Annotated in this window: 47 protein-coding genes and 2 pseudogenes (2 of these 49 running past the window's edge); 19 read left to right on the forward strand and 30 right to left on the reverse strand. The window is 70.4% G+C overall.

Annotated features, from left to right (window positions below):
- Window positions 1-1,438 carry the 3' portion of a phosphoglucomutase (alpha-D-glucose-1,6-bisphosphate-dependent) gene (pgm, locus tag ACZ7M3_RS41320; RefSeq protein ID WP_472070605.1) on the forward strand. 203 nt of this gene lie to the left of the window's left edge, so only the last 1,438 of its 1,641 coding nucleotides appear in the window; its start codon lies off the left edge, out of view; its stop codon occupies window positions 1,436-1,438.
- Between the two features lie 101 nt (window positions 1,439-1,539).
- On the opposite strand, the gene ACZ7M3_RS41325 is transcribed toward pgm, so the two are convergent.
- Window positions 1,540-2,751, reverse strand: coding sequence for an FAD-dependent oxidoreductase (locus ACZ7M3_RS41325; RefSeq protein WP_472070607.1), 1,212 nt, complete (start codon window positions 2,749-2,751; stop codon window positions 1,540-1,542).
- A gap of 205 nt (window positions 2,752-2,956) precedes the next feature.
- A complete protein-coding gene (locus ACZ7M3_RS41330) occupies window positions 2,957-3,556 on the reverse strand; it encodes a TetR/AcrR family transcriptional regulator (protein ID WP_472070609.1) in 600 nt (199 codons plus the stop codon).
- A gap of 95 nt (window positions 3,557-3,651) precedes the next feature.
- On the opposite strand from ACZ7M3_RS41330, the gene ACZ7M3_RS41335 reads away from it, so the two are divergent.
- Window positions 3,652-4,698, forward strand: coding sequence for an NAD(P)-dependent alcohol dehydrogenase (locus tag ACZ7M3_RS41335; RefSeq protein ID WP_472070611.1), 1,047 nt, complete (start codon window positions 3,652-3,654; stop codon window positions 4,696-4,698).
- Between the two features lie 177 nt (window positions 4,699-4,875).
- Window positions 4,876-6,966, forward strand: a complete 2,091-nt coding sequence (locus ACZ7M3_RS41340) for a SpoIIE family protein phosphatase (RefSeq protein ID WP_472070613.1) — start codon at window positions 4,876-4,878, stop codon at window positions 6,964-6,966.
- Between the two features lie 13 nt (window positions 6,967-6,979).
- On the opposite strand, the gene ACZ7M3_RS41345 is transcribed toward ACZ7M3_RS41340, so the two are convergent.
- The 4 genes from ACZ7M3_RS41345 to ACZ7M3_RS41360 form a co-directional block, all read right to left on the reverse strand.
- Window positions 6,980-8,143 (reverse strand): substrate-binding domain-containing protein, encoded by a 1,164-nt coding sequence (locus ACZ7M3_RS41345; RefSeq protein ID WP_472070615.1) that lies wholly within the window; start codon window positions 8,141-8,143, stop codon window positions 6,980-6,982.
- Window positions 8,144-8,213: 70 nt separating this feature from the next.
- A complete protein-coding gene (locus tag ACZ7M3_RS41350; protein ID WP_472070617.1) occupies window positions 8,214-9,350 on the reverse strand; it encodes an ABC transporter permease in 1,137 nt (378 codons plus the stop codon).
- Window positions 9,347-10,894: a sugar ABC transporter ATP-binding protein gene (locus tag ACZ7M3_RS41355; protein WP_472070750.1), complete on the reverse strand. Its 1,548-nt coding sequence runs from the start codon at window positions 10,892-10,894 to the stop codon at window positions 9,347-9,349. Before ACZ7M3_RS41355 ends, ACZ7M3_RS41350 begins: the two co-directional genes overlap by 4 nt.
- A 218-nt stretch (window positions 10,895-11,112) precedes the next feature.
- Window positions 11,113-13,950: a SpoIIE family protein phosphatase gene (locus ACZ7M3_RS41360; protein WP_472070619.1), complete on the reverse strand. Its 2,838-nt coding sequence runs from the start codon at window positions 13,948-13,950 to the stop codon at window positions 11,113-11,115.
- A gap of 374 nt (window positions 13,951-14,324) precedes the next feature.
- Here ACZ7M3_RS41360 and ACZ7M3_RS41365 point away from each other — a divergent pair, with 374 nt between their 5' ends.
- Together ACZ7M3_RS41365 and ACZ7M3_RS41370 are read left to right on the forward strand one after the other, a co-directional pair.
- Complete coding sequence (locus tag ACZ7M3_RS41365; protein ID WP_472070621.1) at window positions 14,325-15,041, forward strand: SDR family NAD(P)-dependent oxidoreductase; 717 nt, start codon at window positions 14,325-14,327, stop codon at window positions 15,039-15,041.
- Between the two features lie 262 nt (window positions 15,042-15,303).
- Window positions 15,304-17,490 carry a ricin-type beta-trefoil lectin domain protein gene (locus tag ACZ7M3_RS41370; RefSeq protein ID WP_472070623.1) on the forward strand — a complete coding sequence of 729 codons (2,187 nt, stop codon included), beginning with the start codon at window positions 15,304-15,306 and terminating at the stop codon, window positions 17,488-17,490.
- A 43-nt stretch (window positions 17,491-17,533) separates the two neighbouring features.
- Here the strand turns inward: ACZ7M3_RS41370 and ACZ7M3_RS41375 are convergent, their stop codons facing one another.
- The 8 genes from ACZ7M3_RS41375 to ACZ7M3_RS41410 form a co-directional block, all read right to left on the reverse strand.
- Entirely contained in the window at window positions 17,534-18,577 is a 1,044-nt protein-coding gene (locus tag ACZ7M3_RS41375; protein WP_472070625.1) for a LacI family DNA-binding transcriptional regulator, read from the reverse strand.
- Between the two features lie 132 nt (window positions 18,578-18,709).
- Window positions 18,710-21,076, reverse strand: coding sequence for a glycoside hydrolase family 3 N-terminal domain-containing protein (locus ACZ7M3_RS41380; RefSeq protein WP_472070627.1), 2,367 nt, complete (start codon window positions 21,074-21,076; stop codon window positions 18,710-18,712).
- Between the two features lie 114 nt (window positions 21,077-21,190).
- Window positions 21,191-22,120, reverse strand: coding sequence for a carbohydrate ABC transporter permease (locus ACZ7M3_RS41385; protein ID WP_355310207.1), 930 nt, complete (start codon window positions 22,118-22,120; stop codon window positions 21,191-21,193).
- A complete protein-coding gene (locus ACZ7M3_RS41390; protein WP_472070752.1) occupies window positions 22,117-22,968 on the reverse strand; it encodes a carbohydrate ABC transporter permease in 852 nt (283 codons plus the stop codon). The genes ACZ7M3_RS41385 and ACZ7M3_RS41390 overlap by 4 nt, the downstream gene beginning before the upstream one ends.
- Window positions 22,969-23,060: 92 nt before the next feature.
- Window positions 23,061-24,362 carry an extracellular solute-binding protein gene (locus ACZ7M3_RS41395; protein ID WP_472070629.1) on the reverse strand — a complete coding sequence of 434 codons (1,302 nt, stop codon included), beginning with the start codon at window positions 24,360-24,362 and terminating at the stop codon, window positions 23,061-23,063.
- 300 nt (window positions 24,363-24,662) lie between these two features.
- Window positions 24,663-26,135: a dihydrolipoyl dehydrogenase family protein gene (locus ACZ7M3_RS41400; protein ID WP_472070631.1), complete on the reverse strand. Its 1,473-nt coding sequence runs from the start codon at window positions 26,133-26,135 to the stop codon at window positions 24,663-24,665.
- Between the two features lie 111 nt (window positions 26,136-26,246).
- Window positions 26,247-27,029: a maleylpyruvate isomerase family mycothiol-dependent enzyme gene (locus tag ACZ7M3_RS41405; RefSeq protein ID WP_472070632.1), complete on the reverse strand. Its 783-nt coding sequence runs from the start codon at window positions 27,027-27,029 to the stop codon at window positions 26,247-26,249.
- A complete protein-coding gene (locus ACZ7M3_RS41410) occupies window positions 27,026-27,802 on the reverse strand; it encodes an enoyl-CoA hydratase/isomerase family protein (protein WP_472070634.1) in 777 nt (258 codons plus the stop codon). The genes ACZ7M3_RS41405 and ACZ7M3_RS41410 overlap by 4 nt, the downstream gene beginning before the upstream one ends.
- 166 nt (window positions 27,803-27,968) lie before the next feature.
- Here ACZ7M3_RS41410 and ACZ7M3_RS41415 point away from each other — a divergent pair, with 166 nt between their 5' ends.
- The 3 genes from ACZ7M3_RS41415 (at window position 27,969) to ACZ7M3_RS41425 (ending at window position 30,582) form a co-directional block, all read left to right on the forward strand.
- Window positions 27,969-28,868: a LysR family transcriptional regulator gene (locus ACZ7M3_RS41415; RefSeq protein WP_472070636.1), complete on the forward strand. Its 900-nt coding sequence runs from the start codon at window positions 27,969-27,971 to the stop codon at window positions 28,866-28,868.
- A 168-nt stretch (window positions 28,869-29,036) separates the two neighbouring features.
- A complete protein-coding gene (locus ACZ7M3_RS41420) occupies window positions 29,037-29,765 on the forward strand; it encodes an SDR family NAD(P)-dependent oxidoreductase (RefSeq protein WP_472070638.1) in 729 nt (242 codons plus the stop codon).
- A 52-nt stretch (window positions 29,766-29,817) separates the two neighbouring features.
- A complete protein-coding gene (locus ACZ7M3_RS41425) occupies window positions 29,818-30,582 on the forward strand; it encodes an SDR family NAD(P)-dependent oxidoreductase (RefSeq protein ID WP_472070640.1) in 765 nt (254 codons plus the stop codon).
- Here the strand turns inward: ACZ7M3_RS41425 and ACZ7M3_RS41430 are convergent.
- Entirely contained in the window at window positions 30,575-32,236 is a 1,662-nt protein-coding gene (locus ACZ7M3_RS41430) for a hypothetical protein (protein WP_472070642.1), read from the reverse strand. The two genes, ACZ7M3_RS41425 and ACZ7M3_RS41430, sit on opposite strands and share 8 nt — an antisense overlap.
- A 387-nt stretch (window positions 32,237-32,623) precedes the next feature.
- On the opposite strand from ACZ7M3_RS41430, the gene ACZ7M3_RS41435 reads away from it, so the two are divergent.
- Window positions 32,624-32,815, forward strand: a complete 192-nt coding sequence (locus ACZ7M3_RS41435; RefSeq protein WP_472070644.1) for an FG-GAP repeat protein — start codon at window positions 32,624-32,626, stop codon at window positions 32,813-32,815.
- Between the two features lie 210 nt (window positions 32,816-33,025).
- Here the strand turns inward: ACZ7M3_RS41435 and ACZ7M3_RS41440 are convergent, their stop codons facing one another.
- A complete protein-coding gene (locus ACZ7M3_RS41440) occupies window positions 33,026-33,490 on the reverse strand; it encodes a DUF5709 domain-containing protein (RefSeq protein WP_472070646.1) in 465 nt (154 codons plus the stop codon).
- 341 nt (window positions 33,491-33,831) lie between these two features.
- On the opposite strand from ACZ7M3_RS41440, the gene ACZ7M3_RS41445 reads away from it, so the two are divergent.
- Both ACZ7M3_RS41445 and ACZ7M3_RS41450 read left to right on the forward strand, forming a co-directional pair.
- On the forward strand, window positions 33,832-35,205 hold the full coding sequence (locus tag ACZ7M3_RS41445; protein ID WP_472070648.1) for an ADP-ribosylglycohydrolase family protein: 1,374 nt from the start codon (window positions 33,832-33,834) through the stop codon (window positions 35,203-35,205).
- 182 nt (window positions 35,206-35,387) lie between these two features.
- Window positions 35,388-36,299, forward strand: coding sequence for a polysaccharide deacetylase family protein (locus tag ACZ7M3_RS41450; protein WP_472070650.1), 912 nt, complete (start codon window positions 35,388-35,390; stop codon window positions 36,297-36,299).
- 87 nt (window positions 36,300-36,386) lie between these two features.
- On the opposite strand, the gene ACZ7M3_RS41455 is transcribed toward ACZ7M3_RS41450, so the two are convergent.
- From ACZ7M3_RS41455 to ACZ7M3_RS41465, 3 genes are read right to left on the reverse strand one after another with little or no spacing between them, the layout of a single operon-like run.
- Window positions 36,387-37,334 (reverse strand): MBL fold metallo-hydrolase, encoded by a 948-nt coding sequence (locus ACZ7M3_RS41455; protein ID WP_472070652.1) that lies wholly within the window; start codon window positions 37,332-37,334, stop codon window positions 36,387-36,389.
- A 23-nt stretch (window positions 37,335-37,357) separates the two neighbouring features.
- On the reverse strand, window positions 37,358-37,813 hold the full coding sequence (locus ACZ7M3_RS41460) for a PaaI family thioesterase (protein WP_472070654.1): 456 nt from the start codon (window positions 37,811-37,813) through the stop codon (window positions 37,358-37,360).
- A 51-nt stretch (window positions 37,814-37,864) separates the two neighbouring features.
- Window positions 37,865-38,482: a LysE family translocator gene (locus tag ACZ7M3_RS41465; RefSeq protein ID WP_472070656.1), complete on the reverse strand. Its 618-nt coding sequence runs from the start codon at window positions 38,480-38,482 to the stop codon at window positions 37,865-37,867.
- A 111-nt stretch (window positions 38,483-38,593) separates the two neighbouring features.
- Between ACZ7M3_RS41465 and ACZ7M3_RS41470 the strand changes: the two genes are divergently transcribed.
- From ACZ7M3_RS41470 to ACZ7M3_RS41480, 3 genes and pseudogenes are all read left to right on the forward strand, one after another.
- Window positions 38,594-39,046: an Lrp/AsnC family transcriptional regulator gene (locus ACZ7M3_RS41470; protein WP_095850321.1), complete on the forward strand. Its 453-nt coding sequence runs from the start codon at window positions 38,594-38,596 to the stop codon at window positions 39,044-39,046.
- A 63-nt stretch (window positions 39,047-39,109) separates the two neighbouring features.
- Window positions 39,110-39,571: pseudogene (locus tag ACZ7M3_RS41475) on the forward strand (FAD-dependent oxidoreductase); the annotation flags it as partial.
- Between the two features lie 278 nt (window positions 39,572-39,849).
- Complete coding sequence (locus ACZ7M3_RS41480) at window positions 39,850-40,146, forward strand: oxidoreductase C-terminal domain-containing protein (RefSeq protein ID WP_472070658.1); 297 nt, start codon at window positions 39,850-39,852, stop codon at window positions 40,144-40,146.
- On the opposite strand, the gene ACZ7M3_RS41485 is transcribed toward ACZ7M3_RS41480, so the two are convergent.
- The gene (locus tag ACZ7M3_RS41485; RefSeq protein ID WP_472070660.1) at window positions 40,143-40,865 is read right to left on the reverse strand and encodes a TetR/AcrR family transcriptional regulator; all 723 of its coding nucleotides are present in this window, start codon (window positions 40,863-40,865) and stop codon (window positions 40,143-40,145) included. The two genes, ACZ7M3_RS41480 and ACZ7M3_RS41485, sit on opposite strands and share 4 nt — an antisense overlap.
- A gap of 50 nt (window positions 40,866-40,915) precedes the next feature.
- On the opposite strand from ACZ7M3_RS41485, the gene ACZ7M3_RS41490 reads away from it, so the two are divergent.
- On the forward strand, window positions 40,916-42,529 hold the full coding sequence (locus ACZ7M3_RS41490) for an FAD-dependent monooxygenase (protein WP_472070662.1): 1,614 nt from the start codon (window positions 40,916-40,918) through the stop codon (window positions 42,527-42,529).
- A gap of 20 nt (window positions 42,530-42,549) precedes the next feature.
- Here ACZ7M3_RS41490 and ACZ7M3_RS41495 read toward each other — a convergent pair whose 3' ends face one another.
- A complete protein-coding gene (locus ACZ7M3_RS41495; protein WP_472070664.1) occupies window positions 42,550-43,263 on the reverse strand; it encodes a TetR/AcrR family transcriptional regulator in 714 nt (237 codons plus the stop codon).
- A 157-nt stretch (window positions 43,264-43,420) separates the two neighbouring features.
- Between ACZ7M3_RS41495 and ACZ7M3_RS41500 the strand changes: the two genes are divergently transcribed.
- Complete coding sequence (locus ACZ7M3_RS41500) at window positions 43,421-44,557, forward strand: FAD-dependent oxidoreductase (RefSeq protein ID WP_472070666.1); 1,137 nt, start codon at window positions 43,421-43,423, stop codon at window positions 44,555-44,557.
- A 99-nt stretch (window positions 44,558-44,656) separates the two neighbouring features.
- Here the strand turns inward: ACZ7M3_RS41500 and ACZ7M3_RS41505 are convergent, their stop codons facing one another.
- Window positions 44,657-45,313 carry a maleylpyruvate isomerase N-terminal domain-containing protein gene (locus ACZ7M3_RS41505; RefSeq protein WP_472070668.1) on the reverse strand — a complete coding sequence of 219 codons (657 nt, stop codon included), beginning with the start codon at window positions 45,311-45,313 and terminating at the stop codon, window positions 44,657-44,659.
- A gap of 423 nt (window positions 45,314-45,736) precedes the next feature.
- Entirely contained in the window at window positions 45,737-47,017 is a 1,281-nt protein-coding gene (locus ACZ7M3_RS41510; protein WP_472070670.1) for a pirin family protein, read from the reverse strand.
- A 77-nt stretch (window positions 47,018-47,094) separates the two neighbouring features.
- Between ACZ7M3_RS41510 and ACZ7M3_RS41515 the strand changes: the two genes are divergently transcribed.
- Window positions 47,095-47,577, forward strand: a complete 483-nt coding sequence (locus tag ACZ7M3_RS41515; RefSeq protein WP_472070672.1) for a carboxymuconolactone decarboxylase family protein — start codon at window positions 47,095-47,097, stop codon at window positions 47,575-47,577.
- Window positions 47,578-47,670: 93 nt separating this feature from the next.
- Window positions 47,671-48,440 (forward strand): annotated as a pseudogene (locus ACZ7M3_RS41520) (aldo/keto reductase).
- Between the two features lie 13 nt (window positions 48,441-48,453).
- On the opposite strand, the gene ACZ7M3_RS41525 reads toward ACZ7M3_RS41520, so the two are convergent.
- From ACZ7M3_RS41525 to ACZ7M3_RS41545, 5 genes are all read right to left on the reverse strand, one after another.
- On the reverse strand, window positions 48,454-49,860 hold the full coding sequence (locus tag ACZ7M3_RS41525; RefSeq protein ID WP_472070674.1) for a hypothetical protein: 1,407 nt from the start codon (window positions 49,858-49,860) through the stop codon (window positions 48,454-48,456).
- Window positions 49,857-51,083 (reverse strand): bifunctional glycosyltransferase family 2/GtrA family protein, encoded by a 1,227-nt coding sequence (locus tag ACZ7M3_RS41530; RefSeq protein WP_472070754.1) that lies wholly within the window; start codon window positions 51,081-51,083, stop codon window positions 49,857-49,859. The genes ACZ7M3_RS41525 and ACZ7M3_RS41530 overlap by 4 nt, the downstream gene beginning before the upstream one ends.
- 202 nt (window positions 51,084-51,285) lie before the next feature.
- Window positions 51,286-51,795, reverse strand: coding sequence for a hypothetical protein (locus tag ACZ7M3_RS41535; RefSeq protein WP_472070676.1), 510 nt, complete (start codon window positions 51,793-51,795; stop codon window positions 51,286-51,288).
- Window positions 51,796-51,803: 8 nt separating this feature from the next.
- Window positions 51,804-52,310: a SigE family RNA polymerase sigma factor gene (locus tag ACZ7M3_RS41540; protein WP_099945635.1), complete on the reverse strand. Its 507-nt coding sequence runs from the start codon at window positions 52,308-52,310 to the stop codon at window positions 51,804-51,806.
- A 218-nt stretch (window positions 52,311-52,528) separates the two neighbouring features.
- Window positions 52,529-53,050: an HAD domain-containing protein gene (locus ACZ7M3_RS41545; RefSeq protein ID WP_472070678.1), complete on the reverse strand. Its 522-nt coding sequence runs from the start codon at window positions 53,048-53,050 to the stop codon at window positions 52,529-52,531.
- A 506-nt stretch (window positions 53,051-53,556) separates the two neighbouring features.
- Here ACZ7M3_RS41545 and ACZ7M3_RS41550 point away from each other — a divergent pair.
- Window positions 53,557-55,092, forward strand: coding sequence for an AMP-binding protein (locus ACZ7M3_RS41550; RefSeq protein ID WP_472070680.1), 1,536 nt, complete (start codon window positions 53,557-53,559; stop codon window positions 55,090-55,092).
- Between the two features lie 132 nt (window positions 55,093-55,224).
- Here ACZ7M3_RS41550 and ACZ7M3_RS41555 read toward each other — a convergent pair whose 3' ends face one another.
- The gene (locus ACZ7M3_RS41555) at window positions 55,225-55,887 is read right to left on the reverse strand and encodes a zinc-binding dehydrogenase (RefSeq protein WP_472070682.1); all 663 of its coding nucleotides are present in this window, start codon (window positions 55,885-55,887) and stop codon (window positions 55,225-55,227) included.
- 217 nt (window positions 55,888-56,104) lie between these two features.
- Window positions 56,105-56,845, reverse strand: partial view of an aldo/keto reductase gene (locus ACZ7M3_RS41560; protein ID WP_472070684.1) — the 3' portion only. Its footprint extends 243 nt past the window's final position; 741 of the gene's 984 nt are visible here — the last part of the coding sequence; its start codon lies off the right edge, out of view; the stop codon is at window positions 56,105-56,107.

Raw genomic sequence — 56,845 nt, forward strand, 5'->3', positions numbered from 1 at the left:
CGAGTACCGCGAGGGCCAGGGCGTCGACGGTCCCCTTTTCCTGGGCGCCGACACTCACGCCCTGTCGGAGCCCGCGAAGGTCACCGCGCTGGAGGTGTTCGCGGCCAACGGAGTGTCGGTGCTCCTCGACAGCGCGGACGGCTACACGCCCACTCCGGCGGTCTCGCACGCCATTCTGACCCACAACCGCGGACGGTCCTCGGGTCTCGCGGACGGGGTCGTGGTCACCCCGTCCCACAACCCGCCCGCAGACGGTGGCTTCAAGTACAACCCGCCGAACGGCGGCCCGGCCGGCTCCGAGGCGACCTCCTGGATCCAGGACCGGGCCAACGAACTCATCGAGGGCGGGCTGAAGGGCGTACGACGCATCCCTTGCACGAGGGCGCTGGCCGCCCCCGGCACCGGCCGCTACGACTTCCTCGGCACCTACGTGGCCGACCTGCCGCACGTGCTGGACCTGGACGCGATCCGCACGGCCGGCGTGCACATCGGCGCGGACCCGCTGGGCGGGGCATCGGTCGCCTACTGGGGACGCATCGCCGAACAGCACGCGCTCGACCTGACGGTGGTCAACCCGCTCACCGACCCGACCTGGCGATTCATGACGCTGGACTGGGACGGCAAGATTCGTATGGACTGTTCGTCGCCCTACGCCATGGCCTCGCTCATCGAGCAGCGCGACCGTTTCCGGATCGCCACGGGCAACGACGCCGACGCCGACCGCCACGGGATCGTCACCCCGGACGCCGGGCTCATGAACCCCAACCACTACCTCAGCGCCGCCATCTCCTACCTGTACTCCCACCGGGACCAGTGGCCCGCGGACACGGGGATCGGCAAGACGCTGGTGTCGTCCGGCATGATCGACAGCGTCGCCGCCGACCTGGGCCGTCAACTCGTCGAAGTGCCCGTGGGATTCAAGTGGTTCGTGGACGGGCTGGTCGACGGCTCGCTCGGGTTCGGCGGGGAGGAGTCGGCCGGCGCGTCCTTCCTGCGCCGCGACGGTTCGGTGTGGACCACCGACAAGGACGGCATCATCCTGGCCCTGCTCGCCTCCGAGATCACGGCGGTGACCGGGAAGACCCCCTCGGAGCACTACACCGCGCTGACCGCACGCTTCGGCGCCCCCGCGTACGAGCGCATCGACGCCCCGGCTTCCCGCGAGGAGAAGGCCCTCCTCGCGAAGCTCTCGCCCGCACAGGTCAGCACGGACACCCTCGCCGGAGAAGCGGTCACCGCCGTGCTCACCCATGCTCCGGGCAACGACGCGCCCATCGGCGGCATCAAGGTGACCACCGCCAACGCCTGGTTCGCGGCCCGTCCGTCGGGCACCGAGGACGTCTACAAGATCTACGCCGAGTCGTTCCTCGGAGCCGATCACCTGCGTCAGGTGCAGGAGGAGGCCAAGGGCGTGGTCTCGGCGGCGTTGAGCGCCTGACGCCCGGCGTGTGACCCGGGCGGATGCGGATGCGGACAAGGGCTGTTGCCGCAACGGCCCTTGCCTGCAACGGCGCATGTCCGCAAGGGTCCTTCAGCCCGTCAATCGGCGTCCCTGCCACCATCACCTAACGCTGCCACCGAACTGCTGCCTTCGGCCACGGTCGAGAGGTCGATGTCCCACTCCAGGTGTTGGAGGAGGTCGCTGTCCCCGGGGCGGGGAGCGGGCGCGCTTCGACCGGTGCGTGACGGTGTGTGGACGCCACGGGAGATCTTGCCGCTGGTCGTGATGTTGTGCTCCACGCGCGGGCGGCGGAGGGCCTCGTAGAGGGAGAGCGCGGACTCGGTGTCGGGCGCGTCCCGCAGCGACTTCGCGAGGACGACAGCGTCCTCGAGTGCCATCGACGCTCCTTGCCCGGTCGCGGGGGAGGCCGCGTGGGCGGCGTCGCCAATGATCAGGGTCCGTCCGTGGCGCCACGGTGTGCCGGTCGGGATCTCGGTCGCGTTGGTGACCATGATGCGGTCGGTGGTGGCCGCGACCACGTCCGCGGCGGGTGTGGCGTCCCCGCGCAGCAACGGCAGGAGCAGCCCACGCCAGTGGCCGGGCGTCCCGTGCGCGATGTCGTCGGCGGACAGCGGCTCACCGGCCACGCGCGCGAACCAGTACGTCTCTCCGCCGGGCGACACCGCACAGCCGAAGGCGGCCGCGCCGCCCCTCACCATCGTGATACGCCCGGTCTCCGCGATCGGGGGCGCCTCATCGGCGTAGCCGTAGAAGACGCTCTCACCCGCGAAGCAGGGCTGCGTCCGAGGGGCGATCGACTCCCGGACGGTGGAGTTCAGCCCGTCGGCGCCGATCAGCAGGTCACCGGTCGCGGTGGAGCCGTCGGTGAAACGTGCGGTGACGCCGTCCCGACCGTTGTCGACGGAGGCGAGCCGGGTGCCGCGCCGGAGGGCGATGCCCCGGCGTGCGGCCTCCGCCTGCAGGGCGGCGTTGAACTCGCCACGGCGGAGGCAGCGGTAAGCGAGAAGCGGGTCGTGGGCCTCTCCGAGCGGCATCTGTGCCACCTCGGTGCCCGCTGCGTCGAGCACGCTCATGGCACGCAGCGGGAAGCCGACCTCGGTGACCGCGGCGGAGGCGTCGATCTGGGCGAGGGCACGCATGCCGTTGCTCGCGAGGGTGAGGAAGGCACCGATGTCCTCGGCCGACTCGGGGTGGGCCTCGTACACGGTCACGTCGAACCCTGCCTTGTGCAGGGCCAAGGCCGTCGCCGTACCGGCGATACCGCCTCCGATGACAATGGTCTCCGTCAAGTCGTATCCCCCGGCACTCGTAGGGCTCTCGCGCGATGTACCTGCGCAGTGCCCAACGCGCGGGCGACTGCGAGGGGTTCCCGACCCGTCCGCTCCTTCGTGCCCTTCAGCCGCTCGCGCATCTGCCGGATGGCGCCCTCGGTGGCGTACACCCGTGTCCTGAAGCCGGCGGCACGGTTTGCGGTCGCATGGCCGTGCCGGTGTCCTAGCCCCCGTTGTGATCGGCTGCCACGGCGCGGTGGACGCTGTCGCGGAGCAGGGAGCGACGCTGTTCGTGAACTTCGGGGGGCTCCTGGGCGGTTGCCGCGTAGACGTTGCTGACCGGTGACCAGGTCATGGACATGGCGATGACCATGGCCATCACGTCGAACGGGTCTCCCTGGCGCACCAATCCGGCGGCCTGGGCTTCGGCGATGGCCCGCAGCTTGCGGTCGTCGAGGCGGTCGGGGTCGTCCACCAGGTGCCCGGTCGGGCGGCGCTCCAGGCGCGCCCAGGTGGCCAGCCGGATCAGGTCGGGACGGCGGAGGTACTCGTCGTAGAGCCGTACGGCCCAGTCCGCGAGGTCGGTGGCGTCGATCGGGACGACATTCACGATCCGCTCCAGCGAGCCGAAGAAGATGGCGTCGAAGAGCCCTTCCTTGTTGCCGAAGTAGGCATAGAGCTGTGCCTTGTTCGTGCGCGCCGCGGCCACGATCCGCTCGATGCGCGCGCCGGCGATCCCGTGCTCGGCGAACTCCCGGGTCGCCACGTCGAGGATGCGCTGGTACGTCGCCGCTCCGCGCGAGGTCAGGGGCCGGTCCGTCATGCTGCCAGGGTACCAAACAGAACAGTTGGTTTGCCTGGAGCCGTAGACGCGTCCACGCCGAGATAGACCGAACAGTCTGTCTAAGGAGATGCGCAGTGCGGACAACAACTGGCTGGCAGGCGGACGGCCCGACGACGACGCTGCGACGGACATCGCTGAAGCGGCGCGACCTGCGCCCGGACGACCTCGCGATCCGAGTGGACTACTGCGGTGTCTGCCACACCGATCTGCACGCCGTCCGCAGCCACGACGGCGCAGGGGACCGCCCCCTGGTGCCGGGACACGAGTTCACGGGCGTGGTGGCCGAAACCGGGCCCGCCGTCACCCGCTTCTCCGTCGGCGCCCCTGTCGCGGTCGGCGACATCGTCGATTCCTGCGGGGAGTGCTCCATGTGCAGGGCCGGCCAGGAGAACTTCTGTCACGCCTTCCCGACCCTGACCTACGGCGGCGTCGACCGGCACGACGGATCGACCACCCTGGGGGGCTACTCCCGCGAGTACGTCGTCCGCGACCGGTTCGCCCACCCTCTTCCCGCCGGTCTGGATCCGGCCGCTGCCGCCCCTCTGCTCTGCGCCGGGATCACCGTCTGGGAATCGCTGCACACCTTGGGCGTGGGGCCGCACAGCCGCGTCGCCGTGGCGGGACTGGGTGGCCTGGGCCATCTCGCGGTCAAGATCGCCGTGGCGCTCGGGGCCGACACCTCGGTCATCAGGCGCTCACCCGACAAGGCCGACGACGCTCGTCGTCTCGGCGCCCACGGTCTCATCGTCTCGACGGACCAGGAACAGATGGCCGACGCCCGCGACCGGTTCGACGTCGTCATCGACACCATCTCCGCCCCGCACGACCTGGGCCCCTACCTGCGCCTGGTCGCCATGGACGGGACACTCAGCCACCTCGGGCACCTCGGACCCGTCACCGTGGAGACCATCGACCTCCTCGTGGGACGCAAGAAACTCAGCTCCGCAGGCAGCGGTGGCAGGCCCGTGACCACCGCCATGCTCGATTTCTGTGCCGAGCACGGCATCACCGCCGACATCGAGCTCCTCCCCTCGGCGCGTGTGAACGAGGCTCTCGAACGCCTCGGCCGCAACGACGCCCGCTACCGCTTCGTCCTCGACATGTCCGACCTGGCAGCCTGAAGGAGGTTCCGACCGGCCGTCTCGATCATCCCTGGCGAGCGGTGTCGTGCGGTCGGGGTGTGTAGTCCGGCGGTCGTGGGGGACCATGGAAGTCGACGCGCCTGTGGAGACAGGCAGGCCGCGCTCCAGGCCGGCGGATGGCCTCGCGTGCCGCCGGCCGCGGAAGGAGTGCCTGTGATGAGCGAAGCCGAGTGGCATCCGTCGGGCATCGACTGGGCTCGCCCCCGCCGGGACAGCGAGCCGCCGCAGCCGAGCGGGCTGATGGACCTTCTCGGCGTCGCGGCGACACTGCTGGACGCGGACGGACGGATCGTCCTGTGGAGTCCCCAGGCAGAGGAGCTGTACGGGTACACCGCGGAGGAGGCGCTCGGGCAGTACGCCGCACTGCTGCTCGTCCGTGAGGAGGACTGGGACTGGGTGATCAAGAAGTTCGCCGAGGTCATGGAGACCGGCCAGGGCTGGGGCGGCACGTTTCCGATCCGGTGCAAGGACGGGAGCACCCGGCTGGTGGAGCTGCGCAACACTCGGCTGCTGGACGACCGCGGCGACTTCTACGCCCTCGGGCTCGGCACCGACTCACCCACGCTTCGCGAGGTGGAGCGGGATGTCGCCCTGTCCACCCGGCTGATCTCCCAGTCCCCCTTCGGGCTGGCGATCCTCGACACCGACCTCAGATACCTGGCCGTCAACCCCGCGCTGGAGCGGATGCACGGCCTCCCCGCGAAAGAACACCTCGGCCGCCACTACCGCGAGATCATGAGCCCCGACAAGTTCGAGGTGATCGAGGTCGCGATGAGGAGGGTCCTTGAGAGCGGGGTCCCCCTGGTCGACGAGTCCACCGTCGTCGGCTTCACCCCGGCCGACCCGGAACAACGGCACGCGTGGTCGATCTCGGTGTACCGGCTGGAGGACACCCAGGGCCGTGTTCTCGGGGTGGCCGAACTCGTGGTGGACGTCAGCGAGCGGTACCGGTCGGCCATGGAGGCCACCGAGACCCGGCGGCGCCTGGCCCTGATCGCCGACGGCTCCGCTCGTATCGGCACCACCCTGGAGGTCGAGGAGACAGCCCGGGAGCTGGCCGAGGTGACCGTTCCCGATTTCGCCGACATGGTCGCCGTCGACGTGCTCGACTCCGTCCTCGACGAGCACCGCTCCGCCTCCGACAACGGCCCCGCGCTCTTCCGCGCCCTCGCCGTGAAGGCCGCCTACCCCACCGATGCCGTCCGGGCCGCCGATCCGCCGGGCCAGATCACCTCCTACGAAGCCGATCGCGTGGCCACCCGATGTGTGCGTACCGGCCGGCCCATCCTGATCGCACACGCCGATGGGAACGACCTGAGTCGCATCGCCCGCGACGACCGCGCCGCCACGTTGCTGGCCCGGGCCGGGGTGCACTCCTACATGGCCATCCCGCTGACCGCACGCGGCGCCGTCCTGGGCTTCCTGGGACTTTCCCGCGCCCGGGATTCCCGGCCCTTCGACGAGGACGATCTCGCCATCGCCACCGAGCTCGCATTCCGCGCCGCGGTGTGCATCGACAACGCCCGCACGCACCAGAGCGTGCGCACCGCCGCCGAGACCCTCCAGCGCAGCCTGCTCCCCGATCATCCGTCCCGCCTGCCCGGCCTGCAGGTCTCGTCCCGCTACGTCCCGGCGCAGGCCGCCTACGAGATCGGCGGCGACTGGTACGACGTCCTGCCGCTCGGCGGCGACAAGACGGCCCTCGTCGTGGGCGACGTCATGGGCAGCGGCATCGACGCCGCCGCGGCCATGGGGCGCCTGCGCACCGCCACGGCCGCCTTCGCCAGCCTCGACCTGGAGCCGGCCCGGGTTCTCGAGCAGCTCGACTCGATCACATCAGGGCTGGAGCAGTACATCGCCACCTGCCTCTACGCGGCCTACGATCCCCACCGCGGTGAGTGCCGCATCGCCAACGCCGGTCATCTGCCTCCTGTCCTCGTGCGCAGTGGCGAGCGCCCCCGACTGCTCGACCTGCCCGCCGGTATCCCTCTCGGAGTCGGCGGTGTCCCGTTCGAAGCGACCGCCGTCGAATTCGGCCTGGGCGACAAGCTGGTCCTGTACACGGACGGTCTCGTCGAGACCCGCCATGACTCCATCGACGAACGCCTCGCCGTCCTGGTCCACGCCCTGGAGGTGGCCGACTGCCCGTTGGAGGAGACGTGCGACCGCCTTCTCGAGGGGCTGCGACATCCGCGCGACCGCGACGACGTCGCTCTGCTGATCGCCCGCGCGGTGCGCTCCCAGTGACGAGGACGCGGGGTTACTTGCCCCAGATCTTCCGGTACGCCTCCTGATAGCCCGACGGGTCCCAGGTCGTGGCCCCGTGGCTGTTGTCGGCCGTGGTGATGTGGACGGGGGCCACATATCCGCTGGCGGGCCGAATCGAGAAGGCGCGGTTGAAGTCGTCGACGATCTGCCAGCCCTGCAGGGACAGCGGCTCGGGGACGGTGGCGGCCTGGTACTGCTCGCTGTTGATGCGCTGGAAGGCGGAGGGGTCGCCGTCACCCGCGCCGATGTTGAAGGGCGGGCCGGCGCCGTTCTTGCCGGCGGCACGGAAGGCGGGGGCGGCGTCGGCGAAGTACAGATCGTTGATGGCGACGGAGTGGGTCCACGCGCTCCCGAAGCGGGAGAGGAGCGAGGAGATCTCCCGGGGGATGCGGCTGCTCGCGTCCGAGATCGGGATGTTCTCGTACGACAGGAGCCGCACGCCCGAGCAGGTGGAGAGGTCCTTCCTGATCAGCTCGGACTTGTTCCTGGCGAAGGGGATCGAGGCATCGGTGATGAGCACGACGCCGGCATGGCCGTCGGAGTGAGCGATGATCCACTGGGCGCTGATTCCGGCCACGTCCTCGACCCGGGTGGTGACGTTGGTGAAGAGCCGGGGCCTACGGCTGGGTCCGGGGGCGGCGACCGCGTGCCAGCCGATGAGCGGGATGCCCGCCTTGTCGGCCTGGGAGACCTGCCGCGACGTCGAGTTGGGGTCGAAGCCGCCGATGACGATGCCCGAGGGTCTGAGTGCCAAGGCCGCGCTCATCGCCGCCTGGATGCCTACGGGTGTGCCCCCGCCGTCGATCACCCTGACGTTCCAGCCGATGACCCGTGCGGCTTCCCGCACCCCGTTCGCGGCGCCCGCGACGCCGGGATTGGTCATGGTCTGGGCGACGTAGACGATGGTCTTGCCGGGGACTGCCGTGGGGCCGATGGTCGGCCCGCTCCAGGGAACGTCGGTCCTTTCCGCCTGTCGGACGGCGGTCTCGGCGCGGTCCTGGATCGCGGGGCAGCCGCCAGGGCCAGTGGGGGAGTCTCCCGGGCCGTGCGACGAGCCGCGTTCGCAGCCCGCGAGGACCGTTGCCGCGATGACCACGGTGGTGGCGGCGGACCGTGCCTTCATGGCGGCGGGAGTGGCCTTGCGGTTGCCGTGCACGGGAGCTCCTCGCGGAGGAAGGGGCGGGACGACGCGGCCGCGAACACACAGGTGGTACCTGTGGCGCGGGTCATGGAGCGGTGCCCGCCGCACCACCCTCCCGCGTCGGGGAGGAGGGTGGCAGAGGTGGCGCGTCGGGCGAGTCACGGGCCGCCGCGGCGCCGGTGCGAAGGCGGCGGGCGGAGTAGCCGGACAGACCGACAGCCACGAGCAGGGTGCCGCCGTAGAACAGCGGAATCGTCCAGAAGCCCGCGCCCATCTGACCGATGCCCGTGAGGCCGACGGCCAGGACGGCGACGGCGACGACGGTGCCCATGGCGTTGGGGCGGCCGGGTCTGATCGCGGTGGAGCCGAGGAGGGCGGCGGCAAAGGCGGGCAGCAGGTAGTCGAGGCCGACGCTGGGGTTGCCGATCTGCTGCTGGGCCGCGAGCAGGACGCCGGCGAGCCCGACGATCAGTCCCGACGCGGTGAACGCGTAGACGGAGTACCTGCGCGTCGGGATGCCGATGAGGTCCGCGGCGCGCCGGTTCGCACCGATGACGTACAGGTAGCGGCCGAGCGGCAGCCGTTCCAGCACCAGCCAGAGCGCGACGGCGAGACCCAGCACGTAGAAGGCGGGGACGGGAAGGCCGAGGAACATCGAGTCGTAGAGGTCGGCGAAGGCGAGGGGGAGGCCCTGCGGGCCGGGGACGATCCGACCACCGTCGGTGACCCAGCCGGTCACGGCGTACAGCATGCTGCCCGTCCCGAGCGTGGCGATGAAGGAGTTGATCCGGCCGAACTCGACGATGACACCGTTGAGGATGCCCACGACCGCCCCACCCGAGATCACCGCGAGGCAGGCCAGTGGCCAGGGCCAGCCGTTGTTGACGACGAGCTGCATCACCATGACGTGCGCCAGGCCGAGGCCGTAGCCGAGGGAGAGGTCGAAGCGGCCCGTCACGATGGGGACCATGGCGGCGAGTGCGAGGACGGCCGGGATCGACTGGGTGGACAGGATCGCGTCGACGGTGTCCAGCGTGGGGAACGTGCGCGGCAGGGCGAGGGAGAAGATCAGGAAGAGCAGGGCGGTGAGTGCCAGGAGGCCGTACCTGCCGATGAGGTGCCCGCCCGGTCCGCGCGGTCCTCGTGGCCCGTCCGGTCGGCCGAGGTGGCGCAGCGGCCTCGGTCGCTGCGGCCGGGGTGGGGGTGGGGAGGAGTCCGTCATGGGTGGGTCGCGGTTCCGGAGAGGGGCATGGCCGACGCCGCCCGGGTGAGCCCGGCGACGGTGAGATCCCGACCGCTCAGCTCGGCCGTCACGGACCCGCGGACGAAGACCAGGGCGCGTCGGCACACGCCTGCGACCTCCTCGAAGTCGGTGGAGATCAGCAGGACCGCGAGGCCGGCGGCCAGCCCGTCGTCGAGCAGGCGGTAGACCGCGGCCTTGGCGCCGATGTCCACGCTCGCGGTCGGCTCCTCGAGGATCAGCAGGCGAAGGCCGACCGGGAGCCACCGGCCGATCACGACCTTCTGCTGGTTTCCGCCGGACAGGGTGGCGAGGGGAGCCTCGCTGTCCGCGGGCCGCACCGAGAGCCGTTCGATCAAGCAGGCCGCCTCGGCACGTTCGCGGCGGGGACTGATCCAGCTCAGCGCCGACAGACCGCCCGCGCCGGGGTTGGCCAGGAGGTTCTCGCGCACGGTCAGCTCGGCGGCGCAACCCTCCCGCTGTCTGTCGCCGCTCACGAAGCCCACCCCGAGGCCGACGGCGTCGGCGACCGTACGCGGGCTGTACGGCCGACCGCCGAGCAGGACGCGCCCGCCGAGGAGGGCCCGGGAGCCGGCGAGGGCTCGGCCCAGGTCCATGTGCCCGGCGCCCGAGAGTCCGACCAGGCCCAGGACTTCCCCGGGCCCGAGGTCCAGGTTGACGGGTCCCGCGCCGGCGGTCCGTACGCCGTCGAGCGTCAGGACGGCCGGGCCGTCGGCCGCGACCGTGGCGGGCCGGTGGTCGGCCAGTTCCTCGCCGACGATGTCGTGCACCAGACGGGCGGGGCCCCGGCCCGCCAGCGGGCCGTGGCTGACGAGGTGGCCGTCGCGCAGCACGGCGAAGGTGTCGGCGACCTTGTACACCTCGTCCAGCCGGTGGCTGACGTAGAGAACGCCGTGCCCCTGGTCGCGCAGGGTGTGGAGCACGCGGAAGAGCTGGGCGCAGTCCGCGGCGGGGAGTCGGGCGGTGGGCTCGTCCAGGACGATGAGCTTCGTGTGTGCCGCCAGGGCGCGGGCGATGGCGACCAGCGAGCGCTCGGCGGGGGAGAGCCGGGCGATCGGCGCGTCGGGGTCGAGATGTCCGGCGACGATCCTCAGGGCGTCGGCGCAGCGCTCCCGGGTCCGCCTCCAGGAAATCAGGCCGGCGCGTCGGGGATACCCGATGCTCAGGGCGATGCTCTCGGCCACCGTCATCCACTCCACGAGACCGAGGTCCTGGTGGATGAACGACATGCTGCGGGAGGCGGCATGACTTCCGAGCGGGTGCCCGTCCACCGTGATCTGCCCGGCATCGGCGTGGTGGACGCCGGCGAGCACCTTGATGAGCGTGGACTTTCCGGCACCGTTGGGCCCCAGAAGGGCGAGGACGCTGCCCGCGTGGACATCGAGGTCGACCCCGGCCAGTGCGAGGGTCCCGCCGAACCGCTTGCCGAGCCCGCGAATGCGGACCAGAGGCGTCGCCCCCAAGGGCGGGACGTCCCTCGGGGAAGTGTCGGGAGCGTCGTGCACGGACATCTCCGAGGGGTCGTCTGGCGAGTTCTTCCCGACCTTCATCGTCGTCATCAGCGGGGCGAATCTGAATTAGTTGGGCGAATCCGAGTATTTCAGACATCCTGCCCGCTGCTGTGACTCCAGCGGGTCAGTGGGCCGCCCGGGCGATCCGCGTGTCCCACGCTGGCCTCTCCCCGGTCCGACGGTCGCGTCCGCCGGACCGCGCACGCGGTCCTTCAGGCGGCGTCGAGCCCGCATTCGGCCCAGATGACCTTGCCCTCGGTGAGATAGCGCGTACCCCAGCTCTGTGCCAGCTGCGCCACGAGGAACAGGCCACGGCCGCCCTCGTCGGTGCTGGCCGCCCGACGCAGGTGCGGGGCGGTGTTGCTGGCGTCGGAGACCTCGCAGATCAGGGTGCGGCCGTGGAGCAGCCGTACCCGGATGGGCCCGGCACCGTGGCGGATGGCGTTGGTCACCAGCTCGCTGAGCATCAGCTCGGCGGCGAACGCGGCCTCGTCGAGTCCCCAGTCGGCCAGTTGCCGCAGGGCGGCGGCGCGGACTTCACTGACCCGGGCCGGATCGGCGGGCAGGTCCCAGGCGGCGATCCGCTGCGGGTCCAGCGCGTGGGTGCGGGCGACGAGCAGGGCGATGTCGTCGCAGGGGTGGGCGGGCGCGACGGTTTCCAGGACCGCCTGACAGGTCTGCTCCGGTGTGTGCTCGGGGTGGGCCAGGGCGCCGCGCAGCTGCTCGAGGATCACGTCGACGTCGCGGTGCCGGTCCTCGATGAGTCCGTCCGTGTAGAGGAGCAGCCGGCTGCCCTCGGGGAGGTGGATCTCGGCGGCTTCGAAGGGCAGGCCCCCCAGGCCGAGAGGGGGCCCGGCGGGCAGGTCGGGGAACGACACCGTGCCGTCGGGCAGCACCAGCGCGGGCGGAGGGTGGCCGGCCCGGGCCATGGTGCACTGCTGCGAGGTCGGGTCGTAGATGGCGTACAGGCAGGTCGCACCGATGACGCCGGCACCGGCGGCGGGTTCCTCCCGGTCCAGGCGTCCCACGAGGTTGTCGAGGTGGGTGAGGACTTCGTCCGGGGGGAAGTCGAGTTCGGCGAAGCTGCGCGCGGCGGTGCGCAGCTGGCCCATGGTGGCGGCGGACAGCATGCCGTGGCCGACGACGTCTCCGACGAAGAGGCCGATACGGGTGCCGGAGAGAGGGATGACGTCGTACCAGTCTCCGCCCACGTCGGATTCGGCGGGCAGATAGCGATGAGCGATCTCCACGGCGTCCTGGTCGGGCAGAGCGTGCGGCAGCAGGCTGCGCTGGAGGGTGAGGACCATGGTGCGTTCGCGCGTGTAGCGCCGGGCGTTGTCGATGGACAGGGCGGCACGGCTGGCGAGTTCCAGGCCCAGCGAGCGGTCGTCGTCACCGAAGGGGGCGGGGTCCTGCGCACGGTAGAAGCTGGCGATGCCCAGGATCACGCCGCGGGCCACCAGGGGGACCGCGATGAGGGAGTGGACCTGGGTGAGCAGCCGTTCGGTGTGCTCGGGGTCCTGGGCGAGCCAGCCCGCGGCGGCCTTCAGATCCGGTTCCAGCACGGCCTGTCCGCTGGTCAGACAGCGTATCTGCGGCGTGGTCGGGCCGAAGTCGACCTGCTTGCCGACCGGGCTGAAAGGAAGGTCGTCGCGGATCCCGTGGACCACCGTGCGGTGCAGGTCGGTGCGGGGGTCGGCGGACTCCTCGCCACGCAGTACGGCCTCGGGCAGGTCGATGGTGACGAAGTCGGCCAGTCGTGGCACCGCCGTCTCGGCGAGTTCCTGGGCGGTACGGCGCACGTCCAGGGTGGTGCCTATGCGGGCGCTGGCCTCGGACAGCAGCTCCAGGCGGCGGCGCGCGGCCAGGGCGTACGTCCCCACGCGCGGTTCCCCCACCATCACGAGCCCTCGTGCCTGGGTCGGGGCGTCGAGGTGATCGTCCGCCACGCCACCCCTGCCGACGGCGCCGAACGGGCCGTAGGCGATGTCGGGAAGGTGCCTGGACAGCGCGGCGACGGGCAGACGCCCGGGGGCCGCCGCGGCCGGAACGAACCGGGGCGGCCGTACGGCGGTGACCACGGCGAGCCGGCTGGAGAAGCCCGGCGGTACGTCGACCTGGGTCGGGACGGCGAGGGGCTCTCGCGGCGCGGGGCCGGGGAGGACGGCCTCGATGGCAACGCCTTCCACTCCTGAGCCACTTCTCATCGGACGGCTCACCAGCGTGACCCGCCGACCGTCGAACAGGGACACGACGGCGGCGGCCCGCTGCCCGCGCGAGATCAGCTCCGCGGCCTTCTCCGTGAGGACCGCCCGGTCGCGGGGATGCAGTTCGAGGGCCAGTTCGTCCACACCGATGGTGTGGTGAAGGCCGACGGAGGCCGTGGCTCCGGTGTCCAGGTACGCCCGCAACAGAGCGCGCTCACGCGCGGAACTCTGCCCCAGCAGCCGCCGCTCGATGGCCTGGGCCGCCTTGCGTAGCGTCGTCGCGAGCGCGGGGTTTTCGGTGCTGCTCGGATAGCCGAAGCACAGGACGCCCTCGATACGGCCGCTGAGCGGATCGCGGACGGGGAGCGCGCGGCAGGCGCTTCGCTGGGAGCGCTCGGCGAAGTGCTCGGCACCGTGAACCCGGATGAGTTGCCGCTCCGCCAGTGCGAGACCGATGCCGTTGGTACCCGCGACCCGCTCGGCGAACACGAATCCCGGAACGCGCTGAAACGCCGGAAGACTCCTGGCCAGCGACGCCTCTCCGAAACGGCGCAGGAGGACCGTGCCGCTCGCATCGGCTACGGAGATGTTCATCTTGCTGCCGGCGAACCTGGCCTGCAGCCGGTCGAGCACGGGGACGGCCGCACGGATGATCCGGGCTTCCCGGTCGAAATCATCACGGAAGGGCAGGTCGGCCTGGTCCGGCGATAGGCCGAGGGAGCGGCTGCGCTGCCACGAACTCAGGATCGACGTGCGCACGCCCGCCTCGACCGGCTCACCCTGTAGAAACCGCTCACGGGAACGGGCAGGCCCTGTGCCGCCTGTCGCGTGCCCTGTCGGCATCGGTTTCCCGCCGGTCAGAACCACGCTTCGCCTCACTCGCGCCTTCGACAGTCCATTCGTCGAAAATCACCTGCTAAGCATGAGAATACCGAGAATACGGTTATCAGGGATATTGGCCCGGTTTATGGTGACTCGCACGCGGCATGACCGTACGGGGTTGCATCGGAGGCGTGGACGCGATGGTGTCCGTCGTGGACCAGGACACCGAGGATCTGGACGCCGTGTCCTGCAGGCCGGCGGCACCCGAGTGGGCCAGGCACATCACTCGTCTGCTTTTCCATGGGCGCGCGTGCGGCGCGGCCGGGGCAGGCTGACGTACACCCCGCCGTCCTCCGAAGGTGAACAGTCAGCGCGATGAAGGAGGTGCTCCTCGCATGGTGAACACCGTGCAGAAGGTCGCCCTCGTCACCGGCGCGTCGCAGGGCATCGGCGCCGCCCTTGTCACCGCCTACCGCGAGCTCGGCTACGGGGTCGTGGCGATCTCCCGGTCCATCGGCGATTTCAGCGACCCCGAGATACTGGCCGTGCGGGCCGATGTGACCGAGCCGGGCGTCGGCGCTCGCATCGTCGACGCGGCGCTCGGGCGGTTCGGCCGGATCGACACGCTGATCAACAACGCCGGAATCTTCATCGCCAAGCCGTTCACCGAATACACCGACGAGGACTACGACGCCGTGGCCGGGGTGAACCTGCGCGGCTTCTTCGAGGTCTCCCGCAGCGCCGTCGCCGCCATGCTCTCCCGGGCCGGTGGCGGCCACCTGGTGAATGTCTCGACCACCCTGGTCGACCACGCCGACTCGCGGGTGCCCGCAGCGCTCGCGTCGCTGACCAAAGGCGGACTGAACGCGGTCACCAAGGCGCTGGCGATCGAGTACGCGTCCCGCGGCATCCGGGTCAACACCGTCGCGCTCGGCACCGTCCGCACCCCGATGCACCCGACCGCGGAGTACGAGGCTCTCGCCGCGTTGCAGCCGATCGGCCGGGTGGGCGAGATCGACGACGTGGTCGACGCGATCCTGTACCTCGAGAACGCCTCGTTCGTCACCGGAGAGATCCTGCACGTCGACGGGGGTCAGAGCGCGGGGCGCTGAGCGGCGGTGTGCCGGGCCCCTGCCGGCACATGTTCCTGCGACTGCCACTACGTCAACAACCGGTGACGGCCGGTTCACGAAATACTTTCGGAAACATGCCGGTGACACAACGGCGTCGCGTCCCAATACTGTCTCCCACCGGCTCACGCCTCATTGAGTGGAATGTGCATGCGTGAGCAATCGGGGCTGTCGGCCTCACACTCCGTCAATCGGCAGTTCTCGACAGGGACTTCGTGCCGATCCGTCCAGGGGAATTGTATTGATGAAGAAATTGGTACGGAAGGCTCTCGCGTCGGCGACAGCCGTCGGTGTCGGTCTGGCGTTCGTCATCGCCTCCGCGGCGAACGCGTCGGCATATCAGCCGAGTTCGTCGAACTTGTACGTGGCGGACAATCCCGCCGCGTGCAACAAGAACCCCTGCGTTCTGTACCCGAAGTCGGCCCAGCTTCCGAGCGGCCGGATCGTGGCGGCGTTCGAGAACGATCAGACCGCCCCGGTGGGCCAGACGATGCCCGTCTACAAGAGTGACGACGAGGGGACGACGTGGCAGAAGCTGGCCGATGTCAAAGCACCGGCCTACCTGTCGAGTGACGCCAAGTACGCGAAGTACACAAGCAATTGGACGAACCCGTATCTCTATGTACTCCCGCAGAATGTCGGAAACCTGAGCGCCGGCACGCTGCTTCTCGCGAGCGTGGTCTCGGGGGACGACTATTACTACGAGGAGCAGAAGGCCGCCAATTCCAGTTGGACGCCGTCCAGTGACGGCGATCGAAAGGACGTGGCGCTCGCGCTGTACTCCAGCACCGACGACGGCGCGACCTGGAACATCGTCAACATCGTCGCCACCGGCGGCTGGCAGGGCGGCAGCGCGGGAAGCCTCGGACGCGTCTCGACCGCCAACACCCACGCGCAGGTCGACCCGGTCTGGGAGCCGCACCTCGTCGCCCGGAACGGCCAACTCGTCGCCTACTACTCGGACGAGAACGACTACCTCGGCTACGACGCCGGCACCGGCGTGCCGGTCCTCGACCCGGACAACGACACCGCGTCGGACTCGGGCGGCCAGGTCCTCGTACACAGAACCTGGGACGGCAGCAGCACATCCTGGAGCGGACCGGTCGTCGACGTCCCGGGTTCCACCGTGGACCGCGGCAACGGCAAGACGGAGATCGGCGGCGGCCGTCCGGGCATGACGACGATCGCCCCGACCACCGACGGCACATGGCTCCTCACCTACGAGTACTGGGGCGGCGGAACGAACGTCCGATACAAGATCGCGAACGATCCCCTGAAGTTCTACGCAGCCGCCGACGCCCCGATCACCAACCTGCCCGTGCCCACCGGCGGACACACGCTGTCCACGGGCGGCAGCCCGGTGCTCCTCCCGATGCCGGACGGACGGATCGTCTACAACGCGTCGGGCAGCGGAAACGTCTGGGTGAACGAGTCCGGTCTCAGCAACGGGTCCTGGACGGAGTACCAGACACCGATCGCCGCCGGTTACAGCCGCACTCTCCAGTACGTCACGGGCACGGGACGCGTCCTCGTCCTCCAGGCATCCTGGAGCGGCGGAAGCGTCGGGCCCGTGCACTATGCCGAGGTCGACCTCGGCCGGTCCGACGGTAGCTACGACACCCTCGTCAACCGGCTGACCGGTCAGGTCCTCAGCCCCGACACCGGGAAGACGCAGGACGCGAACCTCACCGGAAACGTCCCCGACCTCGTCCTCAAGGCCCGCAGTGCCACGGACGACTCGCAGCGCTGGCATCTCACGGCCAAGGGCGCCAACGTGACCCTGCTCAACAAGACCGGCGGCCGCTCCGTCGCCATCTGGACCGGCAGCGCGACGGCCGGGCAGAAGCTGGCCCAGTGGGTCGACGACGGCACCACCGACAAGCAGTGGACCCTGGTCTCCTCGTCGACCAGCGGGTACTACAAGCTCCGCTCGGTCAAGAACACCAGCCTGTACATGAGCGGAGCGACCGCGGGCGGTTCCGTCACCGTGGCGGCGTCGGCGGACGACGGCTCACAGGACTGGCAGCTGGTCCAGGACCCCCTGCCGACCGACGCGTCCTTCACCCTGAAGGGCGCCAACTCCGGCCGCTGCCTCGATGTCCCGAACGGCCAGACGGGCGTCCAGGTCCAGATCTACGACTGCTCGGGCAACGCCAACCAGGCCATCACCCAGACCGCGGCCGGCGAACTTCGCGTCTCCGGCAAGTGCCTCGCCGCGAACAGCGACGGCACCACCGCGGGTACCAAGCTCATCCTCTGGGCCTGCAACGGGAAGTCCAGTCAGAAGTGGTGGTTCCGTCTGGACGGTTCCGTCGTCAACCGCTCCAACGGTCTCGCCATCGACGTGACCAACTGGGCGACGGCCAACGGGTCGCCCGTGGAACTCTGGACGGCCCTCGGCAACGCCACCCAGAGGTGGAGCCGGGGATAGGCGGTTCGGGCGGGGTGTGTGCAGCACCCCGCCCGAACGGCTGTCAGGGGGACCTGTCCGTGTACCGGGGAACGGACGTCGACGTCCGCAGCACCAGCTCCGTCGCCAGCTCGATCCGCGGGGACACCGGCGGCCGGCCCTCGGCGAGCTGCATGAGGACCCGAGTCGCCTCGTGCCCCAGTTCCTCGAACGGCTGGCGCACCGCGCTCAGGGGCGGACAGGCCATGGCCGCGACCAGGGTGTCGTCGAAGGACATGACGGCCAGATCGCCCGGTACGCCGAATCCCTCCTGGCGGGCGGCCTCCAGCACGCCGAGGGCCTGCGCGTCGCTGGCCGCGAAGACGGCGGTGGGCGGCTCGGCGGAGCGGAGGATCTGGAGACTGGCGGTCAGCGCCTCGTCGTAGTCGAAGTCGGTGGAGCGGACGATCGACGGGTCGTAGCCGATCCCGGCTTCCTCCAGGGCCGCCCGGTAGCCGTGCAGTCGAGCCGCCCCGGCCAGGGAGTGCGAGCGGCCCGCGACCATGCCGATCCGGGTGTGCCCGAGCCCGAGGAGATGCTGCATCGCGTCCCTGGCGCCGTTCCAGTTGGTCACTCCGATGCTCGGGATGTCCAGGGACGGCGCGCTGAGCGGGTCGATCAGCACCACCGGGAGGCGCTGCTCGACGATACGGCGCTGGTCCTCCTCGGCCAGCATCGAGATCACGATGATCAGTCCGGCGGCACCGAGCGCCACGCACTCCTCCAGCCACCGTGAGATGGGCCGCCGACTCGTCGTCCCGGTCACCACGTTGATGCCGAGTTCGCCGGCCGCGTCCACGATTCCGCGGGCGACTTCCAGTGTGTAGGGCCCCGACATGTCCCGGAACACCGCGATGATCTGCCGGGGTCGGGCGGGCTCCGGCTCCCACGGGCGGACGTACCCGTTGCGCGCCAGCAGCTCCTCCACGCGGGCTCGGGTCGCCGCACCGACGTCACGGCGCCGGTGCACGACCTTGGACACGGTGCTGAGAGACACCCCCGCCTCGGCGGCGATGCCCGTCAGCAGCCCGTACTGCGTCTCCAGATGAGCCTTGCCCTGAGCTGCCACCCGACGCCCGCCCCATTGCCGACACCGATGCGCCGAAAACGCATCGAATCCCTGGTCAGAACCTCCGCCGCAAGCTAACGGGACCGTGTGCCCAGGGGCAAGACCGGTGCCGCCGCTGCCGTGCTCGCCCTGCTACGCCCGCTCGACGGTCACCCGCACGGCGTGGTGCCGTACGACCGTCGCGTCCCGTTCCTCGCCGACGAGCCGGACCGTGCCCCGCGCCGGGGTGTCCAGGCTCGACGAACCCGCGTACAGCAGGATCTCGCCGGGCTCGACGACGCGGTGCCCCGCCAGGCCGGTGAAGGCCAGCCGGTCGGTGTGCACGGTGAAGCGGACGGTTGCGCTCTCGCCGGGGACGAGGTCGACCTTGGCGAAGGCCAGGAGCGCGCGTACCGGCCGGGTGACCTGGGCGACCGGGTCGACGGCGTAGAGCTGGACCGTCTCGGCGCCGGGTAGGTCACCTGTGTTCCGTACCTGCGCGGAGACGGTGAACTCCCCATCCGTGGGCACCTGTTCGCGGTCGACGGCCATCCCGTCGATCTCGAAGGTGGTGTACGAAAGGCCGTGCCCGAAGGGGAACGCCGGGGTCGGATCGAGGTTGGACAGCCAGCTCTGCCGGTCGCCCAGCGGCGGGTGGAGGTAGGTGTGGGGCTGACCGCCGGGGGACAGGGGGAGCTGTACCGGCAGCTTTCCGCTGAAGTTCCCCGTGCCGGCTAGGAGTTCGGCGATCGCCCGGCCGCCTTCCTCGCCGGGCAGGAAGACCTGCGCCATGGCGGCGGCGTCAGCGGCGAACCGGCCCACGGCGTAGGGGCGTCCACTGCTGACCACCAGGACGACCGGCCTGTTGGTCGCGAGGACCGCCTCCACCAACTCCTGCTGCACGCCCGGCAGTCGAAGATCCTCGACGTCGCAGCCCTCGCCGGAGGTGCCGACGCCGAACATGCCGGCCTTGTCCCCGACGACCAGGACGGTCACGTCCGCGGTGGAGCAGGCCTCCACGGCGGCCGGAATGCCGGTGCGGTCCTCGTCGCGGATCGGGCAGCCCTGGACGAACTTCCACTCCACACCCGGTAGTTCAGCGGTCAGCGCGGTCCGCAGGGACACCGCCTCCACCCCGTTGCCGAGATCGTCGCGGTCGGCGAGGACGTGGTTGGGGAAGCTGTAGCAGCCGAACATGGTGCGGACGTCGTCGGCGCACGGGCCGATCAGAGCGATCCGGCCGGCCGGGGGGAGGGGCAGGGTTCCGTCGTTCGTCAGCAGCACGGCGCTCGACCGGGCGACCGCGTGGGCAAGTCGACGGTGCTCCGGTTTGTCGAGGTCGAGCGCCCCGGCGCGCAGAGCGGGCGGGCGCGGGTCCCAGTCGGGGTCGAGCAGCCCCAGCTCGAACTTCTGCCGCAGCACCCGGCGTACCGCCCGGTCCACCACGCTCTCGGCCACCTGCCCCTTCTCCACGGCGCTCACCAGCGCCTCGCCGAAGCCGCGCTGGTCGGGCAGTTCGACATCCATCCCGGCCCGCAGGGCGAGCGCCCCGGCCGCGGGCAGGTCGGCCGCCACCCGGTGCGCGGTCACCAGGAACGGCAGCGACCAGTAGTCGGAGACGACGGTGCCCTCGAAGCCCCACTGGTCGCGGAGCACGGACGTCAGCAGCCACTCGCTCGCGGCGGGGGCCTCGCCGTCGATCTCGGCGTAGGAGTTCATGACCGACCCCACACCCGCGGCGACGAGCCGTTCGAAGGGCGGCAGGATGACGTCGAAAAGCTCCCGGCGGCCGAGCTGCGCGGGCGCGTGGTTGCGGCCGCCCATCGAGGCGGAGTACCCCGCGAAGTGCTTGAGGGTGGCGACCACCCCCGCGCTCTGCACGCCCAGGACATACGCTTCGGCCATCTCGCCGACGAGATACGGATCCTCACCGAAGGTCTCCTCGCAGCGGCCCCAGCGGTAGTCGCGGATCACGTCGACGACGGGGGCCAGACCCTGGTGGACACCGGCCTCGGCCATGTCGGAGCCGATGGCCTCGCCGACCTGGCGGACCAGGGCGGGTTCGAAGGTGGCCGCCATGCCCAGGGAGGTCGGATAGATCGTGGCGCCGTAGGCGGTGAAGCCGGTCAGGCACTCGTCGTGCGCCATGGCCGGGATGCCGAACCGGCCCTGGTTCATGACCTGTTGCTGGTGCCCGGCCAGCAGCCGGGCGTGTTCCAGAGCGGGCCGGGGGAGGGTGCCGTAGGGGCGGGTGAGCTGGCCCAGGCCATGCCGGGCGGTCTCGTCGAGGTCCCCGACCCGGCCGAAGTGGTTGCTGCCCGGGGCGACTTCGGGACCGTCGGCCTCGATGTCCTCCCAGGTGCTGCTCAGTTGCGCGACCTTCTCGGGCAGGGTGAGCCGGGCGAGCAGGGCCTCGACGCGCTCGTCGACCGGCAGTGCGGGGTCGGTCCAGGGGCGATCGGGCCCGGCGCTGTCTCCCGGGTGCGGGAGGCCGCCGTGGTCCGGCATGGTGGTCGTCATTCACGACTCCTCGGGGAGGTACGGGGGAACGCGTCGCGGCGGCCGGGCATGCCAACCCGGCCGCCGTCGCGGGACGCGTTGCTGAGACGAAGGTGGTGAGACGGGCGGGGCCCGCTACTTGGAGAATCCGGCGGTGAGGCCGGCGACGAGCTGGCGCCGGGCGAGCACGAACACCACGAACATGGGCAGCGTGGAGAGCACCACCGCGGCCATGGTCGCCGGAACGTCGATGCCGAACTGGCCCCGGTAGAGCGTCAGGGCGAGCGGCAGCACCGCCTTGTCGCCGCTCTGGGTGAGGATCAGCGGGAAGAGGAAGCCGTTCCAGACCTGGAGGCCGTCGTACACGGCGACCGTCACCAGCGCCGGGCGTGCCAGCGGTGCCGCGAGCGAGATCAGCATGCGCCAGTCGCCCGCGCCGTCGACGACCATCGCCTCGAACAGGGAACGGGGCACGTCCCGCAGGAAGCTCACCAGGATCATCACCGTGATGGGCAGCGCGAACGCCACCGACGGCAGCACGATCGCCGCCAGGCTGTCGTACAGCCGCATTCGGATGATCAGCAGGTACACCGGGATGATGACCGCCTGCAACGGGATCGCCAGGCCCAGCAGGAACAGCCGGAACGTCACCCGCGACCAGCGGCTGCCGGAGTTGCGGACGATCGCGAACGCCGCCATCAGGGCCGCGACGACGGTGAACACGACCGTCGCCACGGTCACGACGGCGCTGTTGAGCAGATAGGTCGCGAAGTCGCCGGCCAGGACGGTTCGGTAGTTCGCCAGGGTGGGATGGCCGGGCGGGGCCAGCGGACTCGCGGTGGTGAAGTCCGTACCGCTGCGCAGGCTGGTCACGACGAGCCAGTAGACGGGCACGACGACCAGCGCCGTCCACAGCAGCGCGGCGCCGCCGGTGACGGCACGGCGCAGGGCCGTTGCCGCCCGGTGCGGCCAGGGGGCCCGCCGCGCCGTCGCCGGACGCCCGGCGGCGTCCGCCCCGTCGTCCTTGCCGACGCCTGCGCGCGTCCGTGTCAGGGTGGTGCTCACAGGCCCTCCTGTTGGCTGTCCATCCGGGTGAACCCGGACAGGCGGGTGGTCAGCAGCGACAGACCGAGGCCGAACGCCACCAGCAGAGTGGCGACCGCGCTGGCCCGACCCATGTCGTGTGCCTGGAAACCCGTGATGTACATGGCCAGCGGCAGCACGCGGGTGGCGGTGCCGGGACCGCCGGTGCCGCCGGACAGCACGAAGACCAGGTCGAAGTACGTCAACGAGCCCACCAGCATGAGCGTGCTGGACGTGACCATCGTGTACTTCAGCTGCGGCAGCGTGATGCGCAGGAACCGGGTCGCAGGACCGGCGCCGTCGATCGCGGCGGCCTCGTACAGCGCGGTCGGGATCTGCCGTATGCCGGCCTGGTAGAGCAGTGCGTGGAACGGCACGAACTGCCAGGCGATCACGAAGATCACCGTGTACAGCGCCAGGTCCGGCGAGCCCAGCAACGGCTTTGCCAGCCAGTGCAGTCCGGGCGTGGCACCGATGCCGAACGACGGGTCGAGCAGGGCCTGCCAGGTCAGTCCGATCGCCACGGCGGACAGCAGCAGGGGCAGGAACCAGAGCACCGCGAAGAGAGACCGCAGGCGCCCGTGCGGCGCCTGGAAGACGCCGAGGGCGAGCGCCAGCGGCGTCTGGACCAGCCAGCTGATCATCATCACCTTGACGGTGAGCCACAGCGCCTGCCAGGTGGCGCCGTCCGTCAGGACGGAACTCCAGTTGGCGGCGCCGGACCAGCCGATGGAGCCCAGGCCGTCCCAACGGGCGAAGCCGAGCGCCACCACGCCCACGAGGGGGACCAGACCGAACAGACCGAAGAGGATCAGGGCGGGGGCCGCCATGAGAGCGCCGCTGAAACGGCGCCCGCCACGGCCGGTCGCACGGGTCGTACGGGTCGCAGGGGTCGTACGGGGGGTGCGGAGCGTGGTGGCCACTACGAGCCCGCCTTGCTCATGTTCGCGCCGAACTGCTCGGGATTGATCTGCCGCAGGAACGACTTGTCGACGTTGGTCAGGAGCGGGTCGGCCTGGTCCGAGGGCAGGGCCTGGTCCCAGGAGAGTTGGAAGCTCGGGGCGTTCTGCACCAGGTCGTAGACGAACGTCAGCCACGCCTTGTCGGACGACTTCGTCGCCGCCAGCTTCGACTCCAGACCGTTGACCGGCGGCACGCTGCCCGCCGCGAGGTAGGCGTCGACCTGGGAGTCGTCGAGGACGTAGTCCTTCAGGTAGGTGACGGCAGCTGACTTGTGCCCGCTCGACGCGTTGAGCGACAGGAAGTTCGAGGGGTTGCCGACGATGCTCTTCGCGTTGCCCGCGCCGCCCGTCAGCGCCGGGAAGGCGACATAGCCCAGGTCCTTCTTGGCGAAGTCCGGTGCGGCCTTGACGAGGTTGGCGTACTCCCAGGTGCCCATCACCTCCATGCCCGCCTTGCCGGTGTAGAGCAGAGCCGTGGAGGCGCCCTGGTCGTAGTTCACGGAGGAGGCGTTGTTCCCGAACGCGCCGGCCTTGGCCAGGTCCTGGAGGTACTGGTTGGCCTTGGTGACCGTCGGGTCCGTCCACGCCGTGGCGTCACCGGAAGCGATCTTCGAGAACGCCTGGGCCCCGCCCGTGCGGTCGAGCAGGTACTCCAGGTACATCAGCGTGGGCCACTTGGAGTTCGCCGCGAGGGACAGCGGGATCACTCCGTCGCCCTTCAGCTTCCCCACGGCCGTCATCAGCTCGTCGTACGTCTTCGGCGGCTCCACACCCGCGCTCTTGAGCACCTTCTTGTTGTAGTAGAGGACGACCGGGGCGAGGCCGTTGGCGGGCACGCCGTAGACCTTGCCGCCGAAGGTGGCGCTCTGCATCACGCTCGGCGTGAACCGGTCCGTCTTCACCTGTGCCGCCGTCAGCGCGTCGACCTTGCCCGCCTTGACGTAGTCGTCCAGCGCGCCGCCGCCCCAGCTGAAGAAGATGTCCGGTGCCTGGTTCGCGCCGAAGGCCACCCGCAGCTTCTGCTTGTAGTCGTCGTTCGCGTACAGCCGCAGCGTGATCTTCTCGTCGGGGTGGTCCTTGTTGTAGGCGTCGACGGAGTCCTTGAGGATCGTCTGGTCGTTCAGTGCCCACATCGTCAGGCCCTTGGCCGATGTCGTCGTGGACGGTCCCGAAGTCCCGCACGCGGCAAGGCCGAAGGCCGCCGCGACCGTGACGGCGGACGCGATGACGCGCCGGGCTCTGATGTTCCGGAATCCGCGCATGTTCTGCCTCATCTCTCTGCACGCCGTGGGTGCGTCAGGCAGATCGGAAAGCATTACGAAAGGCTTTCGGATGTCCCGCCGAGGCGGCCTGCCTGCTGGATCGGGAGACTGACATGTCCTTCACACCAGGGACAAGGAGGGGAAATGCCTCGGTTACGAAAGACTTTCGTGAAGCGGACCCCGCCCGTGGACACGGGCGGGGTCCGGCATCGCATGCGCGGATGACCTCCTGCTCGCGCAGCTTGCGCACACGCTCGTGGTCGTGCGCGGCATCTGCCGACAGGCCGTTGGCGGTGCGTGCTAGCTCTTGCAGGCCTTGAGCATGAACAGCCAGATTTCGCTGACGGTGGGGAAGCAGGCGACGGCGTGCCGCAGTCGCTTGAGGGGGATCTCACCCGCGACGGCGACGGTCGCGGAGTGCAGCAGTTCGCTGACGCCGGGGCCGACGAAGGTCACCCCGAGGAGGACCTCACGGTCGAGGTCGACGACCATGCGGGCTTGGCCCTGGTAGCCGTCGGCGTACAGGTTCGCCCCCTGGGCCTGGGCGAAGTCCACGTCCACCACGGAGATGCGGTGCCCGGCTCCGGTGGCCTGTTCGGCGGACAGGCCCACGGCGGCGGCCTCGGGGTCGGAGAAGAAGACCTGCGGCACGGCGTGCTGGTCGGCGGTGGTGGCGTGGTCGCCCCAGGGCCCGTTGTCGAGCGGCAGTCCCTTGGCGCGGGCGCCGATCGCGTCGCCCGCCGTCCGCGCCTGGTACTTGCCCTGGTGGGTGAGCAGGGCGCGGTGGTTGACGTCACCGAGGGCGTAGAGCCAGGTGCCCTCCAATCCTCGGACCAGACAGGTCTCGTCGACATCGAGCCAGGATCCGGGGGCCAGGCCCACGGTCTCCAGGCCGATGTCCTCGGTGCGCGGCGCCCGACCGGTGGCGAACATGACCTCATCGGCCTCCAGCAGGCTCCCGTCGTCGAGGCTCAGGGTGACCGGGCCCGCCGGGTCGGGGCGGCTCAGCCCGGTCACCGAGACGCCGATGCGTACGTCCGCGCCCGCCTCGGTGAGCCCTTGGGTGACCGCGTCGCCGACGAAGGGCTCCATCCGGGGCAGCAGCGCGCGGCGGGCCAGCAGGGTGACCTGGGCGCCGAGGCCCTGCCACAGGGTGGCCATTTCCACGCCCACTCCTCCACCGCCGACGATGGCGAGTCGGCCGGGCACGTGGCTGGAGTCGGTGCCCTCGCGGTTGGTCCACGGACGGGCTTCCTCGATGCCTGGTACGTCGGGCAGTACGGGGCGGCTGCCGGTGGCGACGGCGACCGCGTGGCGGGCGTCGAGAGTGCGCCGGCCGCCGTCGGAGGCGGTGACGGTCACCCGGCGCGGTCCGTCGATCCGGCCCTGCCCGCGGAACAGATCGGCGCCGATGGACTTGACCCAGTTGGCCTGCCCCGAATCGTCCCAGTCGGTGACGTAGTGATCACGCCGCGCGAAGACCTTGGCGGTGTCGAGCCGTCCGGTGACCGCCTGGCGGGCACCGTCGACCCGGCGTGCGTCCGAGACGGCGATGACCGGCCGCAGCAGTGCCTTGCTGGGCACGCAGGCCCAGTACGAGCACTCGCCGCCCACCAGTTCACGCTCGACCACGGCGACGGTCAGCCCGGCCGCGCGGGCGCGGTCGGCGACGTTCTGGCCGACCGGGCCGGCCCCGAGCACGATCACGTCATAGGTGTCTTCCGGGGTGGCTCTCGCGGCGGCTTCTGGAGTGATTTCGGGTGAAGTGTTCATGATTCCATCGTTCCTCGGGACGTGGCGATCCGCTCGGCTCACGGCCGGCGGGGCGTGGCGGATCGCGAGCTCCCCTGTGGGCGGTGACAGCTGCGGCCGATCGGAGGCCGGTCAAAAACCGGGGAAGAGCGTCCGCAGGTCGTCGAGGGAGATCGAGCCGGTGGCGGTCAGGGGGTCCTGGGGGCGATTGCGGCCGTAGACGAGCCGCAGTGTCGACTCCGCGGGGCCGGTCAGGAGAGCGGTGGGGTCGGTAGGAGGGGTCGGGTAGAGGTGGAGTTCGGTGTCGATGTCGAGGAGCAGCGCTTGGCCACGGTCGGTGAGCTCCACTCGTACGCGCCGCGGTGCGAGGCGGGTCAGGGCGTCGGCGTCGCGGAAGCGGGTGACCACCAGGTCGATCCGCTTCCAGAGCAGCGCCACGTCGGGTGCGGCGAGCACCGCCCGCTCGTCCAGCGCCACCATGACGTCCCAGGCGTGTACGGCCTGCTCGGAGAGCCGGTAGCCGGCGTACGACGCCAGATCGAGCAGGCCGGCGAAGTACGGGACGCGCAGGGACGCGCACTGCCCGGGGCCGACCGAGTCCAGGAGCGCCAGATGGCGTTCGTCGGCCTCCCGCCACGCGGCGCGCTGTTCGACGGGGGACATCGCGTCCCACCGCTCCCACACCGGCAGGAGCTCCTCGCGGACCGGGCCCCGCTCGTCCCCCTTGAGGCCCCGTTCCACGAGCGTGGTGGAGATCTCCGCGCCGCTGCCCAGGTGGGACAGCACCTGGCCGATCGTCCAGCCTTCGGCGAACGAGGCCTCGGCGAGACGGTCGGCGGGCAGGTCGGCGACAGCGTGCCCCAGCCGCAGGGACGACTCGTGCAGCGCACCGATCCAGCGGTCGGCGGCGGTCACGCCTCGACCCCGCTTTCGTACGCGAGGTCGGCGGCGGTGAGACCCTCGAGCGCCATGCCCAGTTGGGTGCCTTCGGCCATGCGGCGGCTGATCCGCTGCCGCAGGGTGACGGCCAGATAGCGGGTGAGCAACTGCGGCTTGGCGGCGAGCCGCTCCGCGAGTTCCTGGGCCCGGGGCAGCACCCGCTCCAGCGGCAGCACCTCGGCGACGGCGCCCCACCGTTCGGCCTGGTCGGCGGTGAACGAGCCCTGGGTGAGGGTGAGGTAGCGGGTGCGGGTGACGCCGATGGCCTCTTCCCAGGCGATCTGGATGCCGTCGCCGGGCACGATGCCGAAGGTCAGGTGGGGAAAGTCGGAGAAGACGGTGGTGTCCGCGGCCACGACGATGTCGGCCAGCAGCGCGTACTCGCTGTGTACGGAGGCCGGGCCGTTGACGGCGGCGACGATCGGCAGCTCCAGGTCGACCAGGCGCTGCATCACCCGGCGCCCCTCGGCGACGGTGCGGTCCCACTGGGCGGGCTTGGTGATGTCCCCGAGGCTTGCGCCGTCGATCTCGGTCATGAAGCGGTCCCCGGTGCCGGTCAGCACCAGGACCCGGTTGTCCCGGTCCTCGCCGATCTCGAACAGCGCGCGGGGAAAGTCGGTGTGCAACCGTCCGCTGAAGGTGGCCGGGCCGCCGTCCGTGTGGAAGCGCAGAGTCAGCACCCCGGAGTCGGTGCGGCTCAAGGCGATGTTCTTGAAGGCGGTGAAGTATGCGGGTGTCGCGCCGGTCATGGTCACTCCTGTGGTGGCGTGGCGCCGTCGTGCGCCGCTCCTCCACACAACCACCGGGGCAGGCCGGTTCGTAGCGTGCGCCCAGTCGCTCCGGGACCACCCTCCATCAGGGATGTTTATGGCATCCGGTCGTGCCGCGATCCGGCGATGTGGTGCGATGGGAACCATGGATCTCCGGGACATGCGGGCCTTTGTGGCGGTGGTGGAGGAGGGCGCCCTGTCCGCCGCGGCCCGCCGGCTCCACATGAGCCAGCCCCGGCTCTCCCAGATGGTGCTCGCGCTGGAGCGGGAGTTCGGCGTCGGCCTGTTGGTGCGCAGTTCGACCGGGGTCCAGCCGACCGAGGCCGGCACGACCCTGCTCGCCGAGTCCCGTGCGGTGCTCGCCCGGTACGACCAGGCCGTCGCCGTCGTCGCCCGGCACGCCGCACCGGGTGGCTCCGTCCTGCGGCTCGGAATCCCGCTCGAACTGCCCCCCGGGTTCCTGACCCGCCCGCTGGCCGCACTCGCGGACGCATGTCCCGAGACTCGAGTGGAACCCCGGCACATGTCCACGGCGGACCAGACGGCGGCCCTGCGCACCGGGGAACTCGACATCGGCCTGCTGCGCGAGCGCCCGCCCGGGGGTGACCTGGACGCGATCAGGGTCATGGAGGAGCGGCTGGGCGTGCTGCTCGCGGCCGAGCGGGCCGCCGAACTGTCCGGCCCGGAGGGTGTTCGGCTCGACTCCCTCGCCGGGCTCCACTGGGTCGGCTTCCCCCGCTCCGGAAGCCCCGTCTGGTACGACGAGGTCACCGCCGTACTGCGTGGACACGGCATCGACATCGAGGCCTCCGCTGTGGGAGGGCAGACGCTGCTTGCCGAAGTGAAGCTGGCGGCCGTGAGCGACGGGACGGCCTTCGCCCTGGCCCCGCCGCACTGGTTCCACCCCTTGCCCGAGAACGTCGAGTGGCAGCCCCTGACAGGCAGCCCTCTGGTGCGTCGGACCTGGGCGGTGTGGCAGGCCAGGTCGCACCGACAGGACCTCGGGCGTTTCGTGGTGGCGCTGGGCAACGACACGGACGGCTGACCCGCAGCGCCACCCGGGCCATAAACATTCCTGATGGCCGGGCCTGCGAGGACGAATGGCCGGAGGGCATGGCGCCGACCGTTCCATCGGTTCTACGACATCGCGGTGGTCAACACGCCGCGATGTCACCTGATGTCACCCGATGTCACCGAGGGAAAGGACAGGAACATGGAGTTCCGCGACCGGAAGGCGCTCGTGACCGGGGGCGCAACCGGCATTGGTTTCGCGACGGCACGGTTGCTCGCCCGCGAGGGAGCCGAGGTCGTGATCGCCGGCCGGAGTGAGGAAGCCGGAGCCAAGGCCGCAGCCGTGCTCGGCGGCCGGGCACGTTTCCTCCAGGCCGACCTGCGGGATCCGGAGTCGGTGCGCAGACTCGTCGAGGAGGCGAGTGACGTGGACGTGCTGGTGAACAATGCCGGAGCGTTCCCGTTCGCTCCCACCGCGGAGCAGGGCCTGGACGCGTTCCAGCAGCTCTTCGAGACGAATGTGCAAGGACCGTTCTTCCTCACCGCGGCGCTGGCGCAGAAGATGGCGGCCCGGGGCGGCGGCAGCATCGTCAACGTCACGACGATCGCCGCACAGCGCGGTATGCCCGGCACTGCCGCCTACGGCTCGACGAAGGCCGCGGTCGAGTCCCTGACTCGCACCTGGGCGGTCGAGTTCGGCGGCCTCGGAGTCCGGGTGAATGCCGTCGCGCCCGGTCACACGCGCACCCAGAACGTCTCCGACCTGATCGGCGAGGAGAGCTTCGAGCGCATCGGCGCCGAGGTGCCGCTCGGTCGGCTCGCCGCCCCCGAGGAGATCGCCGAGGCGATCCTCTTCCTGGCCTCTGCGCGGGCCAGTTACATCACCGGAACCGTCCTCACCGTGGACGGCGGAGCAGTGGCCCTCACCTGACCCCCCTCGTCTGCGAAGGCGGGCAACGAATCGACACCCCAGAGGAACAATCATGGGACTTCTGAACGACAAAGTAGTGCTGGTCACTGGTGGAACTTCGGGCATCGGCCGCGTCGCCGCCGTCCTGTTCGCCGAGGAAGGCGCCAAGGTGGCCATCACCGGGCGTCGCGCCGAAGTCGGCGAACAGGTGGTCGACGAGATCTCCCAGGCCGGAGGTGAGGCGCTGTTCATCCGGGCCGACGCAACCGACATCGCCGGCGCCGGGGACGTGGTGCGTCGGACCGTCGAACACTTCGGTCGACTGGATGCGGCGTTCAACAACGCCGGTACCGCCATGGTCGGTCCGCTGACCGAGCTGGACGAGAAGACCTGGGACGTCCTGGTGGACGGCAATCTCAAGAGCACGTTCTTCTACCTCCAGGCGGAAGCGGCGCAGATGAAGCACCAGAAGGAAGGCGGCTCGATCGTGCTGAACGGTTCCGTCTTCGCCGAGTTGGGGATCGAGGGCATCTCGATCTACAGCGCCAGCAAGGGCGGCGTCACCGCACTCGCCCGCGCCGCCGCGGTCGAACTCGGCCCCGACGGCATCCGCGTCAACAGCGTCAACCCGACCGTGATCCGCACCCCTCTCACCGAAAGCGGCATCACCAGGAACGAGGACGGCACCGAGTACCACCCACATGGCGAGAAGATCCCGCTGGGCCGGCTCGGTGAACCCGAGGACGTGGCCAAGGCGACCCTCTTCCTGCTGTCGGACCTCTCCTCCTACATCACCGGTCAGACACTGATGGTCGACGGCGGGCAAAGCGTCAACTGAACCGACCACAGCACTGTTCGAGTCGGCAGAAGCACGACGCATCGATCGGGACGTCCGCGAGTGCGGTGGCCACGGTGAGTTGCTGGGCGATGATGCGGGCTTCCCCCGTCTTGCCGAGCCGCACGAGGCATTCGTGGAAGCCGTGGAGTGCCCAGACGTTTCCCGGATGTTGTGAGGACCTGGGCAGCGTGTCGTCGAGACCGAGGTCGGCCCGGTAGACGGCCTCGGCCTCCTCGACTCGGCCCTGTTCGAGCAGGAGCGCCCCGTAGGCGTGACGGGTCGGCTGCATCCAGCCCCACGGTTCGTCATAGGGCAGGTGGTCGTCGAGTTCGACGGAGCGCCGCAGGGAGGCGAATGCGAGGTCGTACTCGCCCCTGCGGTACTCGAGTTCGCCGTCGAGCATGGCGGCGGCGATGGCCAGGATGTCCCGGCAGGTGTTGTTGAACAGCGTCCGCGTCTCGGGAACCCGTGCGACCGCGCGGCGGAACAGCTCGCGTTCCGCCTCGGCCTCGGCGGTCGCCCCGGTGGCGGAGTACGCCACTCCGCGTGCGTAGTGCAGCATCGCCGTGGTGACGCAGTACAACTGCGGGTCGGAGGGCATCGGCAGCGCGAGGATCTCCTCCCACCGGCCGAACCGGATCAGTACGTGCACCCGCATGGCGGGGAACCCCTCCAGCCAGTCGGCCATGGGCGGGCTCTCCACACGCAGCAGATCCTCGGGGATGGACGCCTCCAGCTGCGCGGCCGTCTCCAGCGCCGTCCTGGACCGGCCGAGGAACATCGCGCCGTAGATCTTGAAGTGATAGTCGTGCGAGCGGTACAGCGTGTAGAAGTTCATCGCGCCGGCCCGTCGCAGGTACTTCTCGTCGGCCTTGATCGCGGCACTGTTGGCCGACACGACCCGTCGGTAGTCGCCGCACAGCACGTCGAGGTGGGAGGGCATGTGCTGAAGGTGCCCCGCGTCCGGTACCAGTCCCGGCAGCCGGTCGGCGACGGTGAGGGCTTCCTCCGGCGTCGGCGACATCTCCATCAGATGGATGTACATGTGCAGGATGCCCGGGTGATCGGCACCGGCCCCGGTCAGCAACGCGCGGTCGAGGACGGCCTTCGCCTCCAGCGTGCGCGCACCGGGGGCGGGCTCGCCGGTGCGCAGGTCCCACAGCTGCCACGGGGTGAGGTTCATCAGCGCGTCCGCGTAGAGCGTGGCGACATCAGGGTCGTCGGGCGCGAGTTCGTACACGGCACGCATGGCCTCGGCGTACGGCTTGTTCCAGACGGAGCAGTCCTCGACGGCGCGCGCGGCGGGATAGCGCTCGCGCAGCGCCTCGATGAGCGCGCGCTCGGTCGGTGTGGCCGTGCCGGACAGAGCGTGGGCCCGTTCGACGGCGGCGTGCGTCCGTTCCACCGTGTGCCGCAGATCGACGTCGTCGAAGAACTCCCAGGGCTTGTTGTAGTTGGGGCCCAGCGCGTATGCGACACCCCAGTACGCCATGGCGCAGTCGGGATCCGCGGCGGCCGCCGATTCGAAGCAGGTGACCGCCTCTTCGTGGTTGAACGCATAACTCCACACCAGACCGCGGTCGAACCAGCACTGTGCTTCCGGCGAACGGGTCGACACGGGCCGGGTCAAGGTCCCGAGGTCGAAGTAGTCCATGAGGATCTCCTGCGGAGGGATGCGGCTCGACGACACCGGCTTCTTCCTGCATACAGCGGACGCAGACAGTCCCCTCGAGTCTATTTCCGCTGGAGACCCCGGAGACGGAACCGCCCGGGATACTCGCGGACTGTTCGGGGTGATCCACAGGTGAAGGGGCGGCGTACAACCGTTGGCGCCCCGTGCGGGTCTTGGTGGTTGCCGTGTGCGTGAGAAGTGCGGTCCACTGCCCTCCATTCCCAGGGTTTTGCCATGTCCTCCCGAAGATTCCCCGTGTCCGCCGCGGCTGTCGCCGCCGCCGTCATGGCCGTGACGGGGCCGGCGACAGCGGTGTCCCACGCCTAAGACGCCCCTGCGGGCGCCCTCGCCGCCGATGCCGCGGCGTCCGTGCGTGCCGACTTCGACGGTGACGGATACACCGACGTCGCGATCGCCGCCCCCCGGCGGCACGGTCAACGGCAAGGCGGGCGCCGGATACTTCGCCGTCGTCTACGGCATGGCCGAGGGCCCCAACGGTGTCAAGCGCCAGGTGATCAGCCAGGACCGCTACGGGATACCCGGCAGGGCCGAGGCGGGTGACCACTTCGGCGGCCCGCTCACGGCCGCCGACCTCGACGGTGACGGTCCACCGACCTGGTGGTCGGAGCCCCGGGCGAGGACATCGGCAGTGCGCGTGACGTCGGGCTGCAGACCGTCGTGTGTCCGGCGCGCGCTTCGGTGCCGCCTTCCACCGCTGAGGCCAGGAGGACGACGAACCGAGCAGGCCAGTAGGACGACGAACCGGGCAGGCTAGAAGGACTCCGAGTCGGGGATCACGTGCATCGCGGCCTCCTCGGCCGATGCGCCCGCCCCGTCGACGCCGACGTCGTAAGCAATCAGGTCCTTTTCGGTGTCCTCGTGAGCACCTTCGTCCGGCGCGATGAGGCGGCCCGCCCGCAGGTCGCCCACCTCGTCGTCGATGAGTTCCCCGTCGCCGTCCCAAAGGTCCCCGATACCGTCGCCGTCCTGGCCGGCGATATCCGGTACCTCCTCGGCAAGCCGCTCGTCCAGGCTCTCCCCTCGTTGCCGCTCCGCCGCCGTGACGCCGGTGTGCTCCACGCCCCAAGGCTTCTCAGGGGGCGAGTAGCCCTCGTCGAGAGCCTCGTCGATGCCGCTGTCGTCGAGGGTGTCCGAGACGTCCAGCAGTCCGGCGTCGTCCTGCACCTCAGAGCCGTCCGGCTGGTAGACGTCATCACCCATCGCCTCGTAGGCCATGCGCGCTCCATTGTTGGGTGCTCCCTGCCAGGGATCTGACGGGAACACGGTTGTCCGGACCGGAGGGAACTCTCCTGGGCGGAGTGGGAACATCAGCCTAGGACCAGAGACCGAGGCACGTCTGACTCTCCGCGCACCGGGTCTGTTCCCCCAACGCACCATGCCCAGAACTCCCATCCGCCACTCCCGGTGCTCGCCGGGAGGGTGCCCGGTCGGCAGGACACCTGGACGCCTCGCACCCGACGCCTCGCACTGGACGATTCGGTACCAGGCCTGCGAGGCAGTCAACGCCCGGCAATTGCCGTGGCGCTGCGGCAGGTTGGCTTGGCAGGATGGGGGAGATGCCCGCTGAGTTCCCCTTCCTCGATTCCTCCGCCTGCCCGTCCTTCGATCACCGCTCCACCGCCCGCGACGCCCTTCGCGGCTCGGCGGTGGGCGACGCCTTCGGCGCCCAGTTCTTCGTACCGGACAATCTCCCCGGCCTGCGGGAGCGGCGATTGCCCGCCGCGGAATGGCCGTGGACGGACGACACGGAGATGGCCTGCTCGGTTTTCGACGTGCTGCGCCGGCGCGGCAGCGTGGACCAGCATGAACTGGCGCACGGCTTCGCCCACAGGCACGACTTCGACCGGGGCTACGGTCCGGCGATGAACCGGCTGCTGCGCCTGGTACGCGAGGGCGGCAGGTGGCAGGAGCTGGCCGCGGAACTGTTCGACGGCCAGGGGTCGTGGGGCAATGGAGCCGCGATGCGGGTGGCGCCTTTGGGTGCTTGGTTCGCCGTGGATCTGGCCGAGGCGGCCGCGCAGGCCGGGCGGTCGGCGCGGGTGACGCACACCCATCCGGACGCGGTGGCCGGGGCGGTCGCCGTGGCGGTGGGAGCCGCGTGCGCCGCCCGCGGGCGCGTTCGGCCGGTGACCGGAGCCCAGTTGCTGGCGGCGGTGGAAGAGCTGACACCGGAGGGACGGATCCGTTCGGGGGTGGCCGAGGCGAGGGAGTTGCTGGGCCAGCCGCACGCCGAGTACGCGGCGCACCGGTTGGGCAACGGGCGGCGGGTGAGCGCGGCGGACACGGTGCCCTTCGCCCTGTGGTGCGCGGCCCGGCATCTGGAGGACTTCGCGGAGGCGTTGTGGGCGTGCGCGTCGGTGGGCGGGGACGTCGACACCACCTGCGCGATCGTCGGCGGAATTGTCGCCGCTCGGGTGGGCACGGCGGGGATACCTGCCGCGTGGCGGGCGGCGTCGGAGGCGCTGCCGGAGTGGGTGCGCGAGGGTGAACCGGGTGAGGACCTCAGCCGCGCCGGGCTGGGTCGCGACGTGACGCCGCTGCGCCGCCCCGAGTCGATTCCCGTACCGGAGTTGGTGTGGACTCCGGGGCAGTGGCAGCGTGTCCGGCACGGTGTGCGGGCGCTGAGCATGGACGAGAAGTGGGACGCGTACCTGGAGGGTGATCAGCTGACGCTGCGTCGCAGTTGGACCGGTCGCGCCATTTTCCGGGTGACCGTGGCCGAGGGCCCGACCGGCCGGCGGCCGGTCGCCGCGCTGGTCGAGTCGGACCCGGAGCTGTACCGCCGCGGCGGCGACGAGACGGAGAGCGCCTTCCTCGAACTCTTCCTGCGTGCCTGGTACATGGACGACTCCCGGCCCGAACTGTGGAATCGCTACCAGGAGTTGCGCCGCGCCGAGGAGGCGGCGGCTGAGGCCGAGAGGACCACCTGAGCGGCGAGCGGGCGCAGTCCCGCCGCCGCTTGCGTACGCAGGGTCCCGTGGCCGGCGAGGTAGATGGTCTGCAAGGGATTGTTGGCGAACCCTTGCCGCCCTCTTACTGATCATGTCTCTTTCGCCGCGTACGGTTCCCGTAGCGGGGTGTCCCGTCGAGGATCTTCGAACAAGGGGAACGGATGACACCCAGTCGCCGGGCAGTGCTGGCGGCCATGGCGGGAGGCGCCCTCGCCGGCTGTGCGGGCCCCCAGAGCACGGCCAGCCGCAGCGCCTCCGTCACCGGCTCCCCCTCCACATCCGCGGCGATCGCAACCGGCACTAGTACCCCGGGCTCCAGCCCGTCGGCCACCGCGCCCACCGCCACCGCGCCCAGCGCGTCCCGCGCCGTCACCCGCGCGGACATCGTGGCCCGTTACGGGCACGCGGTGCCGCATACCTGGGGCTTCGACGCACCCGCCGTGGTCCACGCGCTGCCGACCGCCAGACGCGTGATCGCGCTGACCTTCGACGCCTGTGGCGGCCCGGGCGGCAGCGGCTACGACCGTGCGTTGATCGACTTCCTGCGTCGACGGGAGATACCCGCGACCTTGTTCATCAACTCCCGCTGGATCGACGCCAACCCCGCCGTTTTCCGCCGGCTGGCCGCCGAGCCGCTGTTCGAGATCGCCAACCACGGCACCCGTCACCGCCCGCTTTCGGTCACCGGCCGCTCCGCCTACGGCATCCCCGGCACCCGCAGCGCCGCCGAGGTGTACGACGAGATCTCCGGCAACCGAACCAAGCTCACCCGGCTGCTGGGCACGCCGCCACGCTTCTTCCGCTCCGGCACCGCCTACTGCGACGACGTTGCGGCACGGATCGTCACCGCCCTGGGAGAACGCTTCGTCAGCTTCTCGGTCAACGGCGACGGCGGCGCCACCTTCACCCCCGAACAGGTGCGTACGACGGTCGCCGCAGCCCCCGGCGGATCCATCGTCATCTGCCACATGAACCATCCCCGGGGTGGCACTGCCCGAGGCATCACCGCCGCCGTTCCTCAGCTGCTGGCCACCGGCCGCAGCTTCACCCGCCTTTCGGACGCCCTCCACTGACGGTGCGTCCGGGCTGGGGCGGCGACTGTCGGGAGGCCCGGTTCAGACAGCGGTCGACTCGGTCGACGTGACGCGGTCGCCCTGGAGTCAGCGCGGCTCCGGCGTCGGCCACGCACGCGGGTACGGCACGCGCAACGTCTCCGCCTCGACCGGGGTGTGCTCGGCGGCGGCGTGCAGGCGCCCGTCGCGAAGGATGACGGTGCCGCTGCGGAGCATCATGGCGATGAGCTCGGCGGCGAGTGCTTCGGGCGTGAGGCCCAGAAGGCGCGCGGCGTCGGTCAGCCAGGCCCGCGCGTGCAGGTACGGCTCGACCTCGCCGGCGGGGATCCCGCCGCGGATCATGAGGGCGAAGGCGAAGATCCGCCGGGCCCCGTACCAGACGGCTCCGTCGGGATCGTCGACGAGACGCCGCGCGCGGCGCAGCGCGATGACGAAGGCCGCACCGGGGTCGGCGGGGATCGGCCCGTGCGAGGGGAGCAGCACGCGCGGGGCGAGGTCGGCCATCCGCTCCAGGGAGGCGAGAGCGGTGGCGGCCGCGTCGGGCCCGTCGAGGGCGAGGTTCACCCAGCCGACGTCGTAGTCCGACAGCGCGTCCCCGACCACGAGGAGCCCCTCTTCCGGCTGCCACAGTGCGAGGTGGCCGGGTGTGTGCCCGGGGGTGCGGACCACTTCCCAGTCGGCTTCACCGAGGCAGAGGATCTGACCGTCGTCGAGCGCCATGTCGATGGTGTAGGGGCTTACGGGCTGGTCGAGGTATTCCGCAGCGCAGCAGCCCGGGTCCCGGCGGGCGACGGCGTCCGCCTCCGGGGCACCGGCCGCGATGCCGGCGCCGCCCGCCTGCAGGAGGGCGTTGCCACCGACGTGGTCGGAGTGCCAATGGGTGTTCACGACCAGGCCGACGTCTCCGGCGTGGGCGCGGGCCCAGGCGGCCGTGTCCTCGGCGTGGCCGACGAATCCGCTGTCGACCAGGGCTGGTTGGCGTCCGTGGAGCAGAAGAAGGTTGGCATCGGGAAACGGCCTTTGCTGCCAGGTCACCCAGGACGGCCGTGGATGTGGGCTCACCGTTCGGGCCTGTTCACGCGGATCAGCGTCTGCTGGCCGCTGGCGACGAGCGACCGCCGGCCGTCCCGGACGCCGAACACCTCCAACTGGCACACGGTCAGGGTGCGTCCGGACTTCAGGACCGTTCCGACCGCCTCGATGTGGTCGCCGACGGCGGGTGCCAGGAGATTGATCTTGTACTCGACCGTGAGCACGTCGTTGTTCTCCGGGAAGAGCGTGAACGCCGCGTAGCCGCCCGCGGTGTCCGCGATCGCGCTGGTGGCGCCTGCATGGAAGTAGCCACGCTGCTGCGTCACTTCGGGCCGGCTCGGGAGGACGATGTGCACACGGCCCGGCGCGATCCGCGTGATCCGCGCACCGAGGAGGCCCATGAGCCCCTGCCGGTCGAAACTAGTCCGGATGCGCGCCTGTACCTCCGGGCTCGCCTGTTCCCGTTGCGACTGCTCTTCCATGTGCTCTCCTTCGGCGGACATCACGGTGTTGAACGGGGTCGGGCTGGTCCGTCAGCCGGCCAGGCGTTCCACCAGTAGGAACCCTCCGATGACGATCATCATGGCACCGGAGGCGCGGGTGACTGCCCGGGCCGCCGAAGGCCTGGTCTTCAACACGGTGCGGGCCAGCACGCCGACGGCGAGGTAGACGACGGCGCAGGCGGTCATGTGGAGCGTGCCGAGCAGCCCGGTCTGCGCGGCGACCGGCCAGCCCGACCCGGGGTCGATGAACTGTGGGAACAGCGAGAAGTACAGAAGCAGCGCCTTCGGGTTCAGGCCGCTGATCCCGGCTCCCTTGAGCATGATCTGCCGACGAGAGGAGGGCATGGCCTTCGTGGACGCGCCCAGCACCGCCGGCCGCGACAGGACACCCCAGCCCAGCCACATCAGGTAGGCGGCCCCGGCGACGGTCAGCGCGGTGAGAACGGTGGGCGAGTTCGCCACGATCACCACCAGGCCGGACACGGCGAGCATCGTGTATCCCACGTATCCGGCTATCAGTCCGGCGACCGCCGGGACGACCGACCGGTCGCGCAGCCCCGCCGTGATCGCGTAGGCCCAGTCCGCGCCCGGGGTGAACACCAGCAGCAGATCCACCGCCAGGAAAGCCGCCACCGTCGTCGTGTTCATCGATCTTTCCCTCTCACGTTCCTTGCCCTGAGAGGGAAGATAGGCGCAAATCACCCGCAAATGTTTCTGTCTTTTCTCCATGATCGCGCCTGGTGGGGGAGAATCTTTCTCATGGATGCCCTGGACCGGAAGATTCTTACCGAGCTGCAGCTGGATGGCCGTCTCACGGTGACCGAGCTGGCCGCCCGCGTGAAGCTGAGCATCTCGCCCTGCCATCGCCGCCTGCGTGACCTCGAACGCGAGGGCGCGATTCGCGGCTATCGCGCGGTCGTCGACCCGGCCGCCGTCGGTCTCAACTTCGAAGCCCTGGTCTTCGTCACCCTGGGCTGGGAGGACCGTGACACCGTCTCCGCGTTCGAGGAGGCCGTGGCCGCCGTCCCGCACGTAATCCAGGCCCAGCGCCTCTTCGGCGAACCCGACTACCTTCTGCGCGTCGCCACCGCCGACCTGTCCGCCTTCCAGCAGCTGTACGACCAGCGGCTGGCCACCCTGCCAGGGGTTCAGCGCCTGACCTCCACCCTTGTCATGAAGCACGTCGTCGACGACCGCCCACTGCCCGAGTAGGTCATCCAGGGGAGTTGGCTCACTGCTCTCAGGCGCGTTGCCCGCGGGCGCCCACGACCTCGGGTGGCCGCTACCTCCCACCATGGCTTCGCGATCAGGCGCCTACGCCGCCGGGCCACGACGGCCCATCGCCGCCACCGTGCTGTCCGACCCGACCCGACCCCCCGGTATCCGGGGGCTGCGGGCGTCAGAGCGCGGCCGGGCCTTGCAGGACCTGGCGCGGCTCGAGGCCGACCTGCGACTCGGACAGCGTGCCACCGCCCGCGACGTGGCGGGCGGCCAAGTGCGCCTCGGCAACGGCGAGAGCGTCGGCTTCGACGGTCTGATCATCGCTACCGGTGTGCCCCCCGCCACCTTCCCGACAGCGATCTCGCCGGAGTCCACGTCCGGCGCACGCTCGACGACGCTCTCGGCCTACGCGCCGCGCTGCTCACCGGGCCCCGGGTGGTCGTGGTCGGCGCCGGACTCCTCGGCACCGAAGTCGCCGCGGCAGCCCGGACCATGGGCTTGGAGGTGACCGTGGTCGAGCCGGAACCCGTCCCCGTACGGCGCCCGTTCGGCGACCGCATCGGCGAGCTGGTCCGATCTGCACCGCGACCACGGCACGCGCCTGCGCTGCGGGACGGGGTGGAGTGCGACGCGCTGTGTCGGGCCGTACCCGGCATCTACGCCGCCGGAGACGTCGCCTCCTGGCACAACCCGCACTTCGGCACCCGCATGCGACTGGAACACCGCAGGAACGCCACCGAACAGGCCATGGCCGCGGTCGGCACCTGCTCGGCGACGCCAAACCGTTCGCTCCCGTGCCCTACTTCTGGACGGACCAGTACGACACCAGGATCCAGGCGTACGGCGCCTTCCCACCCGACGCGGACGTGCGGATCGTCCACGGAGACCCGTTCGACGGATACTTCGCAGCCGCCTACGTCAGCACGGGAGAGTGGTCGGCGTACTCGGCTGGAACACCCCCCCTCCCAGGTACGCACGCTGCGTCATCTGGTCGTCGAACGCGTGTCGGGGACGGCCTTCACGGTCGTACCCGCGCTCCGCCCGGCAACCGTCAACTGACCTCCAGTCGCACCATGGTGACGTCTGGCTAGCGGTGGGCGAGGCCGTCGATCATCAGGGCGAGGGTGAAGTCGAACCGGTCGTGGCCCGCGCCGGCGGTGAGCTCGGCCGCGTAGCGGGTGGTGTGAGGGAAGGCCTCGGCAGGCAGCGCGGTCAGGCGACGCTGGAGCTCGTCGGTGTCGACGACCCAGTCCGCCTCGTTGTGGACCTTGCGCTGATTCAGGATGGAGATCTCCAGGCAGTAGGCGGCCACGTACAGCAAGAGGGCGTCGATGGCCCAGGCGGCGGCCTGCGGGGCGACGCCGCCGGCGATCAGGATCGCCAGCATTCCTTCACTGACGCGCAGGGTCTCGAGGTCGGTGGGGGCCATGGCGAGCGCGGCGCGGGAGATCCCGGGGTATTTCAGATACTGGTCGCGCATCTGGATGCACACGCTGCGGATCTGCTCCCGCCAGACTGCGGGGTCGGGCTCGGGTGGTACGAGCGCGGCGCACAGCCGCGCGATGAGCAGTTCGTCGAGGTCGGCCTTGTTGACCACGTGGGCGTAGAGCGAGGCGGGTCCGGTGTCGAGCGCGCCGGCCAGCCGGCGCATGGTCAGTGCCTCGTAGCCCTCTGTGGCGATCACCCCGAGCGCGGTGTCGATGACCTGCTCCACGGTGATCGGGGCCTTGCGGCGCCGCTGCCTGGGGGCGGCTTCGACCTCGGGATTCGGCAGGTGGTGGCGCGCCGCGCGTCGTTCTCTCGGGTTCACCCAACCACTATATCTTGACACGAACACTGTTCGTTTGTAGAACACTGTTCGTGAATATCGATGTGAACCAGAATGTGGACGTGACCGTGGTCGGAGCCGGGCCGGTGGGCCTCGTGCTCGCCGCGGAGCTGGCGCTCTCCGGAGCGACGGTGCAGGTGCTCGAGCGACTGGCCGAGCCGGCCGTGGCGATGAAGGCGGGGTCGATCAACGTGCCGACGGCCGAGGCGCTCGACCGCCGCGGCCTGCTGTCTGCCGCCGAAAACGTGCAGCGAGAGGTGCTCGAGCGGGTGGGGTCGTTCGCTCGCATGACCGGCGACCAGCAGCCAGGAGGCGGCCGACGAGCGCGCGAGTCGCGGTTCACCGGGCATTTCGCGGGGATGGTCCTCGACGCCGGCCTCGTGGACTGGTCCGATGCCGACCTCGCCGCGCACGCCGCGGTCGACGGAGCGAGGATGGTGCCGCAGCGTGAGCTGGAGGAACTGCTGGCCGACCATGTCGCGCGACTCGGCGTACCGGTGCATCGCGGGGTGGAGGTCACCGCGCTCGAAGACACCGGCGACGGCGTCCTCGTCGGCACCACGGCCGGCACGATGCGCACCGGGTGGCTGGTCGGGTGCGACGGTGGGCGCAGCACCGTACGCCGCCTCGCGGGCATCGACTTCCCCGGCACCGACCCCGAACTCACCGGACACGTGGCGGTCGCCGACATCGCCGACGCGGAGAAGCTCGCGAACGGATGGGTGTGGTCGACCCGGGGGGCGTACCGCTACGGGCCGCAGCCCGGGCGGTTGGTCACCGTGGAGTTCGGCGCTCCCGCCGACCTCCCCCACGCTCGGCTTCGCTCGCGCGGGGGGACCCCCATGCCGCCGGTCACTCTTGAGGAGTTGCAGACCAGCCTGCGCCGGGTCTCGGGCACGGACGTCACGCTGACCGCGCTGCGCGGCGCCGCGACCCGCTGGACCGACAACGCCCGCCAGGCCGCGACCTACCGGTCGGGACGGGTGCTGCTGGCCGGCGACGCCGCGCACGTGCACTCGCCGTTCGGCGGTCAGGGGCTCAATCTCGGGGTCGGCGACGCGATGAACCTCGGTTGGAAGCTCGGGGCCGTGGTCGCAGGATGGGCACCCGAAGGGCTGCTCGACACCTACGACGCCGAGCGCCGTCCCCTGGGCGCCTGGGTGCTGGACTGGACGCGGGCCCAGATCGGGGTGATGCGCGGGGACGCCAAGTCGGCCGCGCTCCGGGAGGTCGTCGCCGATCTGCTGAGCACCCGGGACGGCACGACCTACGCGGTCAAGAAGATCTCCGGCGTCACGCAGCGCATCGACCTGCCCGGCGACCATGCGCTGGTCGGCCGCTATGTCCCCGACCAGTGGCTGACGGACGGTTCCCGTCTGGCCGACCACGGTCACGGCGGCGGGTTCTTGCTGCTCGACCGCACTCCGGACGGCACCTTCGCCCGCCTCGCCGCGGCCTGGGCCGGGCGAGTGAGCAGCGTGATCGACGACCACGCGACGCCGACCGGGGTGTTGGTACGCCCGGACGGGGTAGTCGCCTGGGCCTCCGACACCACCGACGTCGCCGCCGTCACCGGCCTCGAAACCGCCCTGCGTGGATGGGCCGGCGCGCCGTCGCCCTCACCCGAGCACGCACCGATGCGCTGAACACTCCGCTGGGTGGGGGGTTACGGGTGTGCCGGGTCGGTCGGGTTCTGGCGTGTCGTGATTCCGGTGAGGATGAGGTCGAGGCCGGCGAGGAATTCTGTTCGGTCGTCGTGGTGGCGTAGTTGGTCTGCGACGTTGCGGGTGAAGGGGTACTCGTCGGGGTCGAGGTCGGCCCATGAGGTCGCGGTGGTGTCGAGGAATTCGGCCCGGCTGGTGTGCTGGTGGTGTCCGCGGGCGTTGGCCGCGTTCTGTCCGCCGACTCCGAGGATGTAGTTCAGCAGCGCGGAGGCGGCGGTGAACTGGGCGGGGTGGGGTACGCCGAGCGTTTGGATGTGGCGTCCGAGGTGTTCGAAGACCTGCAGCATGGGTGACTGGGACGGGGCGCGGGCGAGTTGTGTGCCGATCCAGGGGTGGGCGTCGATCGCCTCGAACACGCCGAGTGCGAGGGCGCGGATCGCTTCCTGCGGCGTTGTAGCGGCGGTACCGGCGGTGTCCGTAGTGCCGGCGGTCACGGTGGTGGTGATGACGGCGTCGGTGGCGGCGTTGAGGAGTTCGTCCTTGCCCGTGACGTGCCAGTAGATCGCGCCGGGTCCGGTGGCGAGGCGTTCGGCGAGTGCGCGGAAGGTGAGTGCGCCCTCGCCGGCGGTGTCGAGAAGTGCGATCGCGGCCTCGACGATGCGCTGGCGGGAGAGTGGGTCCTCGCGTCGTTCCGGGCGGCGTGTCCTGGTTGCCATGTGTACATCCTGGCACATGCCTGGAACGGCGTTCCAGCTTGACATCTCTGGAACGCCGTTCCAGTCTAGTGCTGGAACAACGTTCCAGAGACGGCCTGCCGGGTGCCCCGCCCGGCGGGCCGCGACAGGCAATGAACCACCATGAAAAGGAACTTCCATGACCACTGACGTCACGATCATCGGCGCCGGGCTCGGAGGACTGACCCTCGCCCGCGTCCTCCACGTCCACGGCATCCCCGCGACGATCTACGAGGCCGAGACCTCACCGACCGCCCGCACGCAGGGCGGCATGCTCGACATCCACGAGTACAACGGGCAGCTCGCCCTCGACGCGGCCGACCTCCTCGAGGAGTTCCGCGGCCTCATCCACAAGGGTGGTGAGGCGTCGCGGGTGCTCGACCGGGACGGAACCGTGCTCCTCGACGAACCCGACGACGGCACCGGCGGGCGTCCGGAGGTCCACCGCGGCGCCCTACGGCAGCTTCTGCTCGACTCGCTGCCGGCCGACACGATCAAGTGGGGGCACAAGGCCACCGCGATCCGGTCACTCGGGGGCGGCCGGCACGAAGTGACGTTCGCGGACGGGGCGACCGTGGAGACCGGTCTCCTGGTCGGCGCGGACGGGGCGTGGTCGCGGATCCGGCCGCTGCTGTCCGACGCCACGCCCGAGTATGTCGGCATATCCTTCATCGAGACGTACCTGTTCGACGGCGACACCCGCCACCCGGCCAGCGCACAGGCGGTCGGCGGCGGCGCGCTCTTCGCACTCGCCCCCGGGAAGGGGATCCTCGCCCACCGGGAGCCCGGCGGCGTTCTGCACACCTACGTGGCGCTCAACAAGCCCCAGGAGTGGATCGCCGCCATCGACTTCACCCACGCGGGCGCGGCCACGGCCCGGGTCGCGGAGGAGTTCGACGGCTGGGCCCCGGAACTCACCGCGTTGATCACCGACGGCGAGACCGCACCGGTTCCGCGGGCCATCAACGCCCTGCCGATCGCACACCGGTGGGACCGTGTGCCCGGTGTAACCCTGCTCGGCGACGCCGCCCACCTGATGTCACCTTTCGCCGGCGAGGGCGCGAACCTCGCCATGCTCGACGGCGCCGAACTCGGCAAGGCCATCGCCGCGCACCCGGACGACATCGAGGCCGCGCTCACCACGTACGAGGAAGCCCTCTTCCCACGGAGCGCCGCTGCTGCCACCGAGGCTGCCCGAAACCACGAGCTGTGCTTCGACGACAACGCCCCACACAGCCTCATCGGCCTCTTCACCAACCACGAACACGCCGAGTGAACTTCGGCCGCTCCGGCGATCCTGCGGCAGGCGGGGGTCGGGATGCAGTGACTGCCGGTCGGGGGCGTCCCAAGCCGAAGGGTCCGTTCAGCCGGACGATCATCCGATGACGAGCGGGAGTTGCGCGGCCAGGTCGTCCAGTTCGGCCTGCTCCGCGTCGGTCGGGGCGCGTCGTCCGGTGCCGACCAGTAGCGCGTCCTTGTCGGACAACGACGCGGGGAACGTGGCCCGGGCGATCTTCTCCAGCATCTCGCGTGACCGGGCAAGTCCCTTCGCGGGCGGTCCCGTCATGTCCGGGAGGTGCGCGACCAGGTCGAGGTGGTGCAGCGTCCACTCCAGGACGTACGCGGAGCGGTAGTCGCCCACAGTGAGGACCTCTCCGCGCGTGCTGACCCGGAGGCCCGGGTCGGCGAGTTCGGCGGCGCGACCGGCGGCGGAGCCGACGTCGTCCAAGTGGAACTTGAGCAGCCGTGGCTCCTCGTACGCGGCGGCCAGGCGGACGGTCAGTGCGTCGAGCGGGTCGTCACCGGTCGGCGGCGTTTCGGCGACGTCCCAGTACGTCACCGCGTCGCGCGTAGGTTCCGTTTCGGCGGGGGTCACGAGGGTGATCAGGACGTCCTGTGCGTCGATGATCAGGTGGCACACCAGGTCCCGTACGAGCCAGCCGGTACAGCCGGACGGCCGGGTGAAATCCTCGTCCGGGAGCTCGGCCACCGCCGTGCGCAACGCTGTCCACGAGAGTGAGAAGAGATCCACACCGGCAAGGTAGTGCGGTGCCGGAATGGCGGACAAGCACATTTGGGCGACCCGTGAGCGGCTCGGTTGTCGGCCCTCGTGGGGGACGGTCGCGAGCAGGTGGTGGGTGTACGGGTGCTCCGGCGACGTCAGTACGAAGGCGCGGGCAGTGGCCACTCGCTGGCGCCGGCCACCGGACAGCGCACCCGACTTCGAGCGGCCCGTCCGGGCGTCCAGGCCCACCCGGTCGAGCAGTTCGACGGCACGGCCACGGCTGCACCTCCGGACGGTGCGCGGCTGACGCTGACGATCGTTCGAAGGGGGCGGCCTCCGCCCCCGGCCTCGCACCGGCGCCTGCGCGGCGGCGGCTCGGCCGGGGAGCGGTGGCTCGTCGAAGCGGTGCTGTTGACGTTTTCCGCTCGGGGCACCGCGGGGAGGCGTGGGTCAGCCCAGTTGCGTGTCCAGCCACGCCAGGACCTCGGGGGCCACGGGGTCGGTGATGTCGGCGAACTCGTCGTGCTTCTTCAGGAACTTCGCGACGTAGGGGCACACGGGCACTATCCGCATACCGAGTTCGCGCACGTCGGTGAGCGCGTACTCGACCAACCGCGCGGCCAGGCCCTGCCCGGCGAAGGCGTCGTCGACTTCCGTGTGGAAGAAGACGCGCTGTTCACCGCGGTCGCGGTAGGCGGTGAGGCCGGCGCGCTTGCCGTCGACGAGGATTTCGTAGCGATGCCTGGCGTCGTTCCGCTCGACGGTCGGAGCGGCGGGAGACGACTCGGTCATGGGGTGCCTTTCGGATGCGGGTCGGCGACGCGGCGGGTTGCCGCGTGGCGAGATGGTGGCATGCGGAAGAACGGGAGCGGGAAGACGGTCCCCCGGGTATCCCTCGACGGTGCCGAAGCGATCGGAGGCGTTCGCCCAGTCCTCCCGGGCACGGACGATGTCCTCATGGCTACGGCCGATGAAGTTCCACCACATGACGATCTCCTCCTCGAACGGGGTTCCGCCGAGCAGTACCGTGCGAGCCGGGTCGTCCGACTCGTTCACCAACGTCAGAGCTGTGGTCCCGGCCCGGGCGTAGCCCAGCTCCGCCGGACGCAGCAAGGTGTCGGCCATGCGGACGTCTCCGTGGTCGACGAGCAGCCCGTGCTCGAAGCCGGGGTCCACGGCGAATGTGACCGTCGCGCGCGGCTCGAGGACGATCTCCGCGCCGAGCAGGGGTGTAAAGGTGGGCACCGGGGCCTCCTGACCGGCGAGGGAGCCCAGGAAGACCCTGATCTCGGCTCCGTCGATCCGCAGGGGCTCGGGGACGTAGTGCTGGAAGTCCCGCTCGGCGTGCCGATGTTCCGCGGGCAGCGCCACCCACAGCTGGACGCCGTGCAGGACCGTGGTGCCCGGGGTGGACACCTCCGAGTGGCTGATGCCGTGCCCGCCCGTCATGAGGTTCAGCTCGCCGGGCCGTACGTACGCGTGGCTGCCGAGGCTGTCGCGGTGCTCGATCTCCCCGCTGAACAGCCAGCTCACCGTCTGTAGTCCGGTGTGCGGATGCGGGGCGACGTCCATGCCGCCCGTCTCGGCGATGTCGTCGGGACCGTAGTGGTCGGCGAAGCACCATGCTCCGATCAGGGTCCGCGCGCGCTGCGGCAGCGTGCGCCGCACGGTCATCGCGCGCGGGCCGCCCAGGGGTACGTCACGTGGGGAGAGAACGTCGACATCGCTCACCGGGGACCGCCTTCCGTCACCATGATAGTTTCAGATTCAACAATGATACTCGCAGCATAGTAGGACGGAGTCCGGGGTTGAGCAGCCACGCGACAGGAACCGCGACGCAGCGGATCTTCATCGACAAGCAGAGCCCGAAGGCCTACCACGCACTGGTCCAGACGTCGGAAGCGGTGCGCGCGACTGCCGCCGACGCCGGGCTCGACCGGACCGTGGTGGAGTTGATCAACCTCCGCGTGTCGCAGATCAACGGCTGCGCCTACTGCCTCAACGTGCACACCCGGGCCGCCCTGCGTGCGGGCGAGACGGCGCAGCGGCTCGGAGTGCTGGCCGCCTGGCGGGACACCGAACTGTTCACTCCCGCGGAACACGCGGCCCTCGCGCTGGCGGAGGCGACGACCGAGCCGACCGACGCCGCCGCGCAGGAAACCGCCTGGGCGGGCGCCCGTGACGTCCTCACCGACGACCAGATCTCCGCGGTGATCTGGGTGGCGATCACCATCAACGCGTTCAACCGGGTCTCGATCATGAGCAAGCACCCGGTGCGTACGGAGCGCTGATCCCGCCAGGGGAGCGGGGCGGCCGTCTGGGCGCTCCTCGACACCGCCGATGTCTACAACGACGGCGCGAGCGAACGAATCGTCGGCCGCCTCGTGGCGGCCGAACGCGACGCGGTCGTCCTGGGTACGAAGTTCACCCTGCCGACCGACAGGAACGACCCGAACTCCGGCGGCAGCCACCGCAAGAGCCTGCGCCGCAGCGTCGAGGAAAGCCCGCGCCGACTGGCCACCGACCACGTCGACCTGTTGTGGGTGCACGCCTGGGACGAGTGCACCGCCGCCGAGGAGACCCTGCGGGCCCTCGACGACCTCATACGCTCCGGGAAGGTGTCGGCCGTCGGCGTGAGCAACACCCCGGCCTGGGCGATCGCCCGCTCCCAGGCCATCGCCGAACTCCGCGGCTGGAGTGCCTACTGCGGCCTGCAGATCGAGTACTCCCTCGCCGCGCGGTCGCCGGACCGCGAACTCCTGCCCATGGCACGGGCGCTCGGACTCACCGTGACCGCGTGGAGCCCCCTCGCGCGGGGTCTGCTCGCCGGCAAGCGCCCCCTTCCCGGCTCCCCGCCCCCCGCCGACAGGCCCTGGACGCCGTCACGGAGATCGCGGCCGAGACCGGTCTGACGCCCGCGTGGGTCGCCCTCGCCTGGGTGCTGCGCCAAGGGCTCCTGCCGCTGCTCGGGACCCGCACCCTCGCCCAGTTGCACGACGACCTCGGCGCACTCGCCGTACGGCTCGGCGGCAAGCAGCTCGAACGGCTCGACGCCGCCACCCGGGTCCGCCGCGAGTACCCGTACGACTTCCTGTACGACCGCCGCGCCGCGCTCGCGCCCCCGGAACCGGAGCCTGGGGATCACGATCGCTGAACACCGATGGCGGTTATGGAACGCCGAGTTCGAACAGGACGTACCCCGCGTATGAGCCGGAGGCGAGCGCGGCGATTCCGAGGACGGTGCACAGCACCGGCGTGCTGAGCCGGCGCATGGCGACGGCGCACGGGATGAACAGGGGGAAGGCCGGGAGAAGGTAGCGGGAGATGTTGCCGAAGATCTGCTGGCTTCCCAGGACGAGCACGATCGTCAGGACGGTGTGGACGACGAGGACCGCAGGGGGGCGGAGCCGGAGCAGCAGCGGCAGGACGATCAGGGCCAGCAGGACCGTGCCTACGCCGATGAGGTCTTCGTAGGGGTAGGCGAAGAGGTAGTCGAAGTGGCCCACCGGGAGGGACGTGAACACGTCGAGGGTTTGCTTGCCGTAGTCGAACGTGTGGGCCCAGGCGCCTTCCTGGAGCTTGAAGTACCCGCTGTAGTCGCCCATCCGGTATCCCACCCAGCCGAGGTAGCCGAACAGGCCGAGGGGGGCGATCGCCACGGCGATCAGCGGGCGCAGAAATGTGACCCGACGCCTCTTCCCGTCCGGGCCGGGGGCGTCTCCCCAGCGGCGGACCTCCCGCCGTTGCCGGTGTACGGCCAGCAGCGCCGCGACGGCGAGCGCCGCGATGAGCGCGGTGGCCGTCGGACGAGTGAGACCCGTGGCGCAGGTCAGGACGCCGGCGGTGATCCAGTGGTGGCGCATGACGGCGTAGCAGGCCCAGGCTGCGAGGGCGACGTAGAGGGACTCCGAGTAGCCCGACCACTCCATGCCGGATCCGGGCCACACGGCCCAGAGGCCGGCTGCGGCGAGCCCGGCCCGCCGTCCGCCGATCCGTGCGGTGACGGCGTGGATCGCGAGGGCGGCGACGAACGAGGCGGCCACCGAGACCAGCAGGCCGGCGCCGAACAGACCCAGGCCGGTGGAGGAGGAGACCAGCCGCATCAGGGCGGGGTACAGCGGGAAGAACGCCGCGGAGTTGCCCTCGATGGTGATCAGGCCGCTCGCCCCGGGTACCGGGACGAGCGCGGGGTGGTAGCCGTGCGCGGCGATCTGCTGGTACCACCAGCCGTCCCAGGTGGCCAGGACGTCCCAGACGTGGGCGCCGCCGCCGAAGCGGGGGTCCTTCTTGCGGAAGTCCCCGGAGGAGTCCAGCAGGTACATGAAGACGCAGAAGCCGATGAGCTTCAGCGCACCGTACAGCGCGAGCACCGGACCGTGGTGCTCGGCCGCCCGGCACAGTCGCGCCCACCGCTGCCGGGCGGTGGAGGTGAGAGAGGCGAGAGAGATAGGGGAGGGAGATGGGGCAGGCGGCAGGCTGGAGTTGTACGGCGGTTCCGTGGCGGGCGAACGGTTCTCGGCATGGAGCCTGTTGCCTTCGTACGACGGAGCGTTCGCGAGGCTCGGGTCGTTCATCGGGGCTCGGCTCCATTTCCGTTGCTGCGGGGGGCGGCGGTGAACACCCAGGCCCGCAGGAGCAGGAAGCGCAGCAGTGTCGCGACCAGGTTGGCGATGACGAGCACCGCGACTTCCGTGGGCCGTGCTGGCCCCGGCGCCCAGCGGTGCAGCGCGGCGAGCGAGCCGCTGGTGAGCGCCAGACCGAGGCCGAAGACCACCAGGCCCTTGGCCTGCTGCCGCAGCGCTCCGCTCCGCTCGCGCAGCCCGAAGGTGAGCCGCCGGTTCGCGGCGGTGTTCGCGACGGCGCAGACCAGCAGCGCCCAGGCGTTGGCGCCCTGCGGCCCCGCCACCGGGCGCAGGGCCGAGTAGAGGAGGACGTACCCGACCGTGCTCACCACGCCTATGGCGCCGAAGCGCAGCAACTGGGCGGCCAGTTGGCCCGGCGGAGCACCTCCGGTGGCGCGCCGCAGCCCCGCCGTCGGGAGCGTGCCACGGGCGAGCGCCCTGCCGATCCTGACGATGCCGCGCAGGTCGGCCATGGCCGTCGGGACCAGATCGACGCGGCTGTCGGGGTCGTCCACCCAGTCGACGGGCACCTCGTGGATGCGTAGCCCGGCCCGCTCGGCGATCACCAGCAGTTCGGTGTCGAAGAACCACTCCGAGTCCTCCACCAGGGGCAGCAGCCGCTCGGCGACGTCGCGCCGGACCGCTTTGAAGCCGCACTGCGCGTCGGAGAAGCCGACGGCGAGAGTGGAACGCAGCAGCACGTTGTAGCAGCGGGAGATGATCTCGCGCTTGGGACCGCGTATCACTCGGGAGCCACGGGCCAGGCGGGTGCCGATGGCAATGTCGGAGTGGCCGGAGATCAGCGGGGCGACCAGCGGGAGCAGCGCGTTCAGTTCGGTGGACAGGTCCACGTCCAGGTAGGCCAGCACCGGGGCCCGCGAGCGTGACCAGGCGACGCGCAGGGCACGGCCGCGCCCCTTCTCGGCCAGCCGTATCCACTCGGCCTCCGGCAGTTCGGCGGCCAGCCGGGCCGCGATCCGCGGGGTGTCGTCGGTGCTGGCGTTGTCGGCGACGGTGATGCGGAACGGGTACGGGAACGTCTCACGCAGGTGCGCGTGCAGCCGCCGCACGCTCGGCTCCAGATCCGTCTCCTCGTTGAACACGGGGACGACCACGTCCAGTACGGGTTCCGGGTGGTCCGCCGGCAGCGGCAGGCGGAGCGGCAGTCGGTCCATGGGCAGTCCCGTCGCGAGGTTCATCGGGGCGGACCGTGCGGTCTCGGTCATGGTTCATCCAGGTTTCTGTGCTGTCGCAGGGCATGCCGAAGGCGCTCACGGCGCAGCTGCGATCAGGGAGTACGGCCAGGGGTGGAGCAGGGACAAGGGGCGGTGCGGAAATTCAGTGGGGGAGCGGCCGGGACGGCGGTGCGCTCGGTGGCTACTCGGCGCCGGTCGCGCTGACGAACGACGAGGGCTCGACTGTCGTCGGCGGCGGGGACGACGGCGTGATGCTTCCGCTCTGCGTGGCCGGGACGGTGGCCGGCGGACGGGCAGTCTCGGTCCCGGAAGGACCGGTGCCGACCGAGCTCGAACTCTCTGGCGCACTCTCTGTCGTGATCGGTGCCGTGGGCGTGGTGGGGGCCGACCCGGTAGGGCTGGTGCTGGGGGGCAGGGTCGGGGACGGCGTGGTGGTCGGGGAGGAGAATCCGGTCGTGGGCCGCGGCACGGGGGCCTGGGGTTGGTCGCGGTCCGGCGCGTGTGGCAGCAGGACCAGGCCTACGCCGAGTCCGGCGGCCACCAGTACGGAGCCCACGGCCTTCTGCGCCGCGCGGACCCGGCGGCGGACGAGCACTCCCGTCCTGAGCCGGTTCTGTTGTGCGGGCTCAAAAGGGGTGTACTCCTGGGCGTCGCGCATCATCCGCGCCAACTCCCGCTCGAAGTGATCCATGCTTCCCTTCACCCCACCGGCTCGATGACATCGGCCAGGATCTGACGCAGTCGCGCCACACCGCGTGACGCGTGGGACCGGGCGGTGCCCAGCGGGCATCCCAGAACCTCCGCGACCTGCTTTTCGGGCAGGTCCTGGTAGTAACGCAGCACCACGGCGGCCCGCTGCCGGGGCGGCAGCTGGGCGAGGGCCGCCTCCAGCCGCGTCCGCTCCACCACGGCGGCGGACTCGTCCCCGGTCTGTGCCAGGTCGGGCAGCTGCTCCACCGGCCGCTCGCCCCACCACCGTCGGCGGGCGGAACGGGCGGCTGCGCGTGCCAGGACCTTGCGTACGTACGCCTCGGGCGCCTCGTCCGCGACCTTCGGCCAGACGAACCAGAGCTTGACCAGGGCTTCCTGGAGCAGATCCTCGGCACGGTGCCGGTCACCTCCACAGAGCAGACGGGCGAGGTGGAACAACGCCGACCAACGGGCCGCAACGAACCCGTCGTAGCTCTCGGCCTGAGCCTGTTCCATCCGCACCGTCCCCGCACTTGCCAGCTTCGTACACCTGGAGAAAGACGTTGGTGAGCACCTCGCTATGCACTTCCGGCGCGTGATGCGGGTCACGTTCGGCGAGGAGGCCCCGGGGCGGGCCGCCCCGGCGTCCCGGTGCTCCGGCCAACAGGGCAGGTATGCGGCGCGGTTGCCCATCGCTCGGTTGGCCTTCGGCGCTCATCTGCTCCACGGGGGAGTCAGAACAACCGTCTCAGCCAGGAGTCGATCGCCGCATAGTCGTGATCGGTCAGACCACGGCGGGGGTCGACCCGGTGGAGCAGGGCGTTCGCTGGATGGTGAGCGGCGACCCAGGCCCGATCGGTGTCGGTGATCTCGTCGTCGACCCAGACGAACGGGCGTCCCGCCGCCCATTCGACAAGGGCGCGGGTCTTCCAGTGCAGTCCGTTCCGCTCGTCCTGATCATCGATGTCGGACGGTTCCGGCCAGGCCACCACAGGCAGCTGCGGCAGACCAATGCGCGGGGCGATGCACTCGTTCGCGTCAGCCATCCATGTCGTGGCCCAGACCACCTCGCACGGGAGCGCCGCCAGCCGAGGCCCGTGCTCGGGATCGAGTCGGGCCAAGAGCGGATTCGCGTCGGCATCGAGCGGTTCGAGGCCGGTGGCATGGGCCGCATACTGCTCGGGCGCCGCACCGAACGGGATGAGCGGTCCGTCGACATCGAGAAACAGCAGCGGACGCTGCGGAGAGCCAGTCACGCCGGCACGATAGCGGCGGATCACAACGGGGACCGGACCGTCTCGACCACGTCAGCCCTGCGGCCGACCACCGAACATTCACGGCGATCCGCTCGAGGTCTGCCGAGTACCGCACGAGAGCGGAAACGATCCTGGCTCCGCAGACGCTGGTCGCGGGTGCGGACAGCGGTACCTCGATCGTCGCCAGCACCGTCACGGGGCACCGTCAGCGGCAACGACTGCCGAGAACCAGATCCGGACTGCGGCCCGGATCTCTTCAGCGACGGCCGACACGAAGGCGGAGCTCGACGGGCCGCGTATCAAGCGGACAATCGGGGCGCCGGTACGTACCTTCGAGTGGTGCGGCTTCACTGCCACGGCGACCGTGCAGCCGTAGAACCGCGGTCGTCCGGGTCTCGCGAGCTCGGGTGGTGCTGAGTTGTTCGCAGGGTGTCGGATGGCTTGTCGGGATACTCGAGGGCGTGGCGGGATAGAGGCTCTGTGTCGTTCAAGCTTCGGAGGCTGTGATGATCGTCCCGTTCGGGGTCCGTGATTTTCTGGACCGTGCCGTCACTGTGTATGCCGACCGGGTGGGTGTGGTGGACGAGCCGGACCAACCGGCTGAGGTCTGGGAGGGGCTGACGTACGGGCGGGTGGGGGAGTTGGCGCGGGCGCAGGCTGCCGGGCTGGATGCCCTGGGTGTGCCGCTGGGCGCTCGCGTGGCGGTGGTCTCGCCGAACAGCGCGCGGCTTCTGACGTCGTTCTTCGGTGTCACCGGTTACGGGCGGGTGCTGGTCCCGGTCAACTTCCGCCTGACGGCGGACGAGGTGAGCTACATCGTCGGTCACTCGGGGGCCGATGTGCTCCTTGTCGACCCGGAGTTGACGGAGCGTCTGGCCGATGTCAAGTGCAGGCACCGTTTCACGCTCGGCGCCGCAGCCGACGCCGAGCTGTACCGCTTCGGCACCGCCCCGCAGGCCTGGGAGCCGGACGAGAACGCCACCGCGACCATCAACTACACCAGTGGTACGACGGCCCGGCCCAAGGGGGTGCAGATCACCCATCGCAACATCTGGGTGAACGCGGTCACCTTCGCGTTGCACGCCGGGGTGACGGACCGGGACGTGTATCTGCACACGTTGCCGATGTTCCATGCCAACGGCTGGGGCATGCCGTTCGCGATGTCGGCCCTGGGCGTGCCACAGATCGTGCTGCGCAAGGTGGACGGGGCCGAGATCCTGCGCCGGGTGGCCGAGCACGGTGTGACGGTGATGTGCGCGGCGCCCGCGGTCGTGGGGGCGGTGCTGGCGGCCGCCGAGACCTGGGAGGGGGAGATCCCCGGCCGTGATCGGGTGCGGATCATCGTCGCGGGCGCACCGCCGCCGACGCAGACGGTCGCGCGCGTGGAGTCGGAGCTGGGGTGGGAGTTCATTCAGATCTACGGCCTGACCGAGACCTCGCCGCTGCTGACCGTCAACCGTGCCCGCGCCGAGTGGGACGGCCTCGGCGCTGCGGAGCGGGCGGAGAAGCTGGTGCGGGCCGGTGCCCCCGCGCTGGGCGTGACGCTCAGGACGGACGCCGAGGGTGAGGTACTCGCGCGCTCGAACGTGGTTCTGGAGGGGTACTGGGAGCAGCCAGAGGAGAGTGCGCGGGCGTTGTCCGGGGGCTGGTTCCACACGGGGGACGGGGGGTCGATCGGCGAGTACGGCCATCTGACGATCAGTGATCGCAAGAAGGACGTGATCATCACGGGCGGGGAGAACGTGTCGTCGATCGAGGTGGAGGACGTCCTCTTCAGCCATCCGGCGGTTGCCGAGGTCGCGGTGATCGGGGTGCCCGACGAGAAGTGGGGCGAGACCGTGAAGGCGCTGGTGGTTCTTGCTCCCGGCGCGCGGGTGACGCAGGACGAGCTGATCCGGTTCTGCAAGGAGCGTCTTGCCGGCTTCAAGGCGCCCACTTCGGTGGAGTTCCGGGAGGAGTTGGCGCGTACGACGACAGGCAAACTCCAGAAGTACAAGTTGCGGGAGCCGTATTGGGAGGGCCGCGAGCGGGAAGTCGGCTGAGGTGTCCGCAGGGTGGGTGCCGATGCTGAAGTGGTGAGCGTGGCCTCCACCTCCTGCCGGGCTCACCATCACGCTGGGAACCGGTCGATCGTTCCTGGAAGTGAGGAGCCCGGCCAGCAGGTTGACGTGGGGTCAGGTGAGCGAGAGAAGGATTTTGCCCCGGCCACCAGTCGCCGCGGCCAACCGCTCCGCGAAGCCTTCACGCAGAAACACTCCGTCGTAGCCCAACTCGGCGGCATACGGGATCTTCTCCACCGAGCCGACCGTGCCGTACACCCGGCCGGCCCCCAGCTCCCGGGCCAGCTGCGCAGCCGCAGAGCCTACACCCCCCGCCGCGGAGTGGATCAGTACGTCCTCCCCCTCCCTCAGCCGTCCGGCGTCCTTGAACACACCAAAGGCCGTCGGAAAGACGCACGGCAGCCCCGCTGCCTCGGCCAGGTCGGCCTCTCCCGCCCCGGTGCGCAGTGACCTGACGAACCGCGTGTCCGCGGTCACCACCTCGGCGTAGCCGCCGAAAGCCGGTAGGTACGCCGCAGTCGGCTCGCCGACCTCAAGCCCGCTCACCCCCGCACCGAGCGCGACAACAGTTCCAGCCACCTCCAGGCCGGGAACGTCCACTCCACCAGGGCCGTCCGGGGTGCCGAACTCGCCCCGGCGGTGCTGGATTTCGGCGAAATTGACGCCCGCGAAGGCGACCCGCACAGTGACCTGGCCGGCAGTCGGCACGGGCTCGGGCAGATCCAGCTCCTCCAGTACCTCGACGCCACCGTTGACTCGGAACCCGACCGCCCGCATACGATGCTCCCCTCATCGTCACGGCCCTTCCGGTGTGGGCCGTACGGGAGCGGCAAGCCGGGTGATGATCTTCGTGTTCCCGAGCGGCCCAAGCCTGCGTCCACGACGGCCGTCCCATGGCCGACGCCAGATCAAGCACAGCATCCCCGCATTTCACGGCACCGTCGCCGTCATGGCGATCCGGCTCTGGCCCCGGGCGTGATGGTTCCGGTGATCGTCAGACGTGCACTGGTGCCCGCTCGTCCAAGAGGCCTTCGCTCCGCAGATCGTCCCAGACCTGAGCCGGGATCTCCGCGCCGAACGCCGCCAGGTTGCGGCGTACTTCGTCGGCCGTACGCATGCCGACCACGATGCCCGAGACGGCCGGGTGGCGGAGCGGAAAGGCCATGGCCAGCTCCGGGAGCGTCACACCGTGTGTCTCGCAGACGTCGGCGATGCGATGCGCGCGCTCCAGTGTCCCCGGCGCGGCGGGCGCGTAGTCGAAGGTGGCACCCTCGGCAGGTCGGGCCGTGGCGAGCAGCCCGGAGTTGAAGACCGATGCCGCGAGTACCGAGACCTCCCGGTCCGTGCAGGCGGGCAGCAGTTCGTCGAGGGCGCTCTGGTCCAGAAGCGTGTAGCGGCCGGAGAGCATGACTACATCGACGTCCGACTCCTCGACCAGCCTGGTCAGTTTGCCGGGGTGGTACATACCCGCGCCGATCGCGCCCACCACTCCCTGGCCGCGCAGTTCGGCGAGCGCCGGGTAGCCCTCGCGCAACGCATCCTCGAAATGCTGCTCCGCGTCGTGCAGGAACAGCACGTCGATACGGTCGACGCCGATCCGCTCGAGCGAGTCCTCCACGCTGCGCAGAATGCCGTCCCGCGTGAAGTCCCACACCCGACGGTGTGTGGCGGGCACCATGAAGCTCTCGTCCATGCGGCCCGCCGGGTCCTGCGGGACCAGCAGTCGGCCGACCTT

The organism is Streptomyces sp. NPDC111656 (assembly GCF_055656965.1).

What these genes read in the sequence shown, in the direction of transcription:
- ACZ7M3_RS41340 (WP_472070613.1), top strand. Translation starts at nt 4,876, where the DNA reads ATGAGCGAAGCCGAGTGGCATCCGTCGGGCATCGACTGGGCTCGCCCC.
- ACZ7M3_RS41450 (WP_472070650.1), top strand. Translation starts at nt 35,388, where the DNA reads ATGACACCCAGTCGCCGGGCAGTGCTGGCGGCCATGGCGGGAGGCGCC.
- ACZ7M3_RS41400 (WP_472070631.1), bottom strand. Translation starts at nt 26,135, where the DNA reads ATGAACACTTCACCCGAAATCACTCCAGAAGCCGCCGCGAGAGCCACC.
- ACZ7M3_RS41470 (WP_095850321.1), top strand. Translation starts at nt 38,594, where the DNA reads ATGGATGCCCTGGACCGGAAGATTCTTACCGAGCTGCAGCTGGATGGC.
- ACZ7M3_RS41390 (WP_472070752.1), bottom strand. Translation starts at nt 22,968, where the DNA reads ATGGCGGCCCCCGCCCTGATCCTCTTCGGTCTGTTCGGTCTGGTCCCC.
- ACZ7M3_RS41530 (WP_472070754.1), bottom strand. Translation starts at nt 51,083, where the DNA reads ATGGACCGACTGCCGCTCCGCCTGCCGCTGCCGGCGGACCACCCGGAA.
- ACZ7M3_RS41425 (WP_472070640.1), top strand. Translation starts at nt 29,818, where the DNA reads ATGGGACTTCTGAACGACAAAGTAGTGCTGGTCACTGGTGGAACTTCG.
- ACZ7M3_RS41535 (WP_472070676.1), bottom strand. Translation starts at nt 51,795, where the DNA reads ATGGATCACTTCGAGCGGGAGTTGGCGCGGATGATGCGCGACGCCCAG.
- ACZ7M3_RS41420 (WP_472070638.1), top strand. Translation starts at nt 29,037, where the DNA reads ATGGAGTTCCGCGACCGGAAGGCGCTCGTGACCGGGGGCGCAACCGGC.
- ACZ7M3_RS41555 (WP_472070682.1), bottom strand. Translation starts at nt 55,887, where the DNA reads ATGCGGGCGGTCGGGTTCCGAGTCAACGGTGGCGTCGAGGTACTGGAG.
- ACZ7M3_RS41330 (WP_472070609.1), bottom strand. Translation starts at nt 3,556, where the DNA reads ATGACGGACCGGCCCCTGACCTCGCGCGGAGCGGCGACGTACCAGCGC.
- ACZ7M3_RS41380 (WP_472070627.1), bottom strand. Translation starts at nt 21,076, where the DNA reads ATGACGACCACCATGCCGGACCACGGCGGCCTCCCGCACCCGGGAGAC.
- ACZ7M3_RS41500 (WP_472070666.1), top strand. Translation starts at nt 43,421, where the DNA reads ATGACCACTGACGTCACGATCATCGGCGCCGGGCTCGGAGGACTGACC.
- ACZ7M3_RS41445 (WP_472070648.1), top strand. Translation starts at nt 33,832, where the DNA reads ATGCCCGCTGAGTTCCCCTTCCTCGATTCCTCCGCCTGCCCGTCCTTC.
- ACZ7M3_RS41350 (WP_472070617.1), bottom strand. Translation starts at nt 9,350, where the DNA reads ATGACGGACTCCTCCCCACCCCCACCCCGGCCGCAGCGACCGAGGCCG.
- ACZ7M3_RS41465 (WP_472070656.1), bottom strand. Translation starts at nt 38,482, where the DNA reads ATGAACACGACGACGGTGGCGGCTTTCCTGGCGGTGGATCTGCTGCTG.
- ACZ7M3_RS41550 (WP_472070680.1), top strand. Translation starts at nt 53,557, where the DNA reads ATGATCGTCCCGTTCGGGGTCCGTGATTTTCTGGACCGTGCCGTCACT.
- ACZ7M3_RS41360 (WP_472070619.1), bottom strand. Translation starts at nt 13,950, where the DNA reads ATGCCGACAGGGCACGCGACAGGCGGCACAGGGCCTGCCCGTTCCCGT.
- ACZ7M3_RS41525 (WP_472070674.1), bottom strand. Translation starts at nt 49,860, where the DNA reads ATGAACGACCCGAGCCTCGCGAACGCTCCGTCGTACGAAGGCAACAGG.
- ACZ7M3_RS41395 (WP_472070629.1), bottom strand. Translation starts at nt 24,362, where the DNA reads ATGCGCGGATTCCGGAACATCAGAGCCCGGCGCGTCATCGCGTCCGCC.
- ACZ7M3_RS41540 (WP_099945635.1), bottom strand. Translation starts at nt 52,310, where the DNA reads ATGGAACAGGCTCAGGCCGAGAGCTACGACGGGTTCGTTGCGGCCCGT.
- ACZ7M3_RS41410 (WP_472070634.1), bottom strand. Translation starts at nt 27,802, where the DNA reads ATGACCGGCGCGACACCCGCATACTTCACCGCCTTCAAGAACATCGCC.
- ACZ7M3_RS41415 (WP_472070636.1), top strand. Translation starts at nt 27,969, where the DNA reads ATGGATCTCCGGGACATGCGGGCCTTTGTGGCGGTGGTGGAGGAGGGC.
- ACZ7M3_RS41430 (WP_472070642.1), bottom strand. Translation starts at nt 32,236, where the DNA reads ATGGACTACTTCGACCTCGGGACCTTGACCCGGCCCGTGTCGACCCGT.
- ACZ7M3_RS41495 (WP_472070664.1), bottom strand. Translation starts at nt 43,263, where the DNA reads ATGGCAACCAGGACACGCCGCCCGGAACGACGCGAGGACCCACTCTCC.
- ACZ7M3_RS41370 (WP_472070623.1), top strand. Translation starts at nt 15,304, where the DNA reads ATGAAGAAATTGGTACGGAAGGCTCTCGCGTCGGCGACAGCCGTCGGT.
- ACZ7M3_RS41460 (WP_472070654.1), bottom strand. Translation starts at nt 37,813, where the DNA reads ATGGAAGAGCAGTCGCAACGGGAACAGGCGAGCCCGGAGGTACAGGCG.
- ACZ7M3_RS41365 (WP_472070621.1), top strand. Translation starts at nt 14,325, where the DNA reads ATGGTGAACACCGTGCAGAAGGTCGCCCTCGTCACCGGCGCGTCGCAG.
- ACZ7M3_RS41440 (WP_472070646.1), bottom strand. Translation starts at nt 33,490, where the DNA reads ATGGCCTACGAGGCGATGGGTGATGACGTCTACCAGCCGGACGGCTCT.